Here is a 57,372-nt window from a genome sequence, read left to right as displayed (position 1 = left end):
TAGCAAGAGGCATTACATAATCTTTATCTAAATTAGGATTACTCTTTGTCGCCAGAAGATATAAGGCGGGTCGAATACGTTTTCCGCCAGAGCTTATAAGATGATTTCCAATATCAGTTATAAGGTCAACAGGAGATGTAACGGTCTCATGTAATAAATTTTCTAGCGATGATAAATCTTTCTTAATAATGAAGAACATTTTATTTTTTGTTAACAAATTATATCACCTGCATATTTCGAATTACTAACTTAATTAAGTTTACTACAAAATAGACATGTTAGTAAATAATAAATTATTATTATATGGCTTTCTTTAATGATAAATAAAAAGTAACAGACTGGGTTATGTATTATTATAGGTAAGTATTTGTATACATAGATGAAATGTAGGAAATAAACCCAGAGTTTATTCTTTTGTGCTATAATAAATACTAACAACTATTATGTTAATAGAGGTGCTAGCTATGAGAAAATTAATCTTATTAGGAACAGGCAATGCTATGGTTACAAAATGTTTTAATACATGTTTTGCCTTAAATATAGATGATGAATATTTTTTAGTTGATGCTGGTGGCGGAAATGGAATTTTAGCTCAATTAGAAAAAGCGCAAATAGATATGACAAAAATCCATCACTTATTTATTACACATGCGCATACAGACCATGTTATCGGTGTAATTTGGGTAGTGCGTAAGATAGCTACGTTAATGAACCAAGGAAAATATGAAGGCAAATTACATATCTATTGTCATGATAAAGTAAAAATGGTAGTAGAAACTATTGCAAATTTGACTTTGAAAAAGAAAGATTTAGCACAAATTGGTAAAAATATTATTTTTGATGTAGTTGAAGATGGAGACCAAAGAGAAATCTTAGATATGCAAGTTATTTTCTTTGATATTTTATCTACAAAAGAAAAACAATTTGGTTTTAGTGCTGAATTTGCAGATGGCATGAATTTATGTTGTTTAGGTGATGAACCATATAATGATGTCTGTGAAATTTATGCTCAAAATGCCGATTATTTATTATCTGAAGCATTTTGTTTATATGGGGATAGAGATATTTTCAAACCATATGAAAAACATCATAGTACAGTAAAAGAAGCTTGTGAATTAGCAGAACAATTGCAAGTTAAAAATTTGATTTTATATCATACAGAAGATAAACATATAGATAAACGCAAAGAATTATATACTGATGAAGGTAAACAATATTATTATGGAAATTTATATGTACCTGATGATTTAGATGTAATAAATTTGAAATAATAAAGAATAAATATTGATTTATTCATAGTAAAGTGCTATGATGTTCTTGTAACTAAATAAAGCAGTCTTTGGGGCAGGGTGCAATTCCCTACCGGCGGTAAAGCCCGCGAGCAATTATTTGCATGATTTGGTGAAATTCCAAAGCCGACAGTATAGTCTGGATGAGAAAAGATGGAAAGTTATAAATTAGTTTATAAAAGTGAATTAGTATAGATAATTAATTTATAATATAAAGCTGATTAGGCTGTTATTTGCAATGCATTTAACAGTCTTTTTTGTTTAATTCTTTAAAATTTATAACCAAAGAATGAACAGAAAGAATGGTGATTTTTTGAGTTACGATGAAAAGTATATGAGACTTGCCATGCAGTTAGCAGGAAATGCAATCGGTAGAACTTCTCCTAATCCCTTAGTCGGTGCTGTGATTGTCAAAGATAATCGAGTTGTGGGTTGTGGCTGGCATAGAAAATCAGGTACACCACATGCTGAAGTTCATGCATTAAATCAAGCAGGAGAATTAGCTCAAGGTGCTGATGTATATGTAACATTAGAACCATGTGCTCATTATGGCAAAACGCCACCATGTTCTAAAGCTTTAGTAGAAGCAAAGGTAAAAAATGTATATGGCGGTTTATTGGATGTAAATCCTAAAGTTGCAGGTAAAGGCTTTAAGATTTTAGAAGATGCAGGTATTCATGTGGAATATGGATTTTTGCAAGATGAACTGCGTAAACAAAATGAAGTATTCTTTAAATGGATTGAGCATAAAAAACCATTTATAGTCTTAAAAGCTGCTATGACTTTAGATGGAAAAATTGCTACAGCAACAGGTCAATCAAAATGGATAACAAATGAAACATCAAGAGCGTATGGTTATAAATTACGTGATATTTATGATGGTATCATGGTAGGAATTAATACTGTGATAGAAGATAATCCTATGCTCACTGCTAGAGTAGATGGCGGAAAAAATCCAATTAGAATTGTTGTAGATAGCAGTTTAAAGATTGATATAAATGCTAATGTAGTACAAGATAAATCAGCAAAAACCATTGTTGCTACTACAGATAAAGCGGATAAAGATAAAATTTTAAAACTACAAGCTCAAGATGTTGATGTCATTGTAGTGGATAAAGATGAAAATGATAAAGTAGATATAGAAAAATTACTAGATATTTTAGGACAACAAAATATTTGTAGCATTTTAGTTGAAGGCGGTGCTACTTTAAGCGGAAGTTTTGTTGCAAAAAAATTAGTAGATAAAGTATATTTCTTTATTGCTCCAAAAATTGTTGGTGGTAAAGAAGCGAAAACTCCTGTAGCAGGAACAGGTATTTTAAATTTGCAAGAGGCACTATCTTTGAAAGATATCCAAATTGAAAAATTAAAAGAAGATATTTTAATCATAGGTAGAGTAGATAAAGATAAGGTGTGATACAGTGTTTACAGGTATCGTAGAAGAAATCGGTGTTGTAAAGGCTATAGCAAAAGGCACTCATTCTATAAAGTTATCTATTAAAGCTAAGAAAGTATTAGAAAATACACAATTAGGTGATAGTATTGCTGTAAATGGTGTATGTTTGACAGTTACTTTTTTAGCAAGTGATTATTTTATAGCAGATGTTATGCCAGAGTCCATGCGTAAGACGAATATGGGTTTATTAAAAATTGGCGATAAAGTTAATTTAGAAAGAGCTTTGACTTTATCAAGTAGATTAGGTGGTCATATTGTAAGTGGCCATATTGATGGCACAGCTAAAATTATTGAAATGAAAAAAGATGATAATGCTACACGTATTACTTTAACAGCTAATGATAGAATTTTAAAATATATCATTTCTGAAGGTTCTGTTGCTTTAGATGGGGTAAGCCTTACTGTAGCACATTTAAGTGAAGATAATTTTACAGTATCGTTAATACCACATACATCTGAAGTTACAACACTACTTAGTAAATCAGTAGGTTCGATAATTAATGTAGAAAATGATGTCGTGGGTAAATATGTAGAAAGATTATTGAGTTTTAAACAAGATAAACCAAAATCATCATCATTGAGTTTAGATTTTTTACGTGAAAATGGTTTTTAAGAAATGAGGTATAGACATATGGAATTTAAATACAATACAGTTGAAGAAGCTATTGAAGCATTTAAACAAGGTAAAATGGTATTAGTAACAGATGATGAAGACCGTGAAAATGAAGGCGATTTAATCGTAGCCGCCGAAAAAGCAACTCCAGAAATCATCAATTTTATGGCTACTCATGCTAAAGGTTTAATCTGCGTGCCAATGTCTGGCGAACTCATTGATAAAGCTGGTTTAAATCAGATGGTTAGCCACAATACAGATAATCATGAAACAGCTTTCACTGTGTCTGTTGATGCTGTGGATACAACTACAGGTATTTCTGCTTTTGAAAGAGCTAGAACAGTTGAAGTTTTAATTGATGATAATGTAAAACCAGAAGATTTACGTCGTCCAGGTCATATGTTCCCTCTTCGTGCTAAAGAAGGTGGTGTACTTTGCCGTATTGGTCATACAGAAGCTACTGTAGATTTAGCAAAATTAGCAGGTTTAAAACCAGCAGGGCTTTGCTGTGAAATCATGAAGGAAGACGGTCATATGGCTCGTACTCCAGATTTAATTGAATTTGCCAAAAAACATGATTTAGTATTTATAACTGTAGCTCAATTAGTAGAATATCGCAAAACTACAGAAAAAATGGTAGAAAAAGTGGCTGAAGCAGATTTTCCAAACAAATTTGGTCATTTTAGAGTAATGGCTTATGAAAGCAAATTAGATGGAAAATGTCATTTAGCTATTGTTAAAGGCGATGTAAGAAATAAAAAGAATGTATTAGTACGTGTTCATTCTGAATGTTTAACAGGTGATGTATTAGGTTCTATGCGTTGTGATTGTGGCGATCAACTTCATTTAGCAATGCAAAAAATTGAAGAAGCTGGTGAAGGTGTATTATTATATCTTCGTCAAGAAGGTCGTGGCATAGGTCTTGCAAATAAAATCAGAGCGTATGCACTTCAAGACCAAGGTAAAGACACAATTGAAGCAAATGTTTTATTAGGTTTTGCTCCTGATGAACGTGAATACGGTATTGGTGCTCAAATCTTAGAAGATTTAGGTTTATCTAGCATACGTTTATTGACTAATAATCCAGCTAAAAGAGCAGGTCTTGAAGGTTTTGGCTTAGAAATCGTAGAAAGAGTACCACTTCAAATTCCTGCTAATAAATATGATGCAGGTTATTTAAAAGTGAAAAAAGAAAAAATGGGACATCTATTAAAATAATAAATAGATATTAAATAATAATCTTTTAATACAAACATTAAGTATAAAGAAAAGAGGTTTTTTTAATGGCTAATATATTAGAAGGATATTTAAATGGTAAAGATTTAAAAATTGGTATTGTTGTAGCTCGTTTTAATGAGTTCATTACAAGTAAATTATTATCTGGAGCAATTGATACACTTCGTCGTCATGAAACAAATGAAGATGATATTGATGTTGCTTGGGTACCAGGCGCATTTGAAATTCCTGTAGTAGCTAAAAAATTAGCACAAACAGGAAAATATGATGCTGTTATCTGCTTAGGTGCTGTTATTCGTGGGTCAACTACTCATTATGATTATGTATGTAATGAAGTATCTAAAGGTGTAGCTCAAGTGGGAATGAGCACAGGTGTACCTACTATTTTTGGTGTAGTAACTACTGAAAATATCGAACAAGCTGTAGAACGTGCTGGTACAAAAGCAGGTAATAAAGGTAGCGATGCAGCTATGGCAGCTATGGAAATGGCAAGCTTATTAAAGAAAATAAAATAATATTTTAAATAAATATAGATAAATAATAAAGAGGATATTTTTATAAAACATATAGAAATATCCTCTTTATTTAATTTGTTTTTAGTTTACATGTTTACATGGGTTTTTATGGTTGATGTTGAAGCTTGTTTTGAAATATGGTATATTTAATAAAAAATCTCTCTAGAAGCCTTAAAATCTCCTGAGATTAGACATGATGAGTTTTATAATCTCTAAATAAATTTTATTATTTTAAAACGTAAGTTACCACGTTGAGTATTAAGTAAATACTTAAGCAAAAAAGAAAGGATTTATTGAAAAGGTGTAACCTTATAAAGTAATTTATAAGTTTTCAGTAATGGTGATAATTGTGATTGATGTATGGGATATAACTATATCAGAATTAACAGGCCAAGAAAATAGGAAAATATATATATATCTTCCAAATTCTTATAATGAAAAACCAGACGAATATTATCCTGTATTATATATGTTTGATGGACAAAATGTATTTTTTGACAGTGATGCCACTTATGGAAAATCATGGGGATTAAAAGAATATCTTGAATATACAAATACACAAATGATAGTAGTGGCCCCAGCTTGTAATCAAAATCCAGATAATGGTAGATTAAAAGAATATACACCATATCCATTTAAAGATAAAACATTTGGAAATATCAAGAGCTTAGGAAAAATTACTATGGAGTGGTTTGTCAATGAATTAAAACCAACAATTGATAATACTTTCCGCACACTCTCTGATAGAAATAATACATTTATCGCAGGAAGCTCCATGGGAGGATTAATGAGTTTATATGCAATACTTGAATACAATCATATATTCTCTAGAGCGGCAGCTTTATCACCATCTATATGGACAGGTCCACAAAAATTAGCCAAAATGATAAAAAACGCTAATATTAATCCAGACACTGTAGTTTATATGGATTATGGTACAGAGGAACTTCCACGATACAAACATATGATACAAAAATTTGCTATGATATCTTCAATGTTGATGAAAAAAAATATCAGATTGAATGCTCGCATTGTGCCAAATGGTACGCATAGTGAAGCAAGTTGGGAAAAACAAATTCCTTTCTTTGTTGAAACTTTATTATATGAAAAATAAAAAATAATAAGAGGTGAATTTTAGCTACTATATGTAGTGATAGTTTATGGAAGTACAGTATTTTAAAAGATATAGCTATAATTTAAATAGAGATATGGAATTTAAAGTATATGGTCATGCAGGTAGACCAGTTTTATATATTCCTTGTCAAGATGGGCGTTTTTTTGATTTTGAGAATTTTAAAATGACAGATACTTGGGCTCCATGGATAGAAAGCGGTCAAGTGATGGTTTTTTCCATAGATACAATGGATAAAGAAACATGGTCAAATAAAGGCGCTAACCCAAGATGGAGAGCAGAACGTCATGAACAATGGATGAGATATATTACAGATGAAATGGTTCCTTTTATGCGAGATATGGTGAATTTGCGCAATGGTTGGACTGGTTATCCTGGAATAATGGTCTTTGGCTGTAGCTTAGGTGCTACACATGCAACAAATTTATTTTATCGTCGACCAGATTTATTTGATCGATTATTGGCATTAAGTGGTATTTACACTGCAAGCTATGGATTTGATGGCTATATGGACGATATTGTTTATAATAATTCTCCTGTGGATTATTTAAAAAATATGCCATATGACCACCCATATATTCATTTATATAATCTAAAAAAATCTGTGATTTGCGTAGGTAAAGGAGCTTGGGAAATACCTTCTTCAACAGGTCAACTTGATGATATTTTGAGAGAAAAAAATATTAATACTTGGGTAGATTATTGGGGCTATGATTGCAGTCATGATTGGGATTGGTGGTATAAACAAGTAGCTTATTTTGTACCATATTTGCTAGATTAAGACGAAGAGAGATGAAAGAAAGGATAATATTATGAAGAATTTTATATTTATATCTCCCAATTTTCCTGAGAATTATTGGCATTTTTGCAGAGAATTAAAAAACAATGGCTTAAATGTCTTAGGTATTGGTGATGCTCCTTATGATTATTTATGCCCAGAATTAAAAGATAGTTTAAATGAATATTATAAAGTTGGCAGTCTTGAAAATTATGATGAAGTTTGTAGAGCTGTAGATTTCTTTAGAAATAAATATGGTGAGATTGATTGGTTAGAGTCTAATAATGAATATTGGTTAGAACGTGATGCTAGATTGCGTACAGATTTTAATATTAAAACTGGTTTTCATAATGAAGATATGCCAAAGGTAAAATATAAATCAAGAATGAAAGAGTTTTATGCTCGAGTTGGCATACCTACAGCTCGCTATCATATTGTAGATAGCTGGGAAAACTGTATGGCGTTCATTCAAGAAGTTGGTTATCCTGTAATTGTAAAACCTAATAACGGTGTGGGTGCTAGCTTCACATATAAACTTAATAATCAAGATGAAGTGGCATATTTCTTTGCAACAAAATTTTCGCACATAGAATATATTATGGAAGAATACATATATGCAGAGATAAATTCTTATGATGCGATTATCAATTCTCATGGAGAGCCAATTTTTGAGATTGGTAATGTAACGCCAATGTCTATTATGGACGTGGTAAATAATGCAGATAATAGTATTTTTTATATTTTAAATAATTTAGCTGATGATACACGTGCTATGGGCAGAGCTACAGTAAAAAGCTTTGATGTAAAAAGTCGTTTTGTGCATTTTGAATTTTTCCGTTTATTGAAAGACCATGAAGGTTTAGGTAGAAAAGATGAGCTCATTGGGCTTGAAGTAAATATGAGGCCAAGTGGCGGTATTAGCCCAGACATGATGAATTTTTCTCAAAGTACCGATGTATATAAAATATGGGCAGATATGATAGCATATGATAGTTCCTTAAGAGGAATTGGTCAGACTGCTTTTTGTGCATTTGCTGGTCGTCGTGATGGTAAAAACTTCGTGATGAGTGATGGAAATGTAATGCATAAATACGGTGCTAATATGAAGATGTCAGGACGAGTAGCTGATGCTCTTTCTGGAGCAATGGGCAATCAAATGTATATAGCTAATTTCAATAGAAAAGAAGAAATGGACGCTTTTTATAATGATGTGTTAGCTTGTAGATAAACTTTAAAATTAAATATAAAAGACAAAAAAGATGAGATATTTTAATTAGATATCTCATCTTTTTATTTTGGATTTTTAGGCTATGCAGTAAAATAATAAGGAGAATAATTTAGTTTTGAAGGTGATAAAAATGTTTGTAGAAGAAAGACATGCTTTGATTATACAAGAATTAAAAGAAAATGGTCGCGTGAAAGTAAAAGAATTAAGTGCAAAATTCAAAGTCAGTGAAGATTTAATTCGTAAGGATTTAGCATTATTAGCTCAGCAAGGCAAATTAAAAAAAACATATGGTGGGGCTGTATTAGTAAAGGAAAATGTACATCGTGAGTTTGCTATACAAAGAAAATCCATTAATTTAGTAGCTAAGCAAAAGATAGCACAAAAAGCATTATCCTTGATAAAAGATGATTATGTTGTATTTTTAGATATATCTACGATAAATATTGAGCTGGCTTATCTCATTGCTAAAAGTGATTTGAAAGCTATCATTGTAACGAATATGTTGGAGATAGTGAATATATTGGCAAAATCAAATATAAGAGTGATTTTTATCGGTGGGGAATTTGATTTTGGCAAAGATGGTTTTGTGGGTAGTTTAACAATAGAGATGTTGAAAAATTTCCGTTTTGATTTAGCTTTTATGGGTGTTGTCAGTGTGGATATTCACGATAATGCAGTAACTACTTATATGGCAAATGATGGTATTACGAAAAATAAAGTGTTAAATATTAGCAGAAAAAGTTATATGATGGCAGAAAGTGAAAAATTAAAACAATCGGGAAGCTATAAATATGCTAATATAGAAGATTTTCAAGGAATAATTACTGATGAGAATTTGACAGAAACGGAAGAAAAAGAGTTATTAAAATATAATATAGAAATTATCAACAGATAAAATAATAAATAATAATAAAAAATAATATAAATTTGTTGACAATAATAAGAAATTTTATATAATAAAATTAATGAATGGAATTTTCTGACAGTTGTTTATAGTTGAGGAGAGTGTATTTATGACAAAAAATCGCATACAAATTTTAAAAGAAAAAATGTTGTCCCAACCTAGATATGTCAGTATAGAACAAGCATTAATTATTACAAAAACATATAAACAACATGAAAATGAACCTATAATTTTAAAACGAGCTTATGCATTAGCAAATGCTTTACGAGAATTAGAAATCGGTATAGAAAATGAAGAATTGATAGTGGGAAATCGCACTAAAGGTGTGCGCTATGGTGTTGTTTTCCCTGAAAGCGGTATTTCTTGGGTAGATAGAGAATTTGAAACTATTTCAACACGAAAACAAGATAAATTTTTAGTAAGAGATGAAGATATAAAAATTTTTCGTGAACAGATAGTACCTTACTGGAAGGGCAAAAGTCTAGAAGATGTAATAAAACAAAATTTTGGTAAAGAAATAAGTGCGATAAATAAAGTAGTAAAAATAAATCAAACAGACCATGCACAAGGACATATTTGTCCAAATGTAGAAAAATGGCTACAAAAAGGTGTTAGCGGTCTACTAGAAGATGCTCAAAATCATTATAAGAATGCAGATGAGGATAAGAAAAATTTTTATCAGGCAATAATTATTGTGATGAAAGCTGTACAAAATTTTATGCTTCGTTATCATGATTTATTGATTGCTACTGCTAAAGATGATGAAAAAAATAGAGCTAGCTTAATAAAAGTAGCCGATATTTGTAAAAATATCAGCCAAAGACCACCGCAAACATTTCATGAAGCTGTGCAGGCTACATGGTTTTTATTCGTGATTTTGCATATGGAAAGTAATGCATCTAGTTTTTCTCCAGGTAGATTGGATAAAATTTTATATCCATATTATATAAAAGATATAGAAAATAATATTTTAACTAAAGATGAAGCTTTGGAAATTATTGAATGTTTATGGTTAAAATTCAATGAAATTGTTTATTTACGCAATCAGCATAGTGCAAAATACTTTGCAGGTTTTCCTATTGGCTTTAATATAGCTATTGGCGGTGTAGATGAACAAGGTAATGATTTTAGCAATGATCTATCAGAATTATTTTTATCAGCACAAGAAGATTTAGGTTTGTCACAACCTAATTTATCGGTAAGACTTCATGAAAAAACTAATGATAAATTATTAAAACATGCTATTCGCGTAGTAGCTAAAGGCAGTGGAATGCCACAATTTTTCAATGATAAAGCTATCATTAAAGAAATGGAAAATTTAGGCGTAACTCATCAAGATGCTATGAATTATGCTATTGTTGGCTGTGTAGAACTTACAACACAAGGTAATAATCTTGGCTGGAGTGATGCGGCTATGTTTAATATGAACAAAGTTTTAGAGTTAACTTTAAATCATGGTAGATGTCTGTTGACGGATAAACAGATGGCATCTGATTTTGGCTCACTTAGTACTTATAAAACTTTTGCAGATTTAGAAATAGCTTTAGAGCAAACAATGAATTATTTTGTAGAAAAGATGATTCCTTGTTGTGAAGCTGTGGAAAAAGGTCATATTGCAATATTGCCAACAGCATTTTTATCTAGTGTAATTGATGATTGCATGGAAAAAGGCATTGATGTAACAAAAGGCGGAGCAAAATATAATTTATCGGGAATACAATTTATTCAAGTGGCTAATTTAGCGGATAGTTTAGCTGTGATAAAACAATTAGTATTTGATGAGCAAAAAGTATCAGCAAAAGTTTTAGAAGAAGCTTTGAAAAATAATTTTGCTAATCAAGAAATTCTTCGTCAAAAATTATTAAATCATGTACCTAAATACGGCAATGATATTGCTTGGGTGGATGAATTGGGCGTTAAATGGGCTAGAAAATTTAGAGCAAAACTCAGAGAATTTACAAATTATCGAGGTGGAGCTTATCATATGGGCATGTATACAGTTAGTGCTCATGTACCTATGGGTGAAAATTTAGGAGCTAGTGCAGATGGTCGTTTATCGCAAACTCCATTAGCAGATGGCGGTATGTCTGCTGTATATGGTAGAGATTTAAATGGTCCAACAGCAGTATTGAAATCTGTTTCTCGTTTAGATAATAATTTGACGACAAATGGCGGATTGTTGAATATGAAATTTTTGCCAGAATTTTTCCAAACACAGACCGGCATAGATAAATTTGCTAATTTTTTAAGAACTTTTGTTGATTTAGAAATACCACATATTCAATTTAATGTAGTGCGTAGAGAAGATTTACTAAAAGCTCAAAAAAATCCAGAACAATATAGTTCACTCACTGTTAGAGTGGCAGGTTATACAGCGTATTTTACAGAGCTTGCAGGGGAGTTACAAAATGAAATCATCGCCAGAACAACATATGATAATGTCTGAAGATCAAGGCTTAGTTTTTGATATTAAGCGTTTTGCTGTGCATGATGGGGCAGGAATTCGTACAACTGTATTTTTGAAGGGCTGCCCCCTTCGTTGTAAATGGTGTCAAAATCCAGAAGGATTGGATTATAAACAGCAGATATTATATTTAGAAAATAAATGTATAAAGTGTAAGACTTGTGAGCATATTGCCCAAAATAGTGCGATAAAATTTGTAGATGATAAGATGAATTTAAATCGTCAGCAAGATAGTAATTGGTTACAGGTAGTAGAAGAATGTCCAACAAGAGCCTTGCAATTTGATAGTAAATACTATAATTTAACAGAAATTATGCAAGAAATAACGAAAGATGAAGCTTTTTTTAAATATGGTGGAGGCGTTACGCTTTCTGGAGGAGAGCCATTATTCCAACATGAATTTGCCTTAGCTATATTGAAAGCATGTAAGCAAAAGAATTTGCATACAGCGATAGAAACTTCATTATTTGTCAAACGAGAAGTTTTAGCCAAAATATTGCCATATGTTGATGAGTTTTATACTGATTTAAAGATTTTTGATAACGATTGGCATAAAAAATGTACGAATGTAGATAATCAAGTAATAAAAGATAATTTAAAGTTTTTATTGCAAACTGATAAAAAAGATTGTGTGATTGTAAGAACACCGCTTATTCCAACATTGACGGCTACAAAAGAAAATGTTGAGCAAATCAGTAGATTTATTAGTAGTTGTTATGATAAAGTAAAGTATGAATTGTTAAATTATAATCCATTAGCAAAAGCTAAATATAGTTATTTAGATAAAAAATATTATTTTACAGAAAATCCTAAATTGTATAGCAATACACAATTGCAATTTTTTTATGATATTGCTAAACAAAATGGAATAAAAAATTTAATTATTGAATAGGAGCGATAATAATGAAAATTTTAGTTGACCATGCTGATATTAATGCCATTAAAAAAATGTATGAATATTATCCTGTAGATGGTGTTACTACAAATCCTTCAATTTTGAAAAAAGCGGGTAGAAATCCTTTTGATGTTTTAAGTGAAATTAGAGCTTTTATCGGTAGCGAAGCTGAGCTTCATGCACAGGTTATCTCTAAAGATGCGCAAGGTATGATCAAAGAAGCTTATAAAATGCGTGAAGTATTAGGTGAAAATACTTTTATCAAAATTCCTGTAATTCCAGAAGGATTAAAAGCAATCAAAGCTTTAGCTAAAGAAGGCGTAAATATCACAGGTACTGCAATTTACAATCAAATGCAAGGCTTTTTAGCAGGTAAAGCAGGGGCAAAATATGTAGCACCATATGTAAATCGTATTGATAATTTAGGTGCAAATGGTATTCAAGTGGCAAAAGATATTCATGATATGTTGAAAAATGCAAGTCTTGAAACTGAAATTTTAGCTGCAAGTTTTAAAAATTCCCAACAAGTATTAGAGCTTGCTAAATATGGTGTAGGTGCAAGCACAATTGCTCCAGATGTAATTGAAAATCTCATTAAAGTTGATGCTGCAAGATGTGCAGTTGATGTATTTGTAAAAGACTTTGAAGCTCTTTGTGGCGAAAATAAAACTATGAATAATCTCTAATAAAAGAGGAAAAGATTTCTTGAATTTTCAAGAAATCTTTTTTGTTAGAAAGATATTTTTATAATGATAAGTGTAAGTATGTATTTTTTTTTAGAAAAATGCTAGAATAATTTTATTATAAAGATAAAGAGGTGCTTTGATATGAAAATTGGAATTATTAGCGATACACATGGTTGTCATGAAAGATTTTCACTTGCTTTTGATAAATATTTTAAAGATGCAGATATGATTATTCATGCAGGAGATGTTTTATATCATGGACCAAGAAATCCTATGCTTTCCGATTATAATCCTGCTAAACTTGCAGAAAAATTAAATGCTTGTAGTATGCCTGTGGTTATCTGCCGTGGTAATTGTGATAGTGAAGTTGATACTTTAGTATTAGATATGCCAATTCAAGCACCATATACTTATGTAGTAGCAGAAGGTTTAAAAATAGTTACTACTCATGGTCATTATGTAGAAACAGATGAAGCAAAAGATAAAATGGCTAAAGCTTTAAAAGCAGATATTTTCATTTCTGGTCATGTGCATATTAATGTTTTAGAAAAAAGAGGAAATACAGTATTTTTAAATCCGGGTTCTCCATCACTTAGTAAACGTGAAGATAATAGAGCAACTGTAGCTGTATTAGAGGATAAAACTATTAAAATTATCGATATAGATACAGATGAAGTGATAATGACTTTGACATTATGATAAGAATTGCTATAATAAGTGAGGATACAAATGAAATCAGTTGTATCCTCACTTATTTTGTATAGGTAATTAGTATTTTTAGAAGAAAAGAAGAAATGGTAGGTAATTATGTTCAATATTAGAGAGCATCGAACACTGCGTCGGTTAGATTTGCCTTTGACTTTAGCAGTCATTGGAATTTTAATAGTAGGTCTTATTACAATAGCTAGTGCAACTCATGTAAATACACCTAGCGATGATAGATATTGGTATTTACAAAGACAGGGCATGTTTGCAGTTGGTGGATTGATTTGGGCTTTTATGATAACGAATTTTTTCGATTATCGAGCTTTGAAAAATTGGGGTAATAAGATATATATTTTCAATTTAATCATGTTACTTGCTGTTATGTTTTTCGGTCATGCAGCATTGGGGGCACAGCGTTGGATACAGATAGGGCCTATCAGTATACAGCCATCAGAGTTTTCTAAAGTAATTATGATTATCGCTTTGGCGACATTATTAGAAAGTCGAATTGGACATCTAAGCAAATGGAGAGAAGTAATACCAGTTGCTTTATTTGTTTTAGTGCCGTTCTTATTAGTAGCAAAACAGCCGGATTTGGGTACAGGTTTAGTATTTTTAGCTATTTTCTTGGGTATGATTTTCGTCGCAGGTATTAGTTTAAAAATATTAGGTATTGTATTTGGTGCATTTTTGGCGATGTTGCCGATAATATGGCAATTTTTACATGATTATCAAAAAATGCGTATCATGGTATTTATTGACCCAAATGTTGACCCACTAGGCTCAGGATATCATATTATACAATCGAAAATAGCCATTGGTTCGGGAATGCTTTTTGGTAAAGGTCTTTTTGGTGGTACACAAAGTCAATTAAACTTCTTACCAGAAAATCATACGGACTTTATTTTCGCCGTTGTTGGTGAAGAATTTGGTTTTATTGGTGCAGCATTTTTATTATGTCTGTATTTAATCGTATTGTGGCGTGGTGTTAAAATAGCGCGAGAATGTAAAGACGCTTTTGGTATGTTATTAGCTTCAGGAATTACCTCTATGTTAGCTTTCCATTTATTAGTAAATGTAGGTATGACAATGGGGGTTATGCCAGTAACAGGTATACCACTTCCTCTTATGAGTTATGGTGTAAGTTCATTGTTGACGAATGTAACATGTTTAGGCTTATTGATGAATATTCATATGAAGCAACAAAGTTTACACTTTTAATTTTTAGTCGAATAATTAATTTTCATTATTCGTTTTAAAATAATATGGAGATGTAGTGAAATCTTTTCCATATGGTTTAAACGGATTAAAGCATAAATTATATAATTCAGTAGCGTAAGTATCTATAGCTAACATTTCTTCAAACGTTGTCAATTTTTGTTGGCAACGTTTTTTGCTGTCTAAATATGATGTTGTTTTAGTTATAATAGGAATAGAAGCATTTTTTTTTATTTGTTTAAGTAATTCTGTACCCTTATCATTAAAAGCTAAAACACGGGCATATAAAGCGCCTGTATCATCAAATCTTTGTATAAGGTCTTTAGTTATATTTAGTAGTAAATATAATGTTAAACGTTGTAAATTTGTCAAAGGATATCTTTTTGATTTTAATTTTTGAAAGAAATCTTGTAAATTGATAGCTTCATTGGCAGTTTTTAACAATTTATATTCTAATCCTTCGCGAATACCATAAATTTTTGTTAATTCATCAAGTTTAGCTAGTCGTAATTTACTGATTAAATTACTAAACAGATAATCTAAATGAGGTAAATCTTTTGTTTGATGAATTTCTTGCAAAAGAAAATAAGTTTCATCTGGTACAACTTGTTTAAGCTTGGAAAAGTTGCTATTATTTGTATATAAAGAATGGCGAATGGCTGTACCACTAGCAAAATTTTCTTGATAATTCAAGTCATTATGTTCTGCTTTCATGCGTTGAATAATATTTACGGTTAAAGGCTTTTCTAAATTTAAATTAGCTTTTAGATATTCAATGCCTAAAATAGTATTAGGTGCTTTTAAAATATCTTCAGAAATATTGGTGAGATTACTTAAAACTTCACTAGTTACAGCAGCATATGATTGACCATCAGCAAGTTTATTTTTTAACATTTGTTGAAATTTTTCACTTTGAGAAGTTTGGGCAATAAATGTTAACTCTTTTTCATTAGTGTATTCGCTACCAAAACAAATAGTATCTACACAGTGTAATTTATGCAGTAAGTCAATGCCACCTTTGGCAAAATATTGGGCGCTACGAACCGCAAATACAAAAGGAAGTTCAATGACTAAATCAATGCCATTAGCTACAGCAAGTTTAGCTCTTTGCCATTTATCAACTAGAGCAATTTCTCCACGTTGCGTGAAATTACCACTCATAACAGCGATGAAATAGCTGTCAGGAAAATTTTCTTTATGTTTTTGAATGAGATGTTTATGACCATTATGAAATGGATTATATTCACTAATAATTCCAGTTATTGACATTTTTAATTCACTTTCTTTGATTTTTATTTTATAATTTTTTTAGCGATAAAAAATATTTTAGCATAGAAGTAAAATTTTTCCTAAAAATTTTACTTGGATTGTTTGACAAAATATATAGCTACGGCTATAATGAATTGAGGTTGATTGCAATGATGAAAATAAATGTATCGGAAATAGCTGAACAAATTGGTCATGAAAAGGCTTTTAGTTTTGATGCAAAACCCGAAGACATTGGGCCACTTTTAGATGATTGTAAATTAGAAGGTCCCATCATGGTCAAAGGAACCGCAACTAATACTGGTACTTGTTTTCGCTTAGAGGGAAAGATTTTTTGCACTATTTCAGAGATTTGTGATAGATGTTTAGAATATTTCCAGACAAAAAGTGAATATTCTTTTGCGGAAGAATATACAAGAGATGAAGAATTTGCAAAAATTAAAGAGATAAATCATTTTGACGGCGATATTATTAATATCGGCGATTTAGTGCGTGATATTATAATTTCTGCTCAGCCGACAAAACATTTATGTTCCAAATATTGCAAAGGATTATGTAGTGTATGCGGTGCTAATTTGAATAAAACCGAATGCGGTTGCAATAGGGAAAGTATTGACCCAAGACTTGCAGCTTTGCAGGATTTATTGAAAAAATAGGTAAAAGCAATTTAGCTTGAAGAACCTTTAGTTATTTAAGGAGGTGTGTAGTAAATGGCAGTACCTAAGCGTAAAATGTCAAAAGCTCGTCGTGACAGACGTCGTGCTAACTGGAAATTAGAAGCTCCTGGTTATGTTGCATGCCCTCAGTGTCATGAACCAAAAATGCCTCATCATGTTTGCACTGAATGTGGTTATTATGATGGTAAAGAAGTTATCGCTTCTGCAGAATAATTTTCTGGAGCGAATTAGTATGCTCCCTTTATAGATATAGTGATATTAAATTTCTCTATCTATAAAGGGAGCATATTTTATTTTATAGTAAAAATAAATGTATTTTTGAGTTGGATTTTATCTTGTATAGTCAATTAGTTAAGGGAAATTATACTTGCCAATTAGAAAAAAAGTTTGTATAATAACCAATTGTAACTGATTATATTATCTGGTACTAAAAGTTGGTGTGAAGGATGACACGTGAAAAAAAGCGAATAAGACAAAGTCTATTAATAGATTATGTGAAATCCAAACCCTTCTTTACGGATGAGGAATTGGCAAAACTTTTGAATGTTAGTATACAGACTATTAGGTTAGACCGTTTAGAGCTAGGTATACCAGAGCTTAGAGAGCGAGTAAAACAATTAGCTGAAGCTACGCAGAAAAAAGTTAAATCTATTAGTAGTAGTGAAGTTTCTGGGGAACTATTAGAATTAGAATTGGGAAAATCAGGCATTTCGCTAATGAATATCACTGAAGATATGGTTTTTGAAAAAACTAAAATAGCAAAAGGTGCATATATGTTTGCACAGGCAAATTCATTAGCATTAGCATTGATTGATGCTCCCATGGCGGTAACAGGTGTTGCTAATATAAAATATAAAGCTCCAGTTCGTGTTGGCGATAAATTAATCGCTAAAGCAGAGTTAAAACACAAACGAGGAAATAAATTCTTTGTTTGGGTGAAAATTAAAAATGTTACAGAAGAAGTTTTTAGAGCAAAATTTATTCTTGTTTCATTAGAAGATAATGGAGGATCCGAGGTATGAAAATTGCAGTAGATGCTATGGGCGGAGATTTTGCACCTAAAGAAATTGTAGCAGGTGCAATACTTGCAGCTAAACGCTATGATTGTGAAATTGTACTAGTCGGTGATCAAACTCAAATTCAAAAAGAGTTAGATAAAAATTATCCAGAATGGAGAAAAAGTACCATCTCCATTCATCATGCTAGTGATGTAGTGGGCATGGGTGAACACCCTGGAGTAGCAGTGCGTAGAAAAAAAGATTCTTCTATCGTTGTAGCTACTCGTTTAGTAAAAGAAGGCAAATGTGATGCTGTATTATCTGCAGGCAATACAGGTGCAGCAGCAGCATCAGCGTTATTTATTTTAGGCAGAATAAAGGGAATTGATAGACCTTCAATTGCTACACCTATACCTACAGGAAAAGGTAGCGTTACTTTATTGTTAGATTCAGGTGCAAATGTAGATTGTAAACCAAAGCATCTTTGCCAAAGTGCATTGATGGGGTCAATCTATGCCAAATGTATGCTAGGATTAGAAAATCCAGCTGTAGGTTTATTAAATATTGGTGAAGAAGCAACTAAAGGCAATGAACAGGCTCAAGCGACATATCCTATGTTAAAAAGCATGAAAACTATTAATTTCAAAGGAAATGCTGAAGGTCGAGATGTACCAACAGGTCAATTTGACGTGGTAGTTTGCGATGGATTTGTAGGAAATGTTGTTTTAAAATTTGCTGAAGGTTTAGCAAAAACTTTAGTTAGTTTAGCTAAAGAAGCCATAAATAAGGGTGGTATATTAGCTAAATTAGGAGCATTAATGTTAATGCCTGCCTTAAAAAAATTAGGAAAAGATATAGATGTTTCTGAATATGGTGGAGCTCCTTTACTAGGAGTAAATGGTTGTTGTATAATATCTCATGGTAGTTCTAATGCAAAAGCTATTTGTAGCGCTATTAGACAGGCCAGTGAATTTGTACAAAAAGATGTAATAACTCAAATTCGAGACAATATAGACAAGGAGGAGATTTGGAGCCATGACACTGAAGTTAAATAGTGTAGGCATTATTGGAATAGGATATCATGTTCCAGAAAAAATCCTCACTAATGCAGATATTGAAAAATTAGTAGATACTAATGACGAATGGATAACAGAACGTACAGGTATCAAAGAAAGACGTATTTCTGCAAAAGATGAGCCAACATCAGAATTAGCGTATAAAGCTGCTATTAAAGCTTTAGAAGATGCGAAAGTATCTGCTGAAGAATTAGATATGATAATAGTAGCGACAATTTCTGCCGATTGTAATACCCCATCAACAGCATGTATTTTGCAAGAAAAATTGGGAGCTAAAAATGCAGCAGCTTTTGATTTATCTGCGGCATGTTCTGGTTTTGTTTATGGGTCTGCAATTGCAACACAGTTTATTGAAACTGGCGTTTACAAAAAAGTATTAGTTGTAGGTGCTGAAACATTATCTAAATTTGTAAATTGGCACGACAGAAATACTTGTATCATCTTTGCCGATGGAGCAGGTGCTGCTGTATATGGTGAAGTTGAACAAGGCTATGGTATGTTATCTTTTGATTTAGGTGCTGATGGAAGTGGAGCTACCACTATTGAAATTCCAGGTGGGGGAAGTAAACATCCAGCAGACCAAGAATCTATAGATAATCATATGCATTGCTTGCATATGAACGGAAAAGAAACATTCCGCTTTGCTGTAAAAGCTATGGGTTCTACAGTAATGAAATCTTTAGAACGTGCTGGATTGCAAAAAGAAGATATTGATTATTTAATTCCGCATCAGGCAAATATTCGTATTATTGAATCTGCAGCAAAACGTTTGCATTTACCAATGGATAAAGTATTTGTAAATATAGAAAAATATGGTAATGCATCAGCGGCATCTATTCCAATTGCAATGGCTGAAGCTTATCAATCTGGAAAATTGAAAAAAGGCGAAATCATAGCTCTTTCTGGTTTTGGTGCAGGTCTTACATGGGCATCTTGCATTATGAAATGGGCTAAGGAGGACTAAACAATGTTCGAAAATAATCCTATCTGTAAATTATTAAATATTAAATATCCAATTTTTCAAGGTGGTATGGCTTGGCTTGGTACAGCTGAATTAGCAGCTGCAGTATCTAATGCTGGTGGTCTTGGAATAATTGGTGCTGGACATATGCCTCCTGATCTTTTAAGAGCTGAAATTCAAAAAGTAAAACAATGGACAGACAAACCATTTGGTGTAAATATTATGCTTATGTCTCCATTTGTTAAAGAAGTTATTCAAGTAGTGCTTGATGAACGTGTACCAGTTGTAACAACAGGGGCAGGAAATCCTGGTGAATATATACCTGCATTTAAAGAAATTGGTACTAAAGTAATACCAGTTGTTGCATCAGTCGCACTTGCAAAACGTTTAGCTCGTACTGGTGTTGATGCACTTATTGCCGAAGGAACAGAAAGTGGCGGACATGTAGGAGAAATCACTACAATGACACTCGTACCTCAAGTTGTGGATGCAGTAGATATCCCAGTTATTGCAGCTGGTGGTATAGCTGACGCTCGTGGCATGATGGCAGCATTTGCTCTTGGTGCTCAGGGCGTACAAATGGGTTCAAGATTTGTAGTTTCTAGTGAATGTATCGCTCACGAAAATTATAAAAAATTAGTTTTACGTGCAAAAGACCGTTCTACTGTTGTAACAGGTCGTTCTACAGGGCACCCTGTACGCGTTATAGCTAATAAATTAACTCGTAAATTTGATGAATTAGAAAAAGCAAATGCACCAGTTGAAGAAATTGAAAAATTAGGTGCAGGTGGATTAAATCTTGCAGCAAGAAAAGGCGATGTAGAAATGGGTTCTGTAATGATTGGACAGATTGCAGGTATGTTAAACGAAATAAAACCTGTTCAAGAAATTATAGATGATATCGTAAATAATCTTGCTAAAGTGATGGAAAGCACACAAAACATTTGCAAATAAATAATAAATTTATAAAAATAATGGCGAAAGGGTGATTACTAAATGAGTAAACTCGCATTTTTATTTCCAGGACAAGGTTCTCAAGTAGTGGGAATGGGTAAAGATTTTTATGACAAATATGATATTGCGAAAAAGTTATTTAAAGAAGCTGATGAAGCACTTGGTTACTCCATCATGGACATGTGCTTTAACGGACCAGCAGAAGATTTAAAACTTACAGCAAATACTCAACCTGCTATTTTGACTATGAGCGTTATTTGTAACGAATTATTAAAAGAAAACGGAATTGCTCCAGAAATCGTAGGCGGTCATAGTTTAGGTGAATACTCTGCACTTGTAGCAGCAGGCTCTTTAAAATTTGCAGATGCAGTATATCTCGTTCATAAACGTGGTATGTATATGCAAGAAGCTGTTCCTGTTGGTGAAGGCGGAATGGCAGCTGTAATTGGTCTTGATCGTGATAAAATTGTAGAAATCTGTGAAGAAGTAAGTGCAAGCACTGCTTTAGTACAGGCTGTAAACTTCAACTGCCCAGGTCAGATTGTAATTGCAGGTACTGCTAAAGGTGTAGAAAAAGCTAGTGAAGAAATGACAAAAGCTGGTGCAAAAAAATGTGTTATTTTACCAGTTAGTGCACCATTCCATAGTAAATTAATGGAACCTGCAGCTGAAAAACTTGCTGTAGAACTTGATAAAGTTGTTGTATCTGATGCTACTATTCCAGTAGTAACAAATGTTACAGCTGAAGCTTTAACAAAAGCAGAAGATATCAAAGTAAGTCTTGTAAAACAAGCTGCAAGCCCTGTAAAATGGGAAGATTGTATCGCAACAATGAAAGATTTTGGTGCTGATACTTATGTTGAAGTAGGTCCAGGTAAAGTTTTATGTGGATTTAATAAACGTATTGACCGTAAATTGAAATCTTTAAACGTAGAAAATATAGAATCTCTTGAAAAAACTCTTGACTATTTCAAGGAGGTTCGATAATATGCTTTTAGATGGTAAGGTTGCGTTAGTAACAGGAGCATCTCGTGGAATTGGTCGTGCAGTTGCTATTGAACTTGCAAAAGAAGGTGCTACTGTAGCTATCAATTATGCAGGAAATGTGGCTGCTGCTGAAGAAGTAAAGAATATAATTACTGATATGGGCGGCAAAGCTATGATTGTTCAAGCTGACGTTAGTGATGAACAGGCTGCTAGTGAAATGGTAGAAAAAGTAATAGCTGAATTTGGACAGATTGATATTTTAGTAAATAATGCGGGTATAACTCGTGATGGTTTATTCATTCGTATGAAATCTCAGGATTGGAATGCTGTTATTAATACAAATTTAACAGGTATTTTTAACTGTACAAAAGTAGCGGCAAAATATATGATGAAAAAACGTTCTGGAAAAATTATCAATATGACTTCTGTTTCTGGTATAATGGGAAATATAGGTCAGACAAATTATTCTGCAGCTAAAGCTGGTGTAATTGGTTTTACAAAATCTTTAGCTCGTGAAATGGCTAGTCGTGGTATTACCGTTAACGCTGTAGCTCCTGGTTTTATTGCTACTGATATGACAGCAGCTATGCCAGAAAAAGCACAGGCTCAAGTAGTGGGCTCTATTCCACTTGGCAAAATGGGTCAGCCAGAAGATATTGCAAATGCAGTAGTATTTTTGGCATCTGATAAGGCTTCATATATTACAGGACAGGTTGTCAATGTAGATGGCGGTATGGTAATGTAATAATGAATAAATAAATAAATAAAAGGTTATTCTGAGGAGGAGGTGACGAGGAATGGCTACTTTTGATAAAGTAAGAGATATCGTTGTTGATCAGTTAGGCGTTGAAGCTGATGAAGTTAATATCGATTCTACTTTCATCGACGATTTAGGTGCAGATTCTCTTGACATTGTTGAATTAATCATGGCTTTCGAAGAAGAATTCGGTATTGAAATTCCTGACGAAGCTGCTGAAAAAATTAAAACAGTTCAGGACGTTGTATCCTATATAGACCAAAATAAATAATTTTAGCGTTTCCTTAGAAAAGTCCCGTGGTTACTCCACGGGACTTTCTAAAGATAATAGAAGAAAAGCGGATTGGAGGAGTTATTTTTGAAACTTCCTGAATTAAAAATTGGCAATAAAATTGCAAAAGTACCTATTATTCAGGGGGGCATGGCTGTTAGATTATCAACGGCAAGAATTGCAGCTGCTGTTGCTAATGAAGGCGGCATTGGTTTGATTGCTGCATCTGGTATGCCTACTGATGAATTAAGGTATGAAATTCGCTTGGCGCGATCTTTAACGTCTGGAATTATTGGTATTAACATCATGGTTGCAGCTAGAGGTTTTAGTGAAATTGTAAAAACTGCTATCGAAGAAGGTATTGACCTTGTAGTAGCTGGTGCAGGATTTTCCCGCGATATGTTTGGTCTTGGACAAGAATCTGGTACACCAATCGTACCGATTGTTTCATCTGTTAAATTAGCGAAAATATCCCAACGTCTTGGCGCTGCTGCTATTGTGGTTGAAGGAAAAGAAGCTGGCGGACATTTAGGAACTAGTACATCTATACGTGAATTAATTCCTGATATCGCAAAAGCTGTGGATATTCCTGTTGTTGCAGCAGGCGGAGTGCTTTCCGGTCAAGACATTGTTGATCTTATAAAGATGGGCGCAAGTGGTGTACAAATGGGTTCACGCTTTGCTGCCAGTGAAGAATCCAATGCAGCTCCGGCTTTAAAAAGATTTTATTTAAAATCTAAACCGGACGACATTGTAGTTATACACAGCCCAGTAGGTCTTCCAGGACGTGCTGTAAGAAATCCATTTGCAGATAAAATAATGGTAGGCCCAGTTCCTCCAAAAGGATGTAAAGCATGTTTAAAGAGCTGTAAACATAATTTCTGTATAATTGATTCATTGATTCGTGCAGAACAGGGAGACGTAGAAAATGGTCTGGTATTTACAGGCGAATATATACACAGAATCAAAGAAATATTGCCAGTTAGAGAGATAATTTCTAGAATAAAATCGGAAGTTGCGGCAATAGATTAAATGAGAGGTGTTTGTTTTGACAAATAGAGTAGTTATTACTGGTTTAGGAGCAATTTCCCCTATTGGTATTGGTAAAGATGCTTTTTGGCAAGGTCTTCTTGCAGGTAAAAGCGGTATAGATAAAATTACACATTTTGACGCTAGTGATTTTAAAGCTCAGATTGCAGCAGAAGTAAAAGATTTTAATGCTGCTGATTTTATCGATAGAAAAGAAGCAAAACGCATGGATAGATATACTCAATTTGCTATTGCAGCAACTAAACTTGCGTTTGAAGATGCAAATATGGATTTATCTAAAGAAGATAAAGAACGTATTGGCGTATTTATTGGTAGTGGTATTGGTGGTATTGAAACATTACATGATCAATACAATACTATATTCACTAAGGGTCCAGGTCGTGTAAGTCCTTTCTGTGTGCCTATGATGATTAGCAATATGGCAGCAGGCATGACTTCTATTACATTTGGTCTTCAAGGCCCTAGCGTTTGCCCTGTAACAGCTTGTGCAACTGGTACAAATGCTATTGGTGATGCTATGCGTGTTATTCAGCGCGGTGAAGCAGATGTAATGGTTGCTGGTGGTACAGAAGCTTGTATTTCTCCACTTCCAGTAGCAGGTTTTGCTTCTATGAAAGCTCTTTGCACAGATATGAACGACAATCCACAAAAAGCTTCTCGTCCATTTGATAAAAACCGTAGTGGTTTTATCATGGGTGAAGGTGCTGGTATTGTTATTTTAGAAAGCTATGAACATGCAGTAGCTCGTGGTGCTGAAATTTATGCTGAGCTCGCAGGTTATGCTTCAACTTCTGATGCTTATCATATGACTAGCCCAGATCCAGAAGCAAAACAGTCTGCTCGTTGTTTCACAAATGTAGTAAAAGATGCAAGTCTTGAATTAACAGATATTGATTATATCAATGCTCATGGTACATCTACTCCATTGAATGAAAGAACTGAAACAGCAGCTATTAAACGTGCTTTTGGTGCTCATGCGTATAAATTATCTATCAGCTCTATTAAATCCATGATAGGACACCTTCTCGGTGCTGCTGGTGGTATTGAATGTATCGCTACAGCTTTAGCTGTTAAAAATGATATTATGCCTGCTACAATCAACTATGAAACTCCAGATGAAGAATTAGATTTGGATTATGTACCAAATGTTGCTAGAGAAAAAGTTATCAATGCAGCTATTTCTGATTCTTTAGGTTTTGGCGGTCATAATGCAGCTATTTTATTGAAAAAACTTAAGTAAATCAGGTTTTATAAATGAATTTATCAGAAAAACGCAAACAAAAATTAGGGGAATTAGTCGTTAGATTAGGTGTTAAGTTTAATGATTTAAATTTATTAAATCAAGCTTTGACACATACCTCGTATGCTAATGAGGCTAAAGACCATAGTCTTCATAATGAGCGTTTGGAGTTTTTAGGTGATGCTGTTTTAGAATTAGCTTCTAGCACATATTTATTTAAAACTTTTACGCAAATGCCTGAAGGTGAAATGACAAAAGCTCGTGCCTCTGTTGTTTGTGAGACAAGTTTAGCGAAACTTGCTATGAATTTAAATGTTGGGCAATATTTGTTATTGGGTAAAGGCGAACGCTTAACTGGTGGAGAACATAGACCATCAATTTTAGCAGATGCTTTTGAGTCAATTATTGGAGCTATTTATTTAGACCAAGGTTGGCAGACTGCCTACGAATATGTGCTTGATAAATTAAATGAAGAATTTATTGCTGTAAAATATGGATATAATTTAAAAGATTATAAGACTATTTTGCAAGAAGTAGTGCAGGCAAAAGGACAACATGTTGAGTACAAATTATTGGCAGAAACAGGTCCAGACCATGCAAAAACTTTTGAATTTGCTGTAGTTGTTGATAAAAAAATTGATGGCAAAGGAAAAGGCACTACTAAAAAAGAAGCTGAACAACATGCAGCTTATGAAGCATTAAAAAAATATGGTATAGAGAAATAAAAAAAGGTTAAGACAGATGATGAGACATACTCATTTGTCTTAACCTTTTTTATTTGATGGTAAATATTTTATTTTGAAGAAGATGAAAAATTTTTTTCAATTTTAGATAATAATAAAATATTTTCTTCTTTAGTTAAGCTTTTTTCTACATCAGAAATTACAGAAATATCCACTTCGTTTAAAGTATCAATAAGCTCGATACCTTTATTTGTTGTAGATAAAAAAACGCTCTTTTATCGTTAGGATTGGGAGCTCTTTTAATTAAAGATTTTTGTTCTAATTTGTCGACAAGAACTTTTACATTATTAGGGTCTTTTTGGATAATATCAGCTAATTTTTTTTGAGATATATTTTTATTAATGTGAATTTGATTTAATACTACCCATTGCTCTGGAGTAATATTATATGGGGAAAATTTATGTGTCAAATTTTGATGAGTTTTTCTAGCTATGGTACAAATTGTATATCCTAAAGATTTTTCGAGAAACATTAAAATAACATTTCAAGTTTAAAATATATTTTATTGTAACATAAAATGTAAAGGTGAAGATAGATAAAGGAGTCTAAGATATTTAGACTCCTTTTTAATATTTAGATATTTATTTTATAGAATTAGCGATAGCTCTATCTATTTCTAAAGATAAGTTATTGAGATAATTATCAATGCCTTTTTGACCTAGATAGAATGGATTATTTTCTATGGAAGTAGAATTTACTACATTATTTAATTTAGCATAACCGTTATCAGCGAATAAATGAGCAGTAGTTTCAATAACTGCATTATTATCATGACAATATTGAGCAAAATGTTCTAGGGAAGATTTATATTGGACTTTGTTTTCCATAGATTTAGGAATACCTGTGCCACCCCATTGAGCAGCCATATAAGTTTTACCTTGAGTTTTTACAGGGAAGATAAAAGAAACACAATCAGGAGAATGACCAGGAGTGGATACGACAGTAACAGTAGTATCATCTAAGGTAATTTGTTATCTGTCTGTTAAAAATTCATCTACAGTACATTTTGGTGAACGAGAACCATTTGCTCCATCAAAAGTATTATTCATATAATAAAAATCAGTATTGCTCATAAAGATTTTAGCATTATATTTATTTTTTTAGTATTGTGCTCCACCATAGTGGTCACCGTGCCCATGAGATATTAAGATATCATCAATGATTAATTGGGCGTCGTTATTATCCCATATTGAATCTATGAGTATGATTCCATCAGAAGTTTGCAATGCCCAAACTACAACGCTTTTTGTGCCTATACAATAATGATTGTCAAAAACTTTTGTAGATGTTAGAGGAGTATTATCAAATAATTCACTAGGTAAATTAGGTGGTGGGGCTGTTTGCAATTTATCTTGTGCATAAGCAACATTAGATAATAAAATACAACAGCAAAAGAGTGTAAATAAAATATTTTTTGCTTTGGCAATATAATACATAAAAAATCCTCCTTTATAATAGTACGTATACGTATAAAATTATATTAGTATGTATACGTATTATTAAATAAATAATAATTTTATTTATTTAATAATTTTATTGACATTATTAGTTTAAATATGATAGAATTTTAAGATGTAAGCCTTAAGAAATTAAGGTTTCCCAACCGCACAAAAAGGTTTATAAATAGTCTTTGACTAACCGTAATTGGCGAGTATTAATTAAGGTAGGTGTAATTGAATGTACGCTATTTTCCAGACAGGCGGAAAACAGTATCGTGTTTCCGAAGGTGACGTTATCACTGTTGAAAAAATCGCAGCTAATGAAGGCGATGTTGTAACTTTTGATCAGGTTTTAACTGTTGTTAATGATGCAGATGTTAAAGTTGGTACTCCAGTTGTTGAAGGTGCTAAAATCACTGCAAAAGTTGAAAAACAAGATAAAGCTAGAAAAATCTTAGTTTTCAAATACAAAGCTAAATCCAACTATCGTCGTCGTCAGGGTCATCGTCAGCCTTTCACTAAATTAACTATTGAAAAAATCGAAGCATAATGATAAAAATATCTGTAATGCGTCAAGATGATGATAAAGTCATCGGTCTTTTAATAGAAGGACATGCAGGAGCAGGCGCATATGGTCAAGATATTGTATGTGCGGGGATTTCTGCATTGGCTCAGTCAGTTATTTTAGGTTTGGCAAAACATTTACATCGTGAAATAAATTATGATGTAAAGCCCGGATATTTAAGTGTGGCTCTGAAAGATAAAGCTGATGATTTAACAGAAGCTGTCTTTGCTGTAGCTGTACTTGGTTTTGCGGAAATAGAGAAATCTAATCCAAAAAACGTTTCTGTTCTAAATATCAGGAGGTGAATTTGAATGTTCAATTTTGATTTACAGCTTTTCGCTCATAAAAAAGGTGTTAGTAGTACTCGTAACGGTCGTGATAGCGAATCTAAACGTCTTGGCGTTAAAGAACATGCTGGTACTATCGTTACTGCAGGTAGCATTTTAGTTCGTCAGAGAGGTACTCATTTCCATCCAGGTGCTAACGTAGGCATCGGTAAAGATGATACTTTATTCGCTAAAATTGCTGGTCGTGTTGCTTTCGAACGTAAAGGTCGTTACAACCGTCAAATCAGTGTATACGCTGAATAATTAAGAAATAAAGTCGTAGCCTTTTATTATAAAGGGTTACGGCTTTTTTATTTTTATAAGCGTACTAAAAACGTACTATTATATTCAAGTTTATATATTTTGATGTAATTGTTGTAGTTTTTCAGCTAATTCATTTTGTTTATTTGGATATAAATGAGAATAGGTTTTTAAAGTTGTTTCAATTTTTTCATGTCCTAGACGTTCAGCAATCATCAATGGCGAATAACCTTGTTCAATCAATAGTGAAGCGTGGGAATGTCTAAAATCATGAATGCGAATAGTTTTTAATCCTGCTAATTTAATATAATGTTTAAGCTTATTAAATAAAACAGTTGGCGAAACTTCAAATAATAAATCATGTGATGTAATAAAATCTTTTTGAATATAATTTTTTACAATATCAACTAAAAATTTTGGTAGTGTGATAGTACGTTTACTCTTTTCAGTTTTTGGTGTGGTTATCATTGGCTTGTAGTTTTGAATATAAACCATATTTCTAGTGATGTGTAATAGATTATTTTCAAAATCAAAATCACAAGGGCGAAGGGCTAACAGCTCGCCACGTCGTATACCAGTCCAAAATAAAATATTAAATATAGTGTAATATGGTTCATCAGTATTAACTTTTTTTATAAATTGATTAAATTCGTCTAGTGTAAAAAAGTTTAACTCTTGACCTTTTTTCGAACCTATTGGGTCGCAAAGTTTAACAGGGTTTTTCGGCAAATTATAATATCTAACTGCAAAATTAAATATACAAGATATTTGAGTATTGATAGCCCTTAAATACTGATTAGCTTTAGAATTGGTATCATCTTTAATAGTATTTTGCCATTGTCTAATATTGGTTGGTGTGATTTTATTTATGGCGGTATCTTTAAAATAAGGCAATACATATTTTTCAATGATAGTTGTTTTGGTGTATAAAGTAGATGCTTTTATTCTTGATTTACAATCATCTAAGTATATAGCTACTAGCGAGCTAAATTTCATGTCGCAAGTTCCCGCCATACGTTCGAGAAATTCACGCTCAAAGGCTTGGGCTTCTCGTTTAGTGGTAAAGCCTTCTTTTTTCTTTTTCTTGCGTGTTCCTGTCCAATCAGTATAATAAAAAGTCGTGAACCATGTTCCACGTTGTTCGTTTTTGTAAACAGGCATAAAAAAAACATTCCTTTCAAGTTAAAAAATCGTATACTTAATAAGCCTACCATTTACCAACTTTAAAAAGAATGATATAATTTAGTTGCGATTTAAAGAATGTATCATTCATTTAAAATTGGAATGGTAAGAAGTAGCCCTTTGTTATGTTGGTAGCATAGCGAGGGGCTATTTTTTTATCTAGTTTTAATTTAGATTTTTTTTACATGGTCTTGTAGCCATTGTGTTAGTTCTTCACAACTCATTTTACTGGAAGCAATATCAATGATGATATTTTCTAATTCAATACTTTCATAATCCAATAAAATATCATTGATGTATAAATAGATTAGCATACTGTGGATAGCAGTTCTTTTATTACCGTCATTGAATGGGTGGTTTTTAGTCAATCCATAACAAAGTCTAGAAGCTTTATCAAATATTGTTGGATATAAATCTTGACCTGCAAAACTTTGAAATGGTGAATTTACTGCTGATTGAAGTAAATTCATATCATGGATACCGCTTTCCATTCTATATCTATCAGTAAGTTGTTGATGAAAGTCTAAGATATCATCAAGCAAAATATTTATAATTTGTTTTTCTGTATTCATTTATTTGCTAAATCCTTATATAATTGGTCATTAATTTTCATAAAATAAGCTGAAGCTTCTTTCATTTTTTTGGCTAGTTCAGGACTATTTTTACTTGTGATAATTTTAATCTTAGCATCTGGTACTGTTTTGTTTGTAATATTTTCCATATAAACTCACCTCAATTCAATAATTTAATTTGCTTTACGCTGATGAAACGCTATAACAAAATATTTTGCACTGATACCGCCATGAGTTTTTATCTTGTGGCGGTTTTAGTTTAACTGGTCGAATTCGACTAGTTTAAAAGGGTAAACTTAATAAACCGCCAATACTTTATCAAATCATGACAAAATATGAGCCGTTTTAAGCCGTTTTCTTTTATTAGTGCTTATGATTGTACCTGTGGTTATATTATGACCTTCACAGTGTAATACCATAATCAATAATTCAAACTCAAAATATCGCCCCAATATCTTTATTGGTGGCGGTTTTTTTATTTGGTTGTTTAGGTATTCATAAAATCAAATACATATTTTAATAATCAATTGCCCGAGCAAAGCAATCAATTATTTGATGCATAAATAGGTACTTGCCCGATGTATCTATTTATTATCTATAGATGTATTTATTTTTATTTTTATTGCTTCATAATCTTTTTTTATCTTTTGATTAAAATGTTGATTTCTGTATCTATTAATATTTTTAATTGCTCTTGAGGCTTTTATTATATCAGTATACATACCATTATTCGCTTTTAAAAATTCAGTTATTCCCTCATCTGTTATGTCTTTTTCAGTTATACACTGCATAGCCTTAGACAATGTTTCTATATAATACGAACCGCCTGTAATAATCTCATTAATAATATTTATTTGTATATACTCTTTAAAAAAATATTTAATTTCTTCTTCTTGTTGATTTTTAAGTTTATTAAAACTATTAATAAAGTCATTTTTATTAATATCCACATTAAATATTAGTGAATTACATTTTAATTTTACAAGTAAATATATAAAATCTTTATCTATATTATTAATTTCTATATCAAAATATGCTGATGTTGTTTTATTTAAAAGAAATATTTCGTCTAATAATTTCTTTAATCGTTTGTCTTCTTTATTCCCTAATATATTTGATGTTCGTCCTAGTAAATCATCTGTAGACACTTCTAATAAGTCGGCTATTTTGCATAAAGTATCAAATTTAGGTTCACGTCCTCTGACTTCATACCCTACATAAGTATTAGGCGGAATTCCTAGAGTATTGGCAAACTCTTTGGCGGATTTATAACCCGCTTTTTCTCTATAATGTTTTAAATTTTCTTGAAAGCTCATATATTTCACCTCTTAATAATATTATACAGCTCAAAAGAGCTTAATTCAACAAAAAATATAAAAAATAAGAACAAAATAGCATTGATTTTTTATAAATAAAATAATATAATATTTTTAAGCTTATTTGAGCTTATTATGTTTTTATATGTAATAATAGTTCATTTTGGACAAAGGAGGATATAAAATGCTAATAAAACTTAATAAAAGAAATTTTGATAATGCTATGGCTAAAAAATTATTTAATCCTACAGACCTAGCCAAACAAGCTGGATTATCTGACGCTACAATCGGAAGTATTATCAAAGATAATGGCTTTAAAAGTCATAATGCACTTGGTAGAGTAGCAAAAGCTTTAGAGGTTGAGCCAATAGAGTTAATACAAGATGAGGAATAACCGCTATAAGACAAATAAAAAAGCCCCTAGAATGTCTAGGAGCTATCGAAAGGAAGTTAAAAACATGGATAATCAAAATAATTTAGTTCGTATGTTTAAAAATCAAGTTGTTGTATCTAGTGTACAACTTGCAGAGCATTTTGACAAGGAGCATAAAAATGTTTTACGTTTAACCAGCTCACTTTTGAGCTCGTCCAATAGTGGCAGGCTTTCCAAGCACTTTTTCAAATCAAATTATACTGATGATAAAGGTGAAAAACGTCCAATGTATCTAATGGATAGGGACGGATTTAGTCTGCTTGTTATGAGTTTTAAGGGTGAAAAAGCTTTAAAGTGGAAGTTAGATTTTATTGATGCCTTCAATGCTATGGAGCAAGAAATAAAAACCAATACCAATCAATTAAACGCTAATTTAAAAAATCAGTTAGACATAATATCGAATGAGCTTAAAAATTTAAAAATTCAACGTCATAACTTTTTTATAGAATACGATGAACAAAATGCTTTATTGCATGAAAAACAAGCTGAATTATTAAGATATAAAGCTTTTAGAGATTTAATAATAGCTAAACAGCTAGATAATGACAGTGATGGGTTATCATATGACGATGTTGATGAAATCGACAATAGAATTTTCGGTGAAATAGATTAAATTAATCATCAACTTCATCAACTTAAACATAAATACATTTTAGAAAAGAGATAATTTATATGATAAAAATATTAATCTATGATACTGATAAAAAGATTGTAGCATTTGCACAAGAAGATAATGCATTAAACGCAAAAGAATTTTTTAACGAACTACATGAGTTTACAAAAGAAAATAAATTAAAACTTATAAAATTAGCATTTAGTGAAGTGCTAAAAATCCTAAAATAAGGGAGCGATTAAATAAATGTTTTATGTACAAAACGGTATTGTAATTGATATGGCGGACTTTTTCCCATTTAATAAACATTCTATTGATGAGAAATTCCAAAGACTTCAACAAAGGATAGAAAGAGCTAAGATACTTAGAGCAAAATATAATAAAAAGAAACAAGATACCCGCCAAAAATATTCAGATTGACGCTGACAGGCTTTTTATTAAACTCTAGGAGGATTTATATACATGGATAATCTAATAACGCTTAAAATCAAAGCTACGAGTTTTGACAGGCTCATAAATGAATTAAAGAGCTTAAAAGATATGTATTTAGACTTTAGTAATAATACAGATAACATTATAACTGGCTCATCTTTTCATATTATTGTCAAAGACTTAGAAACTTTAATAGCTAAATATGAATATAAAAAAAGCCCCTCGCACTAAGACAAGGAGCATACAAAATTTAAAAGCAAGTAAATTTTATCATGAAAGGGCTGAATTTAAAATATGGAAACTGTAAAAAGTCGATTTATAACCGCCAAAGAGATTGCCGAAGACTGCAATATATCCATTTCAAAGGCTTATGAACTCATTAGAGAAATGAATAAAGAAGTAGAAGCAATGGGCAAAATCACGCTAAAAGGCAAGATAAACCGCCATTTCTACGAGAAAAAAATAAATCCTACTGATTGATATAGCATAAAAAAATAGCCCCGTTATTGGGGCTTTAACTTTATTCTGTAGTAGCTGATGAAATACCATATCAAAGGAGATGACAAAATGGTGGGTGATGCAAATAACATTTCATTCTATGAGTTATTAGATAAATACCAGTTTAAGTTTTATAAATATTACCATGTATTATTTAAAGTTGGTTTAAAACCTAACGAGGTACACACATTATCAATAATTTTAAGTTTTAATAAAGCAGGTCAGGATTACATTGGAAGTTGTAATTTTTTATCTAAAGAATTGAACATTACATCAAGAACCGCTTTAAATACTTTAACCAGTTTGATAAATAAAGGTTTTATAAGAAAACAAGCTAGTAAAGGTGGCAATGTAAGTATTTATTCTATAAATGAAAAATTTTTAAAAGATATATTTTTGAACTATGAAAATTTTTCACAGTTAACGGATAATAAACCGTTACAAAATGTTACGGTTGAACAGTGGAAAAATTCCACGGTAAACAGTGAAAAAAATTCACAGTTAACCGACAATAAAGATGTAGTTAACTATGAAAAAAATTCACAAAAACCATGTAAAAATTTCACAGTTAACTATGAAAAAATTTCACACAATAAGAATATATATAAGAATAATAATAAGAATATATATATTACTAATTCAAAAACTAAAAAAGAAAAAGAGGAAAAACAAAAGAAGTCAGCTTCTAACAAAAAGGCTTATTCTAAGAAAGATTTTATATGTGATATAGAGTTTTATTCTGATGATGAAGAATTAAGACAATCATTGATAGATTTTTACGATATGAGAAAAGCCCAAAAAAAGGATATAAACACGAGTGGTATAACTAAACGTCTTCTAAATAAACTTGATAAATTGAGTGGCGGAGATATAGAAATAAAAAAAGCTATTGTTGATAAAGCAATAGAGTCAAGCTGGTTAAGTTTTTACCCGTTAAATGATGCTGATATTGCCACAGTTAAAAATAAAAACAATGATGTAAATGAGCCAAAAATAAAAATAAAACCAGTCTATGAAAATATGTTGGAAAACAATTTTTAAAAATGGCAGACGTTTTATAAATTTAAATATGTCTGACAGTTCGAGATTGAGCCACTATAAATATTTTATCATGTTTTTGATTAATGATATATGTATAAGATAAAAAAGGCTTAAAAACGATTTTAAAAACTGATGATAAAAATAAAGGTCGTGAAAAATTTGAATGATAAAATACCAATTAATATTGAAGCAGAACAAGCCGTATTAGGTGCAATTTTAATATCAAAAGATACATCAATGGCGATTGATGAAATAAATCTAAAAATAGATGATTTCTACAGACCTAGTCATAAGATTATTTATAAAGCAATGTTAATGTTATTTAAAGCCAATAAGCCTATAGATAATTTAACGGTTATTGAATATCTAAATAAAACGAATGAACTTGAAAAGGCTGGCGGGATTGCATGCATAACAAGCTTAGTAAACTGTGTACCTTCAGCAAGCAATATAAAATATTATGCTGATATGGTAAAAGATACCGCCATAAGAAGGAAATATATTCAAGCGGGAGAGCAGATAAAAAACATAGCTTATAATGCTGAAAATATAGACAGTACAGTAAGTGAAGCAGAAAAGTTGATATTTGATATCTCAAAAGAAAATGTTTATAAGGGCGATATTATCGAACCTACTGATTTAATGATTGAGTGTATGCAAGAAATAGAATACCAATATGAACATAATCAAAATGGTGTATCGGGTATTGATACAAGCTATATAGATTTAAATAAAATCACTGGCGGATTTCAAAAATCAGATTTTATTATCATAGGTGCAAGACCAGCAATGGGAAAAACAGCCCTTGCGTTAAGTATGGCTAGTAGAATAACAAGAAATAATATACCAGTAGCGATATTTTCTCTTGAAATGTCAAAAGCCCAACTCGGTAAAAGGCTAATCAGTGGGGCGAGTTGTGTTAATTCGCAAAAAATATCTACTGGTCGCTTAAATGAAAAAGAATGGCAAAGAGTTATAAAAGCTACTGATATATTATCTAAAAGACCAATCTATATTGAAGATAGTGCAGAGATTAATATTTTGCAGTTGCGAAGTAAAGCAAGGCAATTAAAAAGACAAAAGGATATAAAACTTATTATCATAGACTATTTACAATTATTAGCATCTGAAAGAAAAAGAGATAATAAAGTTCAAGAAGTGTCTGATATATCAAGACAGTTAAAGATTTTAGCCAAAGAATTAAATATTCCTGTGATTGCCCTAGCTCAATTAAGCCGAAGCGTAGAAACTAGACAAGATAAAAGACCTATGCTATCAGATTTAAGGGAGTCAGGTTCTATTGAACAAGATGCGGATATAGTCATGTTTTTATATCGTGATGAATATTATAATGCTAATACAAATAATAAAAATTTAGCTGAATTGATAATATCCAAACATAGAAATGGTTCAACAGGCAAAGTAAATTTATATTATCATCATGATTATTGTTTTTTTGATGATTGTATTATGGATATTTAAAAATTGGCATAATATCACTAATAAAATAAGATTAGAGGGTTTATATAAATGACTGATGTAATAATTTTTCACACTGATGAACAAGGTAATAAAACAGCTTGTATTTTATCCAATAATAAAACAGTTTTAGATGATTTAATAAAATTTGTCAAAGATGATAATTTTAAAATAATTAATACAAGACTTAATGAGAAAGCCTTTCAAGCATTTATTGAACAAAATTATAAACATTAATTAACGTGGGTATATAAAAATGATAAATATAGCAATATTCTATGATGACGGAAAAGAAAAAGAATTAATCTTATTAGGTGCAAAAGGGAGAAATGTATTTGATGATATAGAACAATTTAAAAATCAAAATTATAAAGTCAAAATTAGTACAGTAAGTAAAGAGTCTTTAAAAGCATTTCTAAAAGCAAATATATAATATAAAACGAAGGGCATTAGCTCGCTATATATGGCGGTGCTAGTGCCTTTTTATTTATCTATGTATAATAATATCATTGAGGTGATTTTTATGACTAATATAGACCAGCTAGATAAAATCTTACAGAGTCTTAATACAGAATTACAAAAGAACAAGGAAATAGAAGATTTAAAACAAATAGATGATAAATTTATGGAAAATGTTATATTAGATTTAAATAGTGAATTAAGTAAAATGTAGGGCTTTTATTAATCTTAAAGATAGGAGCGTTTATAATGAATATAGCTAAAAAATATCTTGAACAGGCATATATTGGATATCATAGAATAATATGTTATGACTTAATGATAAAGGGCATACAAGAGGATTTATCTAAGTTTAACAATGATAAAATTATTATACCTAGATTAAAAGCTGAACTAATAAGCTATGAAAAACAAAGAAGATATTGGCTAAATAAAAGAATAGAATTAAAACAGTTTATTATAAATTTAAATATTAAAGATAAAATAAAACAAGTTCTAATACTTAGATTTATTGAGTTAAAGAAAAGACGTGAAATAAGTTATATATTACATTATTCATTATCATATATTGATAGATTATTAAAACGAGGCTTATTTTTTATTGATGAAAAACTAAAATCTAGTAGTCAAAAAGTAGTCATTTAGTTGTCAGTTTTAACAATAAAAGGTTGCAAAAAAAGGTACTGAAACAAAACAACCTAAAACGAATATAAAACCGCCATAAGTCTTGATAATAAAGGCTTTATACGTATTGGAAAAGGTTCAAAAATCATATAAAAATGATACGAAAAATGATACGAAACAAAACGAAAATTGAACCTTTTTTCAACTCTAATTAAGGCTTTAAAAGATATGTAAAAATTATATAAGCGTTCATTAGAGTGAGTCTATTTTATAGATATTACAAAAGCTAGTAATCTTATAAAATGGTCATGAGGAATATTATAAAAATAGGTGATTTTGTAATAACTAAGAATATCGCCAAAGATGATGACTATTTCTGTAAAATAAAAAAAGCTGGTGCAGTCATTTAAAACTACATCAGCTTTTAAGATAATGAGATTATTTATAGTATATATCGTATCATTTTAACTTTGGTATCAATCAATGAAAAATTTAAATTAATGGTGGATCAATATTACTATGTTAATTGATGATGCACATATTTTACCAGCTAAATTTTTATAAAATCTTAATAACTACTGTGATTACTAGCTTTATAGATTTATAACCAATATTTGCTATTTGCTGGTAAATCTTTTTAAAGTCTTGCAATATTAATAGTTTATAACTATAATGTAATTAATAAATCCTAATAACATTAGGGATAAATATCAACAGGTGCTGTACGAATACTATTTTTCAGGATCGTGTTCATCAAACGTTAGCATGATAAATATCAACAGGTGCTGTACGAATACCAGATAAAAAACCGCTCGAAGATAAAATTGAAAAACGATAAATATCAACAGGTGCTGTACGAATACTTTAATTTAGATGACTGTTTGACATTTTATAGATGTGATAAATATCAACAGGTGCTGTACGAATACTTCTTTCCTTTATTAAATGCCTTATCTATGTCTTGCGATAAATATCAACAGAAGCTGTATGAATACCAAATATCATTTCCATTTGTGGATTGATAAGCAATAGATAAATATCAACAGATTTTGTACGAATACTGATAGCGTAACTGCTTCAATGGTGTCTTACCTAGATAAATATCAACAGATACTGTATAAAGAAAATTGAATATGTATTATTTGAGTATGGCGGTTATTAATAAAAATACCGCCATATTTTGATATATAACTATTAGTCAAAACTAATTGATATCTTGTTATATTCATATATGGCGGTTAAAATTAACGTACTAAAAACGTACTATTATAAAAAGAATAGAAAAAAATATAAATATTTAAATATAAAATAGCCTATATTATATAGGAAGGAAAAAGATAAAAATAAGGTGAAATTTGATTAAAAATATACGCTGAATAATTAAGAAATAAAGTCCGTATTCTAAAAAGAATACGGCTTTTTTTTATCATTAATGTCAACTGAAATTTTGTATAGGTTGACCAATTGATTTAGCTTAAATATAATATTAAGGGATTAAAAAATAAAACTTAAGTGTAAAAGGTTGAAAGATAATGATAAAGCTTATTCAAAAGTTAGCAGATTGCGATAATTCTTTTTTTGGCGGGTGGTTATTAGCCAGAGCAGAGATACATATTCGAAAAGACGTTGATTTATTTAGCAATAACTTATTATTGCATAAGAAAAATAAGGCTATTATGCAGGTATTAGGTAGTGATAATACAGGTAAAATACAGCAAGAATTAAAGACATTATTATTATTACCTAAAAGAGCTATAGAAAAAAGTTCAAATGAAAAAGAAGATGAATTTTCAAAAGAATTAATGGACAAAAATTGTATTTATGAGCATTGTTTTAATGATGATGAAATAAAGAAGTATGTTGAATTAAGTGGAGATAAAAATATTATTCATCAAACTAAAAATCCTATAGTGCCTGGATTATTAATGGCTCTATCTTTGCAAAATTTTTTAAAATTAGAAATGCTACATTGGCAGATAGATTTTTTAGCTCCTGTATTTTCTGAAGATGTACTAAGAGTGTATGCAGTTGAAGATAAATTAAAGGCATATGTAAATGGAAAGAATGTATTTAATATTGTAATAAAAAGTAGGTAGAAAAAATGAGTAATTATTCCAATAAAACGTTAGAATTGACTAGATTAGCATTATTAATAGCGATGAATTGTGTTTCAGCATATATAGTAATACCATTACCATTTTCTTTATCACCAATAGTTTTACAGACTTTAGTAGTTAATTTGGTAGCTTTTTTATTATCACCGAAACAGGCTTTTATCACTATGTTTGTATACATATTGATAGGACTTGTGGGTATTCCTGTATTTACAGGCGGGTCAGCAGGACCTGCTAAAATTTTTGGACCAACAGGTGGTTATATTTGGGGTTATCTAGTTGCTGCCGTATTGATAGCTTGGCTTAAGGGAAATAAATATAATTTTAAGCGATATGCTTCAATAGGAGTAGGCTTAGGTATACCAGTGATTTATCTTTTGGGTGCAATTCAATTGAAATTATTAACAGATATGAATTGGGAAGTAGTATTCTTAACAGGAGTATTACCTTTTATTCCATTAGATATTGTAAAGTGCATTGTGGCTGTAATATTAGCCAGACCTATAGGAAAAATTTTTAATAGAGGATATTAAGATTATGAGACAAGTATATATATTAGGTGGTCTTCGTAGTTATATTGGTTTATGTAATGGTATGTATAGACATATTCCAGCTGAATTTTTGGGAGCGAAGGTACTAAAAAATTTAAAAGAGAAATATAAAATAGAAGATAAGGATATAGATTATATAATAGCTGGTAATGGAGTGGGAGCTGGCGGTAATATTACTAGATTAATGACACTTGAAGCAGGTATAGATGAAAATGTACCTGCTTTTACTGTAGATATGCAATGTTGTAGTGGTTTAGAAAGTATTGCAGTGGCTTATGCTAAAATTGCTTCTGGACAAGCGGATATGATAATAGCTGGTGGTTTTGAAAGTAGTTCAACTCAGCCTATACGCGGATATAATAAAAACCATCCTGATTATACTGAAAATAGCTTTTATACAGTAGCAAAATTTATACCAAACAATCATCGAGAAACTATAATGCTTGAAGGAGCTGAATATACGGCAATAAAAGAAAATATAACTAAAGAAGAATTGGATTTATGGGCATTAAAAAGTCATGAAAGAGCAGTACGAGCAAGACAAGAACATTTATTAGATGATATAGTTGTTTCAATTAATGATAGTGATAAAGATGAAGGTATTAGAGCTAAAATGAGTGAAAGATTGTTAAAAAGAATGCCTAAGTTATTGCTAAATGGAGAGGTAACGACAGCAGGAAATTCTTGTTTGATTAATGATGGAGCGGCTTTTGTAATAGTATGTTCAGAAGAATATTTAAAGAAAATTGGACAAAAAGCACAAGCTAGAATTTTAGACTATTGTGCTTGTGGTGTTAATCCTATGCTTAGTCCAATGGGTAGTATTAAAGCTATAAAGAAATTATTAATGCAAAAGAATTTGGATATAAAAAATATAGATTGTTTTGAAGTAAATGAAGCTTTTGCTGTTATTGATGTATTATTTGAACGTAATTTTCCAGAAGTGATAGATAGATATAATATTTTTGGCGGAGCTTTGGCATATGGTCATCCTTATGGAGTATCAGGTGCTATGATTTTATTGCATTTAATAAAATCTTTAGAATATAGAAAAGGAAAATTAGGTTGTTGCAGTATTGCTGGTGCTGGAGGATTGGGCAGTGCAATGACGATTGAATATCTTTAAAAGATAGAGGTGAATTCTATGGATTATTTATCTATTTTGAAACGACAAAATTTGCAAGATAAAGCGTTGGTAACAGATAAGGATAGTTTTTCATATGAAGATTTAATAAAGAAAGTTGAGAAAATACGAGAACATATAGATTATACAGATAAATATAAGTTTATTTATGAAGATTTAATTGTAGATCAATTATGTACGTTTATTGCTTATAGTGGTACTAATGTAGTGCCAATTATTGCTACGAATGTAAGCAAAAATCAAGATTTTGTTGTAAAGGATATTCCTTCAAATGCTTGCATGGGAGTAATGACTTCTGGTTCTACGGGAAAAAGTAAATTATTGTGGAGAAGTTTTAGTAGTTGGGTGGATTTTTTCCCCAAGCAAAATGAAATCTTTAATATAGATAAGAATACAGTGATATTTTGCCAAGGAAGTTTGGCTTTCACAGGAAATTTAAATATATATATGAGTGTTTTATTTGTAGGTGGTTCAATTGTAGCTACTGAAAAATTTGCTCCTAAAACGTGGGTGAATATGATGGAACAAAATAAAGTAAATACAATTTATTTAATACCATCAAAATTATTATTATTGCCTAAAATCGTAAGCGATAAAAATGCAAGATTAAAGGCTATAATTAGTGGTTCACAAAGTATGGGAAAATTTCAGGCAGAAGAATTGAAGAAAGTTTTTCCTAATGTAAAAATAACTTTATATTATGGTGCTAGTGAATTAAATTACATATCATATATTCAAGATGATAATATGACCGAGGATAAAACTTGTATAGGTAAACCTTTTAAGGGAGTAAAAGTCTTTATTAAAGATGAAGAGATAATGATTGATACACCTTATGGTGTTGAGGGAATACAAAGACCTTTTTCTTTAAAAGATAGAGGTTATATTGATAAATATGGAAATTTACATTTTTTAGGAAGAAAAGATGATATTTGTAATTTAAATGGTATAAAAATTTCTAAATATAAAATAGAGAATATATTAAAAGATAAATTATCTTTAGAAGAAGTAGCAATAACCATAATTAATCAGAATAATATAGATATAATGATAGCTGTTGTTGTTAAAGATGATTTACCTAAAAAATCGGAGATAATAAATAAATTAAGAGAATATCTTAGTGAATACGAAATACCGAAAAAGTTTATAAAAGTATTAAGTTTGCCTAAGAATGAAAGCGGGAAAATAGATAAATTGAAATTAAACGAAATAATTAAAAATAAGATATAATGATATAATAATCAGCATAAGTTATAAAAAAAATAGTAAAAAATATGTAAATATGTAAACTTTTTTCTTGACTATGTAATAGATAAGTTGTACAATGAATACACTATCAATTAGGGAGATGTAATTATGGTTAAATTTGTTGAAACAAAAACATTAAAAGAAAAAGTTGATGTTTCCACTATTGGTTTTGGAACACATTTTACAGATTATATGTTTGAAATGACTTATGATGAAGGTCAAGGCTGGCATGATGCTCAGATTGTACCTTACGAAGAAATAAAAGTTAGCCCAGCAAATGCAACACTTCATTATGGTCAGGCTATTTTTGAAGGTATGAAAGCTTTCCGTCAGGGCAAAGATGTAGTTATTTTCCGTACTAAAGACCATTTAAATCGTTTAAATAATTCAGCTCGTATTCTTGATATTCCACCAATTGATGTTGATTTAGTATATGATGCTCTTCATCAATTAATCACTATTGAAAAAGATTGGGTGCCAAATAAAAAAGGTCAGAGCCTTTATATTCGTCCATTCATCTTTGCAGATGACCCATTCTTAGGTGTTAGCGTATCTAAAAGATATAAATTCTATATCATTCTTTCTCCAGTAGCTGCTTACTATGCACATGGATTTGCTCCAGTAAAAATCATGGTAGAAGATACATATGTTCGTGCAACAAAAGGTGGTTTAGGTGAAGCAAAAACTCCAGCTAACTATGCAGCAAGCCTCCATGCAGGTCTTGAAGCTCACAAAAATGGTTATGACCAAGTATTGTGGTTAGATGGTGTACATCGTAAATACATCGGTGAAGTTGGTTCTATGAACATTTTATTCAAAATTGATGGTAAAATCGTAACTCCTGCTTTAGATGGTACTATTTTAAATGGTATCACAAGAAGAACTGTTCTTGCTGTAGCTAAAGAATGGGGCATGGAAGTAGAAGAACGTCCTATTACTATTGATGAATTAGTAGAAGACTACGAAAATGGTAAATTAGAAGAAGTATTCGGTTCTGGTACAGCAGCTGTAATTTCCCCTGTTGGTGTACTCGGCTATAAAGATAAAGTAATGACTATCAATGATGGTAAAATTGGACCATTTGCTCAAAAAATGTTCAATTATATCACAGGACTTCAAAGTGGTGAAGAAAAAGATATTCATGGCTTCATTGATAAAGTAACAACTGTAGATTAATTTAATTAAGAATATAAGAGAAAGCTCTCGAGAGATTATTTTTTCGGGAGCTTTTTTGTTTTTAATTTGTTAGATAATACTTTAGTTGAAAGCTTTTTTGAGAAAATGGTATAATAATCATAATAAAAACTTTGTAATATAAGTATATTTTTGCTAAAATATATATATTTGAAACTAACAGAGATAAAAGGAGGGTTTTTAGTGCCTGTAAAAATAACTATGGAGGATTTAAAGCAAAAGTTAGCGGGTCCTCAATATAAATTAACTCCTCAAAGAAAAATAGTATTGCAGATTTTTTTAGATAGACCTAGCCAGCACTTAAGCGCTGAAGATGTGCATTTTATTTTAAAAGAACAAAAATGCGAAATTGGTTTAGCTACAGTATATCGTAGTTTAGAATTATTGAGCGACTTAAATATTTTAAACTATCTCGATTTTGGCGATGGTTGCCGTCGTTATGAATTAAATGATGCAAGTCCTAATGAACATCAACATCATCATTTAATTTGTGTAGAATGTGGCAAAGTCTTAGAATTCACAGATGACCTTTTAGGTAATCTCGAAGAAAAAATAGAAGATACATGCAAATTTAAAATTGTAGACCATCAGTTAAAATTCTTTGGTTATTGTGAAGATTGTCAGAAAAAGCGTGAAATGAAATCGTGAAAATAAAAACATTTTATTTAAATAGTACAAAAGAAATTATTGTAAAGATAGTAAAAGAGATTTTAGTATTATTTAAAGTAGAAATAAATGATGCAGATGATACTATTTTTGATTACGATGAATTGAAAATAGAGAATATATATGATGATGTGGCTTTAAATGGTGTAAAAACAGTCTTGACTTTGCGTAAAGATGAAAAATTATGGACTTATACAAGACAAAGCTTTTTACATGATGATGAAAGTGTAAAAGCAGGGACTAATCGTTTAATTAAATTGAATTTATATCATATCTTTTGCGAAGATTTACAAGCTAAAAAAGCTCCTTGGGGAATACTTCATGGAGTTAGACCAACAAAAATCGTACACCGTTTAATGGAGCAAGGATTAGACCGTCAAGGTGTGATAGGACGTTTACAAGGTGATTATGAGGTACAAATAGATAAAGCAAATCTAATAACAGATATTGCTTATTTACAATTACCTTTTTTGACAAAAGCAAATGACCCAAAACTCATCAGTGTTTATGTGGGAATTCCATTTTGCCCATCACGTTGTTTATACTGCTCTTTTCCTTCAAGTATATTGCCAAGTAGCGAGATGACTCGCAAATATTTGCAGACTTTAAATTATGAAATTACTAAAATTAAAGCTTTAATAGAACAATATGATTTTAAAGTACAAAGTATTTATGTAGGTGGAGGCACTCCTACAAGTTTAAATGAAAATGATTTTGATGATTTATTATCTTTAGTAGCTAAATCATTTAAAGGCGATTATGTTGAAGAGTTCACTGTGGAAGCAGGCAGACCTGATTCTTTAAGTCTTGAAAAAGCAAAATCCATAGTAAAATATGGTGCAGATAGAGTTAGTGTAAATCCACAGACAATGCAAGATAGAACATTATCTTTAATTGGTAGAAAACATACTTCAGCAGATATTTTGCGTGCATTTAAACAAGTGCGTCAAGCTGGTATAAAACATGTGAATACTGATTTAATCATTGGGCTTCCTGGTGAAGATATAAAAGATGCTCAAGATACGATTAATAAAGTAATTGATTTAGCTCCAGATGATATAACTTTGCATGCTTTAGCATTAAAAAAAGGTTCAGAATTAAAGCTTATAAGAGATAATATTGTCTTGCCTGATGATGAAACAGTTCAAGCTATGGCTAAGATAATGACAACTGCTATTGATGAATATGGTTTAATTCCATATTATATTTATCGTCAAGGTTATATGAGTGGTCAATTAGAAAATGTAGGTTATAGCAAAAAGGGTCAAGAAGGCATTTATAATATTCAAATAATGGGTGAACGCCAGACTATTTTAGGTGTTGGCGGTGCAGCAACTAGTAAGATTACTTATCCAGGTAAGAGATTACAAACGTCATTTAATGCAAAAGATTTATATACTTATTTAAATAGTATAGATAAATATATTGAACGCCGAGCAATGCTTTTAAAAGAAGCTTATGGCGATTAAAAATATGTAGAGGTGATATTTTATATGTTGACAAAAGCTCCTCGTGGAACGAAAGACATACTTCCAGATAAAGTAGGAAATTGGTTATATCTTGAAAATTTAATTAGAAAATTATGCGGTCAATATGGTTACCGTGAAATCAGAACACCTATTTTTGAGCATACTGAATTATTCCAACGTGGTATTGGTGAAACTACTGATGTTGTAGAAAAAGAAATGTATACTTTCACAGATAGAGGTAATAGAAGTATTACTCTTCGTCCTGAAAATACAGCAGCAGCAGTACGCTCTTACTTAGAAAATAAATTATATGCAGATACAAATTTATGCAAATTATTCTACATCGGTTCAATGTTTAGATATGACCGCCCACAAGCTGGTCGTTATCGTGAATTCCATCAGTTTGGTGTAGAAGCTTTAGGTGAAGCAAATCCAGCAGTTGATGCTGAAATCATTTCTTTAGCTGTACAGTTCCTAAAAGATTTAGGGCTTAAAGATATAAAATTATTATTAAACTCTGTAGGTTGTCCAAAATGTAGACCTGTATATCGTCAAAGATTACAAGAATTTTTCAAACCTGTAATTGATGAGATGTGTGATGATTGTAAATCTCGTTATGATAGAAATCCAATGCGTCTTTTAGATTGCAAAAATGAAAAATGTAAAGAATTGGCGCAAGACGCTCCTGCTATTACTGATTGTCTTTGCGATGAATGTAATGATCATTTCCATAAAGTACAAGAATTCTTAACAGCTGCTGGTATAGAATTTGAATTAGACCCAGGTCTTGTACGTGGTCTTGATTATTATACTAAGACTGCATTTGAATTAAAATATGTACCACTTGGTGCTCAATCTGCCGTTTTAGGTGGTGGACGCTATGATGGTCTTATTGAAGAATGTGGCGGTAAATCTACACCTGCTGTAGGTTTTGCTACAGGTCTTGAAAGAGTATTGCTCGCTCTTGAAATGCAGAACTTATTACCTGAAACTAATTATGATACAGATGTATTTATTGTAGCTTTAGGTGATACTGTACAGGCAAAAGCCTTTGAAATTTTAGCTAATTTGCGTAGAGGTGGATTTAAAGCTGCTATGGACTTTGCAGGACGTAGCATGAAAGCTCAAATGAAACAAGCAAATAAAGCTAATGCAAAATTCACTATTATCTTAGGTGAAGATGAATTGCAAGCAAATTCTGTTGTACTTAAAAATATGAATGAAAGTACACAAGAAACAATCTCTATAGATGAATTGCTTAATAAACTCACTATATTAACAAAATAATTATTGAGGTGGAATTAGTAAAATGGAAACAATGGAAGGTATGAAAAGAACTCACCATTGTGGTGAACTTCGTGCCACAAACGAAGGTCAAGAAGTAGTATTATGCGGTTGGGTATCTCACCGTCGTGACCATGGTGGACTTATTTTTATTGATTTACGTGATAGAAGTGGCCTTGTTCAGCTCGTTTTTGCTGAAGATAAAATTGGTGCAGACCAATTTCCAAAAGCAGAATCCCTTCGTTCTGAATTCGTAGTAGCTGTACGTGGTAAAGTTTCTTTACGTGATAAAGAAACAATAAATCCAAATATGGAAACTGGCGAAATTGAAATTTATGCTGAAGAATTACGTATTTTAAATAAAGCATTAACTCCTCCATTCTATATTCAAGATGGTATTGATGTTGATGAAAACGTTCGTTTAAAATATCGTTATTTAGACCTTCGCCGTCCTGAAATGCAGAAAAATATCATGCTTCGTCATCGCGTTACAAAATTAATGCGCGATTACTTTGATGAACATGGTTTCTTAGAAATTGAAACACCAATGCTTACAAAGAGTACTCCAGAAGGTGCACGTGATTATTTAGTTCCTAGCCGTGTAAATCCTGGTAAATTTTATGCATTACCACAATCTCCACAGATTTTCAAACAGTTATTAATGGTAGCTGGCTATGAAAAATATTTCCAAATCGTACGTTGCTTCCGTGATGAAGACTTACGTGCTGACCGTCAGCCAGAATTTACTCAGCTCGATATTGAAATGTCCTTCGTTGACCAAGATTATATCTTGAACTTAATGGAAGGTTTAGTATCCGGTTTATTTGAAAAAACTATCGGCGAAAAAGTACAGACTCCATTCTTACGTATGACTTGGGACGAAGCTATGGAAAGATATGGTTCTGATAAACCAGATATCCGTTTTGGTATGGAACTCATGGATATTTCCGAATACGTTAAAGGCTCTGACTTTAAAGTATTTAAATCTGTACTTGATAATGGCGGACAGGTTAAAGTTATCAAAGTTGATGGCTATGCAAATATTCCTCGCCGTGAACTTGATGGTCTTGTAGAATATGCTCAAAGATATGGTGCAAAAGGTTTAGCATGGATTCAGTACACTGAAACAGAAATCAAATCTCCATTCAAAAAATTCTACAGTGAAGAAACATTCCAGAAAATTAAAGAAGCAACTAATGCTCAGACAGGCGATTTATTACTCGTAGTTGCAGATAAACCACTTGTAGTAGCTCAAGCTCTTGGCGAATTACGTCTTGAAATGGGCCGTCGTCGTGGTCTTATTAACGAAAATGAATATAAATTCCTTTGGGTTGTTGACTTCCCTATGTTTGAATATGATGAAGAAAACAAACGTTGGAAAGCTATGCATCATCCATTCACAGCACCACGTGATGAAGATGTACAATATCTCACAACTGACCCAGGTCGCGTAAAAGCAAAAGCATATGATATGGTATTAAATGGTGTAGAAATCGGTGGCGGTAGCCTTCGTATTTACAACAGCGATACTCAGGAAAAAGTATTTGAAGCAATCGGCTTAACTCCAGAACAAGCTCATGAAAAATTCGGCTTTATGCTTGATGCCTTCAAATATGGTACTCCTCCACATGGTGGACTTGCATTTGGTCTTGACCGTATGGTTATGCTCATGGCTAAACGTAATTCTATTCGTGATGTTATTCCATTCCCTAAAACTCAAAGTGCTGGTTGCTTGATGACACAAGCTCCTTCTGAAGTTGATGCAAAACAGTTACGTGAACTTTCTATTCGTACTGCTGTAGCTCCTAAGAAAAAAGCTGAAAACTAATTAGATAAATTAAAAAGAATGAATAATTTTAGCGATTAGCGAATTATTTATGATTAAAGAACAGACAATTTTGGTCTGTTCTTTTTTCTTTATATAGTATTTTTATTATGAAATGATAGGAGGGTTTTTAATGTTAAATCATGCTATGCGTTATGTAATAATTATTATTGGGTGTTTACTGGCTGCCGCTGCTTATAATTTATTTTTAATACCGATGAATTTTTTATCTGGTGGTTTAGCAGGGATTGCCTTTATCTTGTATTATTTATTTAATTTGCCGATTGGGATAATGAATTTTTTGTTAAATATTCCTATTTTATATATTGCTTATCGTTATTTTGGCAGATTGTATTTTTTCGATACAATCTTAGGCACGATTTTATTTTCTGTTGCTTTGGATTTAACAGCTTTTTTAAACGCTTATCCACCATTATCAGAACCTATGTTATGTGCTATTGTAGGAGGTGTTATCTCAGGTATTGGCTTTGGTTTGATTTTCCGCAGTAATTGCAATACAGGCGGTGTAGATGTAATAGCAGCACTGATTAAAAAATTATATTCGTATAATGTCGGAACGATGGTATTTGTTTTAGACTGTTTGATTATTTTATCTAGTGTATGGTTATTTGATTATAATATTGCAGTATACACTTTTATTTGTATGTATTTAGGTGGTGTACTCACCAATAAGATGATTGATGGTTTTAATATGCGAAAATCCATCATGATAATTACAGAAAAACCAGAAGCGATAGCAGACGCAATTATGATTGAATTAGATAGAGGAGTTACTTTTCTCTATGGACAGGGTGCATATACTAAAAATAATCGTAAAGTTATTTATGTAGTGATTACTATGCGACAGGTGAGTAGAATAAAAGAGCTAACTTTAGATATAGATAAAAATGCTTTCTTTATTATTTCTGATGCAAGAGAAGTAACAGGAGAAGGCTTTTCACATCACTGATAATTTTAGATAAAGAAAATAGCCATAACTCTAAGGGTTAAAGAGTTATGGCTTTTATATAAATGACAATAAGAGGAGTCATTGGGATAGGTAAGATTTTAATATTTTATTTTAAAACTATTTGATGAACAAGATTGCGCACATCTTCAAGACCATTTTGAGCCATGAGATTATGCAAATACATGAAGGAAACTTGTGCACCAATATAATTTCTAAAATCATTGAATAATTTACCATTTAAATCTTTATCAGAGAAATTGTAATCAGTTTTAGCAATTTCTTTGAGGTAAATTACTGTGTTTTTAGCAACAATACCACTCAATACCCAGTCATGGTCGCCTAAGTGGACAATATAACCTTCTTGATGTTGTGGTGTAGGTAATTTATCTCCAGATTTATCAAGTAAACCATATTTTACAGGATTTTTTTGAGCAATAATACTTGCTGCTTTAATCCAGTTAACTACACTTTCTTCATCTTTATCACTGCCAGGGTGATTATGAGCACAAGCTTGAGCGACAATTTCTTCAGCAGGTAAGTTGCGATAAATAGCTTCAACAAGCCCTAAAATATGATGTGCTCCTGTACCTGCAATGGAATATTCAGGAAGACATGTTCCATCTTCATTCCACTGGAATACCCATGGTTTAGCTAAATCATGTAAAGCTTGAGCAGAAAGTACAATATCAGTATTTACAGCATAACCAAAGATTAATTTATAAGTATTGACTACGCCTTCAGAAATAGATAAATTGGCTGCTGTATGAGTTGGAAGTCCTCCAGGATAAGAATGATGGCTAGCATAGCCACTGCCTGGAGCAGAAATGAAATCTTGTGGATTTTTATTAGTTTTTAGTGGTGGAAATAATTGTTCTGGGCTGATGATAGAAGTATCAATCAAGCCTTTATTAGCAAGTTCATTGTAAATATTAGTTACATCTGTAGAAGATGTGTATAATTGCATAAATTTAGGACGTGTATCTTTGATTAAATCTAATGTTTGTTGACAAAGCTTATTATCTGTTATTTTTTCCACACTAGAAATTATGTAATCATAAGCATTGTTGACGAGCTGTGAATTAAGTGGTGCTTTTGTAGCTGGTGGTAAATCAGATAATTTAATTGGATTTATTTTAAAATTAGAAGGTGTTATTTTTTGAGCGAAAGCTTTATGATTTAAGCCTGTTAAATCGAAAAGTGCAGCTCCAGCTAAAACACCAGCACCTAATTTAAAGAAATTACGACGAGACAAATTTTGCATATATCAACATTCCAATCTGCTAACGGTTGAGCAATATTTTTAAGTTGATTTTAGTATATATAGTGAATGTATAATTTTAATTTAGCTTTAGCTAAATTTAGGTAAATAATTTGCAAAAAATAGATAAAAAAGCATTAAGAATATAAAATATATATCTTAATGCTTTTTAATTTATTCAATAGTATTTAAAAGGATTTGATGATTATTATAAATCAAGCTTTCTGGATTATTTCCTTGTAAAATGCGGAAAAGTTCTGCTGGAATGTATAATTTATCATTGATGAGCAGTGGCCCAGAACCAAGGGAGATAGGTGCAGTCATGCCAAGGGCAATAGTGCTTTGAGCAGTGTATAAATCTTGACCAATTTTTACAGTAGATTGCATATTTTTACTGTTAATAGTAGCTGTTTGTTCGTCGCTATCCCAAGATATAGTGAAGCCTAAATTTTTGCAGACATCACGAGCTGGCACTAATGTACAATCATTAATTATAATAGGGTAAGAATTGATTTTAGTACCATTGACGATTATTTCATCTTGTTGGGTTTGTGTACTTTCTTGATTAGTAGAAGTGGCTTCTACAGGTAGAATATAGGTAAATACGGTTAAAGCAAAAAAAGATAGAAGCAATAAGCGAGAAATTAATTTCATTAAATCACCTTCTGATTTTTGTAGATTGTAAAATTTATTTTAGATTGGAGATAAATTGTTAATACATCTTAAATACATATTAGAGCATAATTAAGTTTAAAATCAATTACAAAAAAATTAAAATAAGATTAAAATTAAGTTAAAGCAGTCTATATTTAGATATGTTATAATTAAAATTAATTTTTATAGATAGGTGTAATAAATGGATATACGAGAAAATATACAGTTTTTAAAAGGTGTAGGTCCTAAAAAAGCACAGGCTTTAAAAAAATTAGGCATTGAAAATATATATGATTTAATCACATATTATCCTCGTCGTTATGAAGACCAAAGTCAAATTGTTCCTATCGGCAGAATAAAAGTCGGTGAAGTGGTAAATATTCAAGGTAAAATTATGGCTATGGCAGAAAAAAATACAAGGCGAGGTTTAAAATTATTAACGATTATGTTAGCTGATGATACAGGTGTTGTTCAGCTTAATTTTTTTAATCAAGATTATCTAAAAAAGAAATTAAAGGTACAAAAAAGTAGTTTATTTGTACATGGCAAAGTGGGCTATGCCTATGGTGGATATGGTCAACTTGCTATAAGTCAGATTATTTCTTTTGACATTATAAATAACGATAATATAGATAGTGAAGAAAATATTAATCCTTGTGCTTTTATGCCCATATATACAATTCCAGATTATATAAAACCAAAGGATTTTCGCAATCTAATAGAACAAGCCTGCACTCAAGATATTTTGGTAAAAGATGTAGTACCAAATTTTATTCGTGAAAAATACGATTTATGGGATAAACAAACAGCTATAAAGAAAATACATTTTCCTCAGACAAGACAAGAATTAGAAAAAGCAAAGAAGAGTTTAATTTTTGAAGAATTATTTTTAATTCAAGCAGGTTTATTGCTGTTGAAAAAGCAACATCAGGTAAAAAATAAAGGCATAAAATTTTTATCTAATAGTGAATTAGTAAAAACAGTAAAAAATAATTTGCCATTTAATTTAACAGCAGAACAAGAAAAAGTTTGGCAAGAAATCTGTTTAGATATGCAAAAAGATGTGCAAATGCAACGCTTAGTACAAGGTGATGTAGGTTCAGGGAAAACAGTAATAGCTATACTTTCTTTAGTAAAAGCTATTGAAAATGGATACCAAGGCGCTTTGATGGCACCGACGGAAATTTTGGCATTGCAACATTATGGCAAGATAAAAGAATTATTAGAGCCATTGAATATACATGTAGGTTTATTGACTGGTAGTTTGAAAGTTAAGGAAAAAAGACAGATATTAGAAGGCTTAGCTGATGGCACTATAGATTTAGTTATTGGTACACATGCTTTGATACAAGATAATGTCATATTCAAAAATTTAGGCTTAGTAGTAACTGACGAGCAACATCGTTTCGGCGTAAATCAAAGAGCAAAATTAGAAGGAAAAGGAGAAGATTTTTTACCAGATGTATTGGTGATGACAGCGACACCTATTCCTAGAACGATGACACTTACAGTATATGGTGATTTAGATGTTTCTTTTATCAAGGAATTACCACCAGGAAGAAAACCTATAAGGACTTTTGTGCGTATGCCAGATAGAAGAAATTTGATTTATAAATTTGTAAAAGATGAAGTAGCTAAAGGAAGACAAGCTTATATAGTTTGTCCTTTGATTGAAGAAAGTGAAAATAGTGATGCTGTTTCTGTAGAAATGATATATGATGAACTTACATCAGGTTATTTATATGGTTTAAATTGTGCCTTGCTTCATGGTAAATTAAAACCGAAAGAAAAAGAAGATTTATTACAGGGATTTTTGTCAGGAAAAATAGATGTATTAGTATCAACTACAGTAATTGAAGTTGGTGTAAATGTGCCAAATGCTAGTATCATGGTGATTGAAGGTGCTGAACGCTTTGGGCTTGCTCAGCTCCATCAGCTTCGTGGTCGTATTGGTAGAGGTGAGTATGCTTCATATTGTATTTTGATTAATCGTGGTAAGAATGCAAATTCGCTAGAGCGATTGCATCTCATGGAAAAAATCTCTGATGGTTTTGTTTTAGCTGAAGAAGATTTGCGATTACGTGGACCAGGGCAATTTTTTGGTTCAATGCAACATGGTTTACCTGATTTAAAAATTGCAGATGTATTAAATGATGTAAATGTCTTAGTCAATGCAAGGGTAGAAGCTCAAAGAGCTATTGATTATGGCATAGATAAAAAAGTGTTAAATGAGATATTAGAATTACAATATAAACATAGATTTTTAAAGATTTCTGATGTATAGATATCTAATAGCTAAATTTTAAGATAAAGAAGGGATATAAATTAATGAAAGAGTCTACGATAAAAATAATCACAGTCTTAATGTTAGTGGCGATTTTAGTTGTTATCTATATTTTAAATCCTAGTTTTTATAGTGATTTTTGGCGTGTAGCTACAAGTGGTAGTATGCAAGAAACAATGGATTATATCGCTTCATTTGGTATATGGGCGATGGTATTTAGCTTTTTATTAGATGTGTTGATAAATGCTTTAGGATTTTTACCGTCAATATTTGTATCAACAGCAAATGGCTTGCTTTTTGGTATAGTGCCAGGAATTATTTTATCATGGCTTGCTGAAACAGCGGGTGTAATAATATCTTTTATCTTGATGCGAACAATTTTGCGTTCTTCAGCAGAAAAATTAATTGCCAAATCTAAGTATCTAAAAAAAGCAGATGAATTCAGTGGTAAAAATGGATTTAAAGTAATGCTTATTTTACGTGCTATGCCATATTTTCCTTCAGGAATATTGACTGCACTTGGAGCTGTTAGTCGCATTAGTTTAAAAGATTATGCTTTGGCAAATTTGATTGGAAAGTTTCCCTCTACTGCACTTGAAGTGGTGATAGGTCATGATGTAGTTAACTATAAAAATAACTTAGACCGCTTAATGATTGTAATAGTGTTAGTATGTATTATTTATGGTGCAATATGGTACTATAACAGAAGAAAAGAGAGAAAAACAGCATAATAAAGTCCATAAATAAGATGAAACATATTGATTTTAAAGTCTTTTCCCATTATAATATTGTTCATAGTTAAAATCGTATAATTTACTAGGAGATGAATTATTTTGATTAAAGTTATTGTAAATGGTGCTTGCGGTCGTATGGGCAGTACCGTAGTTGATGCTGTAATGAAAGATAGTGAACTAAAGCTCGTTGGAGCTGTAGATATAGTTGGTGGTATGGACGCTGGTGATAAAGCTGGTTGTGGAAAAACTGGTGTTATTGTATCCACTGATTTAGAAGCTACTATTAAAGAAACAAATCCAGATGTTATGGTAGATTTTACTCAGCCATCTGTAGTATTTAATACTGCAAGTATCGCTATTAAAAATCATGTTCGTCCTGTAATTGGTACAACTGGACTCACTGATGAACAAAAAGCTCAATTAGATGCTTTAGGAAAAGAAAATAATACACCTTGCTTTATTGCAGCTAATTTTGCTATCGGCGCTGTGCTTATGATGAAAATGGCTTGCGAAGCAGCAAAATATATGCCAGATGTAGAAATCATTGAACTTCATCATGATAATAAACTTGATGCTCCATCAGGAACAGCTCTTGTTACTGCTGAAATGATTAAACAAGTTCGTGAAAGCCATAAACAAGGTCATGAAAATGAAAAAGAAAAATTAGCTGGTGCTAGAGGGGCAGAATATGATGGTATGAGAATTCATAGTGTACGTCTTCCAGGTTATGTAGCTCATCAGGAGGTTATTTTTGGTGGTTTAGGACAGACTTTGACTATTCGTCATGATTCTATTGACCGTACTTCTTTCATGCCTGGTGTTGTACTTGCTTGTAAAAAAATCATAGGTCTTAATGCAGGACTTACTTGCAATTTAGATAATATTATGGACTAATTATTAATATTGGATAGGTGATATAAATGAAAAAATATAATGTGGCGATTTTAGGGGCAACAGGTGCCGTAGGTCAAGAATTTTTAAATCTTATTGAAGAAAGAAATTTCCCTTTTAATGAATTAAAATTATTAGCATCTCATCGTTCTGCTGGTAAAAAAATTCAATTCATGGGCAAAGAATATACAGTAGAAGAAGCAACTCATGATTCTTTTGAAAATGTGGATATTGCTCTTTTTGCTGGCGGTGCTGCAAGTAAAACATTTGCTCCATCTGCTGTAAAAGCTGGTGCAGTAGTAATTGATAACTCCAGTGCATTCCGCATGGATCCAGAAGTTCCACTCGTTGTTCCAGAAGTAAATCCACAGGCTATTGCTCGTCATAAAGGTATTATTGCAAATCCAAATTGTTCCACTATCATCATGGTAATGGCTTTAAAACCAATTTATGATTTAGCAAGAATTAAACGTATTGTAGTATCTACTTATCAGGCTGTTTCTGGTGGCGGTAAAGAAGCTATGGCAGAACTTGAAGACCAGGTACAAGCTATTGTAGAAGGTAAAGAAGTAGTAGCTAATATTTTACCAGGTGCTTCTCTTCCAAAACATTATCAGATTGCATTTAACTTAATTCCACAGATTGATGTGTTCCAAGATAATCTTTACACTAAAGAAGAAATGAAAATGATCAATGAAACACATAAAATCTTAGAAGATAATGAAATCGGTATTACAGCAACAACAGTTCGTGTACCTGTATATCGTAGCCATGCTGAATCTGTTAACGTAGAACTTGAAAAAGAAGTAAGTTTAGATGCTATCAAAGAAGCTTTGGCAAAATTTGATGGTGTAACAGTTCAAGATGATCCAGCAGAAATGGAATATCCAATGCCTCTTATGACATCTGGCAAAGATGATGTTTATGTAGGACGTATCCGCAAAGATTATTCTGTAGCTAATGCTGTAAACTTATGGCTTTGTGGTGACCAGATTAGAAAAGGTGCAGCATTAAATGCACTTCAAATCGCTGAATACATGATTAAAAACGATATGTTAGAAAAATAATATAAAATAATATATAGTTATAAATAAAAAGAAGTTTATGGTGAACTGCACCCCAAAAGTTGGACACAAAACAACTTTTGGAGGTGCAGTTTTTTTATGACTAAATACTCAAATGAATTTAAAGTTAAAGCAATTAAAATGGTTTTAAAAGGAAATTCTATTTCTCATGTAGCTAAAATTCTAAACATGCCAGATATAGCTCCTCTTTGCAGATGGATATCTCATTATGAACATGGTGGTATTTCACAACTTCTTCATAAAAATCGTAAATATACTCCTATCTTTAAGCAAAAAGTTATTGAATATAAATGGCTACATCATTTATCATTAAATCAAACAGCAGCCAAATTTTCCATTCCTAAAAAAGAACTTTCTTATGTTGAACAATTGGAACAAGAAAATTATCAATTAAGAATGGAAAATGACCTATTAAAAAAGTGGCATGCCTTAATGAAGCAATGGGAAAAGGAAGGAAGACACTAGTTTTAGTAATTGCTAAATTAAGGAAAAAATATACTCTAAAAGCCCTATTAAACTATACAAAATTAGTTAAAAGCACATATTATGATGCATTAAAAAAATTATCTAGAGAAGATAAATATAAAGGATTAAAAACATTAATTCATAATATTTGTAATAAAAATCATGGAAGATATGGATATAGAAGAGTAACTATGCAG

67 protein-coding genes, 1 pseudogene, 1 CRISPR repeat array and 1 riboswitch (1 of these 70 only partly in view) are annotated in these 57,372 nt (G+C 31.3%); of the genes and pseudogenes, 57 read left to right on the top strand and 11 right to left on the bottom strand.

Annotated elements, in window-relative coordinates:
* Nucleotides 1-217 carry the start of a polyprenyl synthetase family protein gene (locus BMX03_RS04145; RefSeq protein WP_022227950.1) on the bottom strand. 761 nt of this gene lie to the left of the window's left edge, so the window shows 217 of its 978 coding nt (coding positions 1-217); it begins with the start codon at nt 215-217; the stop codon falls past the left edge of the window.
* Nucleotides 218-464: 247 nt separating this feature from the next.
* Between BMX03_RS04145 and BMX03_RS04140 the strand changes: the two genes are divergently transcribed.
* The 14 genes from BMX03_RS04140 (at nt 465) to rodA (ending at nt 15,122) form a co-directional block, all read left to right on the top strand.
* Entirely contained in the window at nt 465-1,271 is an 807-nt protein-coding gene (locus BMX03_RS04140; RefSeq protein WP_075555235.1) for an MBL fold metallo-hydrolase, read from the top strand.
* A gap of 60 nt (nt 1,272-1,331) precedes the next feature.
* Nucleotides 1,332-1,448: riboswitch (FMN riboswitch) on the top strand.
* Nucleotides 1,449-1,578: 130 nt separating this feature from the next.
* Entirely contained in the window at nt 1,579-2,706 is a 1,128-nt protein-coding gene (gene ribD, locus BMX03_RS04135; protein WP_091693996.1) for a bifunctional diaminohydroxyphosphoribosylaminopyrimidine deaminase/5-amino-6-(5-phosphoribosylamino)uracil reductase RibD, read from the top strand.
* 4 nt (nt 2,707-2,710) lie between these two features.
* Nucleotides 2,711-3,358 carry a riboflavin synthase gene (locus BMX03_RS04130; protein ID WP_091693994.1) on the top strand — a complete coding sequence of 216 codons (648 nt, stop codon included), beginning with the start codon at nt 2,711-2,713 and terminating at the stop codon, nt 3,356-3,358.
* Nucleotides 3,359-3,376: 18 nt separating this feature from the next.
* The gene (locus BMX03_RS04125) at nt 3,377-4,576 is read left to right on the top strand and encodes a bifunctional 3,4-dihydroxy-2-butanone-4-phosphate synthase/GTP cyclohydrolase II (RefSeq protein WP_018999070.1); all 1,200 of its coding nucleotides are present in this window, start codon (nt 3,377-3,379) and stop codon (nt 4,574-4,576) included.
* A gap of 65 nt (nt 4,577-4,641) precedes the next feature.
* Nucleotides 4,642-5,109, top strand: coding sequence for a 6,7-dimethyl-8-ribityllumazine synthase (gene ribE, locus BMX03_RS04120; RefSeq protein WP_008538641.1), 468 nt, complete (start codon nt 4,642-4,644; stop codon nt 5,107-5,109).
* Nucleotides 5,110-5,458: 349 nt separating this feature from the next.
* A complete protein-coding gene (locus BMX03_RS04115; RefSeq protein ID WP_255361406.1) occupies nt 5,459-6,223 on the top strand; it encodes an alpha/beta hydrolase in 765 nt (254 codons plus the stop codon).
* 46 nt (nt 6,224-6,269) lie between these two features.
* Nucleotides 6,270-7,022 carry an esterase family protein gene (locus BMX03_RS04110; RefSeq protein ID WP_075555239.1) on the top strand — a complete coding sequence of 251 codons (753 nt, stop codon included), beginning with the start codon at nt 6,270-6,272 and terminating at the stop codon, nt 7,020-7,022.
* Between the two features lie 31 nt (nt 7,023-7,053).
* Nucleotides 7,054-8,247 carry an ATP-grasp domain-containing protein gene (locus BMX03_RS04105; RefSeq protein WP_091693989.1) on the top strand — a complete coding sequence of 398 codons (1,194 nt, stop codon included), beginning with the start codon at nt 7,054-7,056 and terminating at the stop codon, nt 8,245-8,247.
* 130 nt (nt 8,248-8,377) lie between these two features.
* Nucleotides 8,378-9,142, top strand: coding sequence for a DeoR/GlpR family DNA-binding transcription regulator (locus BMX03_RS04100; protein WP_091693986.1), 765 nt, complete (start codon nt 8,378-8,380; stop codon nt 9,140-9,142).
* Nucleotides 9,143-9,260: 118 nt separating this feature from the next.
* Nucleotides 9,261-11,597, top strand: a complete 2,337-nt coding sequence (locus BMX03_RS04095) for a glycyl radical protein (protein WP_091693984.1) — start codon at nt 9,261-9,263, stop codon at nt 11,595-11,597.
* Nucleotides 11,560-12,507, top strand: a complete 948-nt coding sequence (locus BMX03_RS04090) for a glycyl-radical enzyme activating protein (RefSeq protein WP_022227941.1) — start codon at nt 11,560-11,562, stop codon at nt 12,505-12,507. Before BMX03_RS04095 ends, BMX03_RS04090 begins: the two co-directional genes overlap by 38 nt.
* Nucleotides 12,508-12,518: 11 nt before the next feature.
* On the top strand, nt 12,519-13,196 hold the full coding sequence (locus tag BMX03_RS04085) for a fructose-6-phosphate aldolase (protein ID WP_015562759.1): 678 nt from the start codon (nt 12,519-12,521) through the stop codon (nt 13,194-13,196).
* A gap of 141 nt (nt 13,197-13,337) precedes the next feature.
* Nucleotides 13,338-13,895, top strand: a complete 558-nt coding sequence (yfcE, locus tag BMX03_RS04080) for a phosphodiesterase (RefSeq protein WP_008538631.1) — start codon at nt 13,338-13,340, stop codon at nt 13,893-13,895.
* Between the two features lie 108 nt (nt 13,896-14,003).
* Nucleotides 14,004-15,122, top strand: a complete 1,119-nt coding sequence (rodA, locus tag BMX03_RS04075; protein ID WP_008538630.1) for a rod shape-determining protein RodA — start codon at nt 14,004-14,006, stop codon at nt 15,120-15,122.
* A gap of 15 nt (nt 15,123-15,137) precedes the next feature.
* Here the strand turns inward: rodA and BMX03_RS04070 are convergent, their stop codons facing one another.
* On the bottom strand, nt 15,138-16,388 hold the full coding sequence (locus BMX03_RS04070) for a nucleotidyltransferase (RefSeq protein ID WP_091693981.1): 1,251 nt from the start codon (nt 16,386-16,388) through the stop codon (nt 15,138-15,140).
* Nucleotides 16,389-16,537: 149 nt separating this feature from the next.
* Here BMX03_RS04070 and BMX03_RS04065 point away from each other — a divergent pair, with 149 nt between their 5' ends.
* The 12 genes from BMX03_RS04065 to rnc all read left to right on the top strand — a co-directional run bounded on the left by BMX03_RS04065 (nt 16,538) and on the right by rnc (nt 26,081).
* Nucleotides 16,538-17,041 (top strand): YceD family protein, encoded by a 504-nt coding sequence (locus BMX03_RS04065; RefSeq protein ID WP_075555245.1) that lies wholly within the window; start codon nt 16,538-16,540, stop codon nt 17,039-17,041.
* 54 nt (nt 17,042-17,095) lie between these two features.
* The gene (gene rpmF, locus BMX03_RS04060) at nt 17,096-17,275 is read left to right on the top strand and encodes a 50S ribosomal protein L32 (RefSeq protein ID WP_008538627.1); all 180 of its coding nucleotides are present in this window, start codon (nt 17,096-17,098) and stop codon (nt 17,273-17,275) included.
* A gap of 233 nt (nt 17,276-17,508) precedes the next feature.
* Nucleotides 17,509-18,084 (top strand): transcription factor FapR, encoded by a 576-nt coding sequence (gene fapR, locus BMX03_RS04055; RefSeq protein ID WP_008538625.1) that lies wholly within the window; start codon nt 17,509-17,511, stop codon nt 18,082-18,084.
* Nucleotides 18,081-19,115: a phosphate acyltransferase PlsX gene (gene plsX, locus BMX03_RS04050; protein WP_008538624.1), complete on the top strand. Its 1,035-nt coding sequence runs from the start codon at nt 18,081-18,083 to the stop codon at nt 19,113-19,115. The genes fapR and plsX overlap by 4 nt, the downstream gene beginning before the upstream one ends.
* A complete protein-coding gene (locus BMX03_RS04045; protein WP_015562756.1) occupies nt 19,096-20,100 on the top strand; it encodes a beta-ketoacyl-ACP synthase III in 1,005 nt (334 codons plus the stop codon). Before plsX ends, BMX03_RS04045 begins: the two co-directional genes overlap by 20 nt.
* 3 nt (nt 20,101-20,103) lie before the next feature.
* The gene (gene fabK / locus BMX03_RS04040) at nt 20,104-21,051 is read left to right on the top strand and encodes an enoyl-[acyl-carrier-protein] reductase FabK (protein ID WP_015562755.1); all 948 of its coding nucleotides are present in this window, start codon (nt 20,104-20,106) and stop codon (nt 21,049-21,051) included.
* A 42-nt stretch (nt 21,052-21,093) separates the two neighbouring features.
* On the top strand, nt 21,094-22,038 hold the full coding sequence (gene fabD / locus BMX03_RS04035) for an ACP S-malonyltransferase (RefSeq protein ID WP_018999060.1): 945 nt from the start codon (nt 21,094-21,096) through the stop codon (nt 22,036-22,038).
* A gap of 1 nt (nt 22,039) precedes the next feature.
* Entirely contained in the window at nt 22,040-22,783 is a 744-nt protein-coding gene (fabG, locus tag BMX03_RS04030; RefSeq protein ID WP_008538620.1) for a 3-oxoacyl-[acyl-carrier-protein] reductase, read from the top strand.
* A gap of 52 nt (nt 22,784-22,835) precedes the next feature.
* Nucleotides 22,836-23,066 carry an acyl carrier protein gene (locus tag BMX03_RS04025; protein ID WP_008538619.1) on the top strand — a complete coding sequence of 77 codons (231 nt, stop codon included), beginning with the start codon at nt 22,836-22,838 and terminating at the stop codon, nt 23,064-23,066.
* Nucleotides 23,067-23,153: 87 nt separating this feature from the next.
* The gene (locus BMX03_RS04020; RefSeq protein WP_022227937.1) at nt 23,154-24,098 is read left to right on the top strand and encodes an NAD(P)H-dependent flavin oxidoreductase; all 945 of its coding nucleotides are present in this window, start codon (nt 23,154-23,156) and stop codon (nt 24,096-24,098) included.
* A 16-nt stretch (nt 24,099-24,114) separates the two neighbouring features.
* Nucleotides 24,115-25,356, top strand: a complete 1,242-nt coding sequence (fabF, locus tag BMX03_RS04015; protein ID WP_091693978.1) for a beta-ketoacyl-ACP synthase II — start codon at nt 24,115-24,117, stop codon at nt 25,354-25,356.
* A 14-nt stretch (nt 25,357-25,370) separates the two neighbouring features.
* Nucleotides 25,371-26,081, top strand: coding sequence for a ribonuclease III (gene rnc / locus BMX03_RS04010; RefSeq protein ID WP_018999059.1), 711 nt, complete (start codon nt 25,371-25,373; stop codon nt 26,079-26,081).
* 178 nt (nt 26,082-26,259) lie between these two features.
* On the opposite strand, the gene BMX03_RS11340 is transcribed toward rnc, so the two are convergent.
* The 3 genes from BMX03_RS11340 to BMX03_RS11330 form a co-directional block, all read right to left on the bottom strand.
* Nucleotides 26,260-26,508: a MarR family transcriptional regulator gene (locus BMX03_RS11340; protein WP_255361405.1), complete on the bottom strand. Its 249-nt coding sequence runs from the start codon at nt 26,506-26,508 to the stop codon at nt 26,260-26,262.
* 172 nt (nt 26,509-26,680) lie between these two features.
* Nucleotides 26,681-26,965, bottom strand: a complete 285-nt coding sequence (locus BMX03_RS11335) for an MBL fold metallo-hydrolase (protein WP_015562749.1) — start codon at nt 26,963-26,965, stop codon at nt 26,681-26,683.
* 234 nt (nt 26,966-27,199) lie between these two features.
* Nucleotides 27,200-27,535, bottom strand: a complete 336-nt coding sequence (locus BMX03_RS11330) for an MBL fold metallo-hydrolase (RefSeq protein WP_015562747.1) — start codon at nt 27,533-27,535, stop codon at nt 27,200-27,202.
* A gap of 241 nt (nt 27,536-27,776) precedes the next feature.
* Between BMX03_RS11330 and rplU the strand changes: the two genes are divergently transcribed.
* From rplU to rpmA, 3 genes are read left to right on the top strand one after another with little or no spacing between them, the layout of a single operon-like run.
* The gene (rplU, locus tag BMX03_RS03995) at nt 27,777-28,088 is read left to right on the top strand and encodes a 50S ribosomal protein L21 (protein WP_008538612.1); all 312 of its coding nucleotides are present in this window, start codon (nt 27,777-27,779) and stop codon (nt 28,086-28,088) included.
* Nucleotides 28,088-28,408, top strand: coding sequence for a ribosomal-processing cysteine protease Prp (locus BMX03_RS03990; RefSeq protein WP_015562746.1), 321 nt, complete (start codon nt 28,088-28,090; stop codon nt 28,406-28,408). Before rplU ends, BMX03_RS03990 begins: the two co-directional genes overlap by 1 nt.
* 6 nt (nt 28,409-28,414) lie before the next feature.
* Nucleotides 28,415-28,693: a 50S ribosomal protein L27 gene (gene rpmA, locus BMX03_RS03985; protein ID WP_008538610.1), complete on the top strand. Its 279-nt coding sequence runs from the start codon at nt 28,415-28,417 to the stop codon at nt 28,691-28,693.
* Nucleotides 28,694-28,783: 90 nt separating this feature from the next.
* Here rpmA and BMX03_RS03980 read toward each other — a convergent pair whose 3' ends face one another.
* From BMX03_RS03980 to BMX03_RS03970, 4 genes are all read right to left on the bottom strand, one after another.
* Nucleotides 28,784-29,851, bottom strand: coding sequence for a site-specific integrase (locus tag BMX03_RS03980; protein ID WP_091693975.1), 1,068 nt, complete (start codon nt 29,849-29,851; stop codon nt 28,784-28,786).
* Nucleotides 29,852-30,042: 191 nt separating this feature from the next.
* A complete protein-coding gene (locus BMX03_RS03975) occupies nt 30,043-30,444 on the bottom strand; it encodes a type II toxin-antitoxin system death-on-curing family toxin (protein WP_091693973.1) in 402 nt (133 codons plus the stop codon).
* Nucleotides 30,441-30,593 carry a hypothetical protein gene (locus tag BMX03_RS11145; RefSeq protein WP_177159356.1) on the bottom strand — a complete coding sequence of 51 codons (153 nt, stop codon included), beginning with the start codon at nt 30,591-30,593 and terminating at the stop codon, nt 30,441-30,443. The genes BMX03_RS03975 and BMX03_RS11145 overlap by 4 nt, the downstream gene beginning before the upstream one ends.
* A gap of 435 nt (nt 30,594-31,028) precedes the next feature.
* Nucleotides 31,029-31,760, bottom strand: a complete 732-nt coding sequence (locus tag BMX03_RS03970) for a helix-turn-helix domain-containing protein (protein ID WP_091693970.1) — start codon at nt 31,758-31,760, stop codon at nt 31,029-31,031.
* 184 nt (nt 31,761-31,944) lie between these two features.
* Here BMX03_RS03970 and BMX03_RS03965 point away from each other — a divergent pair, with 184 nt between their 5' ends.
* The 22 genes from BMX03_RS03965 (at nt 31,945) to BMX03_RS03880 (ending at nt 49,804) form a co-directional block, all read left to right on the top strand.
* Complete coding sequence (locus tag BMX03_RS03965; RefSeq protein WP_091693968.1) at nt 31,945-32,154, top strand: helix-turn-helix domain-containing protein; 210 nt, start codon at nt 31,945-31,947, stop codon at nt 32,152-32,154.
* Between the two features lie 64 nt (nt 32,155-32,218).
* Nucleotides 32,219-32,806, top strand: coding sequence for a Rha family transcriptional regulator (locus BMX03_RS03960; protein ID WP_177159355.1), 588 nt, complete (start codon nt 32,219-32,221; stop codon nt 32,804-32,806).
* Between the two features lie 59 nt (nt 32,807-32,865).
* The gene (locus BMX03_RS11140; protein ID WP_177159354.1) at nt 32,866-33,036 is read left to right on the top strand and encodes a hypothetical protein; all 171 of its coding nucleotides are present in this window, start codon (nt 32,866-32,868) and stop codon (nt 33,034-33,036) included.
* Nucleotides 33,037-33,052: 16 nt separating this feature from the next.
* Complete coding sequence (locus tag BMX03_RS11135; RefSeq protein ID WP_177159353.1) at nt 33,053-33,226, top strand: hypothetical protein; 174 nt, start codon at nt 33,053-33,055, stop codon at nt 33,224-33,226.
* A gap of 42 nt (nt 33,227-33,268) precedes the next feature.
* The gene (locus BMX03_RS03955) at nt 33,269-33,469 is read left to right on the top strand and encodes a hypothetical protein (RefSeq protein WP_091693962.1); all 201 of its coding nucleotides are present in this window, start codon (nt 33,269-33,271) and stop codon (nt 33,467-33,469) included.
* A gap of 63 nt (nt 33,470-33,532) precedes the next feature.
* Nucleotides 33,533-33,718: a hypothetical protein gene (locus tag BMX03_RS03950; protein ID WP_008538599.1), complete on the top strand. Its 186-nt coding sequence runs from the start codon at nt 33,533-33,535 to the stop codon at nt 33,716-33,718.
* A gap of 87 nt (nt 33,719-33,805) precedes the next feature.
* Nucleotides 33,806-34,777 (top strand): hypothetical protein, encoded by a 972-nt coding sequence (locus tag BMX03_RS03945; protein WP_091693960.1) that lies wholly within the window; start codon nt 33,806-33,808, stop codon nt 34,775-34,777.
* Between the two features lie 150 nt (nt 34,778-34,927).
* Complete coding sequence (dnaB, locus tag BMX03_RS03940; RefSeq protein ID WP_255361404.1) at nt 34,928-36,259, top strand: replicative DNA helicase; 1,332 nt, start codon at nt 34,928-34,930, stop codon at nt 36,257-36,259.
* Between the two features lie 48 nt (nt 36,260-36,307).
* Nucleotides 36,308-36,493: a hypothetical protein gene (locus tag BMX03_RS03935; protein ID WP_091693957.1), complete on the top strand. Its 186-nt coding sequence runs from the start codon at nt 36,308-36,310 to the stop codon at nt 36,491-36,493.
* A 19-nt stretch (nt 36,494-36,512) separates the two neighbouring features.
* Nucleotides 36,513-36,689, top strand: coding sequence for a hypothetical protein (locus BMX03_RS11130; protein ID WP_177159352.1), 177 nt, complete (start codon nt 36,513-36,515; stop codon nt 36,687-36,689).
* A 90-nt stretch (nt 36,690-36,779) separates the two neighbouring features.
* Nucleotides 36,780-36,929, top strand: a complete 150-nt coding sequence (locus tag BMX03_RS11125) for a hypothetical protein (RefSeq protein WP_177159351.1) — start codon at nt 36,780-36,782, stop codon at nt 36,927-36,929.
* 35 nt (nt 36,930-36,964) lie between these two features.
* Complete coding sequence (locus BMX03_RS03930; protein WP_091693954.1) at nt 36,965-37,360, top strand: hypothetical protein; 396 nt, start codon at nt 36,965-36,967, stop codon at nt 37,358-37,360.
* Nucleotides 37,361-38,041: 681 nt separating this feature from the next.
* A CRISPR array of direct repeats spans nt 38,042-38,464; the repeat unit is 30 nt; unit sequence GATAAATATCAACAGGTGCTGTACGAATAC.
* 407 nt (nt 38,465-38,871) lie between these two features.
* Nucleotides 38,872-39,435, top strand: a complete 564-nt coding sequence (locus BMX03_RS03925; protein ID WP_091693952.1) for a hotdog family protein — start codon at nt 38,872-38,874, stop codon at nt 39,433-39,435.
* Between the two features lie 5 nt (nt 39,436-39,440).
* Nucleotides 39,441-39,986, top strand: coding sequence for a biotin transporter BioY (locus BMX03_RS03920; protein ID WP_091693950.1), 546 nt, complete (start codon nt 39,441-39,443; stop codon nt 39,984-39,986).
* Nucleotides 39,987-39,990: 4 nt separating this feature from the next.
* Nucleotides 39,991-41,130, top strand: a complete 1,140-nt coding sequence (locus tag BMX03_RS03915; protein ID WP_091693948.1) for a thiolase family protein — start codon at nt 39,991-39,993, stop codon at nt 41,128-41,130.
* Between the two features lie 18 nt (nt 41,131-41,148).
* Nucleotides 41,149-42,378, top strand: coding sequence for an AMP-binding protein (locus tag BMX03_RS03910; protein ID WP_015562742.1), 1,230 nt, complete (start codon nt 41,149-41,151; stop codon nt 42,376-42,378).
* Between the two features lie 126 nt (nt 42,379-42,504).
* Nucleotides 42,505-43,572 (top strand): branched-chain amino acid aminotransferase, encoded by a 1,068-nt coding sequence (locus tag BMX03_RS03905; protein ID WP_015562741.1) that lies wholly within the window; start codon nt 42,505-42,507, stop codon nt 43,570-43,572.
* A gap of 201 nt (nt 43,573-43,773) precedes the next feature.
* Nucleotides 43,774-44,238 carry a Fur family transcriptional regulator gene (locus BMX03_RS03900; RefSeq protein ID WP_018999056.1) on the top strand — a complete coding sequence of 155 codons (465 nt, stop codon included), beginning with the start codon at nt 43,774-43,776 and terminating at the stop codon, nt 44,236-44,238.
* Nucleotides 44,235-45,725, top strand: coding sequence for a coproporphyrinogen dehydrogenase HemZ (gene hemZ, locus BMX03_RS03895; RefSeq protein WP_091693945.1), 1,491 nt, complete (start codon nt 44,235-44,237; stop codon nt 45,723-45,725). The genes BMX03_RS03900 and hemZ overlap by 4 nt, the downstream gene beginning before the upstream one ends.
* Nucleotides 45,726-45,749: 24 nt before the next feature.
* Entirely contained in the window at nt 45,750-47,012 is a 1,263-nt protein-coding gene (gene hisS / locus BMX03_RS03890) for a histidine--tRNA ligase (RefSeq protein WP_022227964.1), read from the top strand.
* Between the two features lie 22 nt (nt 47,013-47,034).
* Nucleotides 47,035-48,837 (top strand): aspartate--tRNA ligase, encoded by a 1,803-nt coding sequence (gene aspS / locus BMX03_RS03885; RefSeq protein WP_015562740.1) that lies wholly within the window; start codon nt 47,035-47,037, stop codon nt 48,835-48,837.
* 130 nt (nt 48,838-48,967) lie between these two features.
* On the top strand, nt 48,968-49,804 hold the full coding sequence (locus BMX03_RS03880) for a YitT family protein (RefSeq protein WP_018999054.1): 837 nt from the start codon (nt 48,968-48,970) through the stop codon (nt 49,802-49,804).
* A gap of 106 nt (nt 49,805-49,910) precedes the next feature.
* Here the strand turns inward: BMX03_RS03880 and BMX03_RS03875 are convergent, their stop codons facing one another.
* Together BMX03_RS03875 and BMX03_RS03870 are read right to left on the bottom strand one after the other, a co-directional pair.
* A complete protein-coding gene (locus tag BMX03_RS03875) occupies nt 49,911-51,065 on the bottom strand; it encodes a hypothetical protein (RefSeq protein ID WP_022227963.1) in 1,155 nt (384 codons plus the stop codon).
* Between the two features lie 171 nt (nt 51,066-51,236).
* A complete protein-coding gene (locus BMX03_RS03870) occupies nt 51,237-51,716 on the bottom strand; it encodes a copper amine oxidase N-terminal domain-containing protein (protein WP_091693942.1) in 480 nt (159 codons plus the stop codon).
* Between the two features lie 202 nt (nt 51,717-51,918).
* On the opposite strand from BMX03_RS03870, the gene recG reads away from it, so the two are divergent.
* The 6 genes and pseudogenes from recG to BMX03_RS11230 form a co-directional block, all read left to right on the top strand.
* Entirely contained in the window at nt 51,919-54,000 is a 2,082-nt protein-coding gene (gene recG, locus BMX03_RS03865; protein ID WP_091693940.1) for an ATP-dependent DNA helicase RecG, read from the top strand.
* A 44-nt stretch (nt 54,001-54,044) separates the two neighbouring features.
* Nucleotides 54,045-54,731 (top strand): TVP38/TMEM64 family protein, encoded by a 687-nt coding sequence (locus BMX03_RS03860; RefSeq protein ID WP_022227960.1) that lies wholly within the window; start codon nt 54,045-54,047, stop codon nt 54,729-54,731.
* A 102-nt stretch (nt 54,732-54,833) separates the two neighbouring features.
* Nucleotides 54,834-55,628, top strand: a complete 795-nt coding sequence (gene dapB, locus BMX03_RS03855; protein ID WP_022227959.1) for a 4-hydroxy-tetrahydrodipicolinate reductase — start codon at nt 54,834-54,836, stop codon at nt 55,626-55,628.
* 26 nt (nt 55,629-55,654) lie between these two features.
* Nucleotides 55,655-56,692 carry an aspartate-semialdehyde dehydrogenase gene (locus tag BMX03_RS03850; protein ID WP_091693938.1) on the top strand — a complete coding sequence of 346 codons (1,038 nt, stop codon included), beginning with the start codon at nt 55,655-55,657 and terminating at the stop codon, nt 56,690-56,692.
* Nucleotides 56,693-56,788: 96 nt separating this feature from the next.
* Nucleotides 56,789-57,175 carry a helix-turn-helix domain-containing protein gene (locus tag BMX03_RS03845; RefSeq protein ID WP_091693935.1) on the top strand — a complete coding sequence of 129 codons (387 nt, stop codon included), beginning with the start codon at nt 56,789-56,791 and terminating at the stop codon, nt 57,173-57,175.
* Nucleotides 57,151-57,372: pseudogene (locus tag BMX03_RS11230) on the top strand (hypothetical protein); the annotation flags it as partial. The gene BMX03_RS03845 and the pseudogene BMX03_RS11230, both read left to right, overlap by 25 nt.

Source organism: Megamonas sp. Calf98-2, from assembly GCF_900110235.1.
GTDB lineage: Bacteria > Bacillota > Negativicutes > Selenomonadales > Selenomonadaceae > Megamonas > Megamonas funiformis.
Note: the sequence above shows the minus strand (reverse complement) of the source record. Positions and strands in the feature narration are given on the sequence as shown.

Excerpts from the sequence above, each read along its gene's own strand:
- BMX03_RS04140 (WP_075555235.1), top strand. The coding sequence starts at position 465 with ATGAGAAAATTAATCTTATTAGGAACAGGCAATGCTATGGTTACAAAA.
- ribD (WP_091693996.1), top strand. The coding sequence starts at position 1,579 with ATGAACAGAAAGAATGGTGATTTTTTGAGTTACGATGAAAAGTATATG.
- BMX03_RS04125 (WP_018999070.1), top strand. The coding sequence starts at position 3,377 with ATGGAATTTAAATACAATACAGTTGAAGAAGCTATTGAAGCATTTAAA.
- ribE (WP_008538641.1), top strand. The coding sequence starts at position 4,642 with ATGGCTAATATATTAGAAGGATATTTAAATGGTAAAGATTTAAAAATT.
- BMX03_RS04110 (WP_075555239.1), top strand. The coding sequence starts at position 6,270 with ATGGAAGTACAGTATTTTAAAAGATATAGCTATAATTTAAATAGAGAT.
- BMX03_RS04105 (WP_091693989.1), top strand. The coding sequence starts at position 7,054 with ATGAAGAATTTTATATTTATATCTCCCAATTTTCCTGAGAATTATTGG.
- BMX03_RS04100 (WP_091693986.1), top strand. The coding sequence starts at position 8,378 with ATGTTTGTAGAAGAAAGACATGCTTTGATTATACAAGAATTAAAAGAA.
- BMX03_RS04095 (WP_091693984.1), top strand. The coding sequence starts at position 9,261 with ATGACAAAAAATCGCATACAAATTTTAAAAGAAAAAATGTTGTCCCAA.
- BMX03_RS04090 (WP_022227941.1), top strand. The coding sequence starts at position 11,560 with ATGAAATCATCGCCAGAACAACATATGATAATGTCTGAAGATCAAGGC.
- BMX03_RS04085 (WP_015562759.1), top strand. The coding sequence starts at position 12,519 with ATGAAAATTTTAGTTGACCATGCTGATATTAATGCCATTAAAAAAATG.
- yfcE (WP_008538631.1), top strand. The coding sequence starts at position 13,338 with ATGAAAATTGGAATTATTAGCGATACACATGGTTGTCATGAAAGATTT.
- rodA (WP_008538630.1), top strand. The coding sequence starts at position 14,004 with ATGTTCAATATTAGAGAGCATCGAACACTGCGTCGGTTAGATTTGCCT.
- BMX03_RS04070 (WP_091693981.1), bottom strand. The coding sequence starts at position 16,388 with ATGTCAATAACTGGAATTATTAGTGAATATAATCCATTTCATAATGGT.
- BMX03_RS04065 (WP_075555245.1), top strand. The coding sequence starts at position 16,538 with ATGATGAAAATAAATGTATCGGAAATAGCTGAACAAATTGGTCATGAA.
- rpmF (WP_008538627.1), top strand. The coding sequence starts at position 17,096 with ATGGCAGTACCTAAGCGTAAAATGTCAAAAGCTCGTCGTGACAGACGT.
- fapR (WP_008538625.1), top strand. The coding sequence starts at position 17,509 with ATGACACGTGAAAAAAAGCGAATAAGACAAAGTCTATTAATAGATTAT.
- plsX (WP_008538624.1), top strand. The coding sequence starts at position 18,081 with ATGAAAATTGCAGTAGATGCTATGGGCGGAGATTTTGCACCTAAAGAA.
- BMX03_RS04045 (WP_015562756.1), top strand. The coding sequence starts at position 19,096 with ATGACACTGAAGTTAAATAGTGTAGGCATTATTGGAATAGGATATCAT.
- fabK (WP_015562755.1), top strand. The coding sequence starts at position 20,104 with ATGTTCGAAAATAATCCTATCTGTAAATTATTAAATATTAAATATCCA.
- fabD (WP_018999060.1), top strand. The coding sequence starts at position 21,094 with ATGAGTAAACTCGCATTTTTATTTCCAGGACAAGGTTCTCAAGTAGTG.
- fabG (WP_008538620.1), top strand. The coding sequence starts at position 22,040 with ATGCTTTTAGATGGTAAGGTTGCGTTAGTAACAGGAGCATCTCGTGGA.
- BMX03_RS04025 (WP_008538619.1), top strand. The coding sequence starts at position 22,836 with ATGGCTACTTTTGATAAAGTAAGAGATATCGTTGTTGATCAGTTAGGC.
- rnc (WP_018999059.1), top strand. The coding sequence starts at position 25,371 with ATGAATTTATCAGAAAAACGCAAACAAAAATTAGGGGAATTAGTCGTT.
- BMX03_RS11335 (WP_015562749.1), bottom strand. The coding sequence starts at position 26,965 with ATGGCTGCTCAATGGGGTGGCACAGGTATTCCTAAATCTATGGAAAAC.
- BMX03_RS11330 (WP_015562747.1), bottom strand. The coding sequence starts at position 27,535 with ATGTATTATATTGCCAAAGCAAAAAATATTTTATTTACACTCTTTTGC.
- rplU (WP_008538612.1), top strand. The coding sequence starts at position 27,777 with ATGTACGCTATTTTCCAGACAGGCGGAAAACAGTATCGTGTTTCCGAA.
- BMX03_RS03990 (WP_015562746.1), top strand. The coding sequence starts at position 28,088 with ATGATAAAAATATCTGTAATGCGTCAAGATGATGATAAAGTCATCGGT.
- rpmA (WP_008538610.1), top strand. The coding sequence starts at position 28,415 with ATGTTCAATTTTGATTTACAGCTTTTCGCTCATAAAAAAGGTGTTAGT.
- BMX03_RS03980 (WP_091693975.1), bottom strand. The coding sequence starts at position 29,851 with ATGCCTGTTTACAAAAACGAACAACGTGGAACATGGTTCACGACTTTT.
- BMX03_RS03975 (WP_091693973.1), bottom strand. The coding sequence starts at position 30,444 with ATGAATACAGAAAAACAAATTATAAATATTTTGCTTGATGATATCTTA.
- BMX03_RS11145 (WP_177159356.1), bottom strand. The coding sequence starts at position 30,593 with ATGGAAAATATTACAAACAAAACAGTACCAGATGCTAAGATTAAAATT.
- BMX03_RS03970 (WP_091693970.1), bottom strand. The coding sequence starts at position 31,760 with ATGAGCTTTCAAGAAAATTTAAAACATTATAGAGAAAAAGCGGGTTAT.
- BMX03_RS03965 (WP_091693968.1), top strand. The coding sequence starts at position 31,945 with ATGCTAATAAAACTTAATAAAAGAAATTTTGATAATGCTATGGCTAAA.
- BMX03_RS03960 (WP_177159355.1), top strand. The coding sequence starts at position 32,219 with ATGGATAATCAAAATAATTTAGTTCGTATGTTTAAAAATCAAGTTGTT.
- BMX03_RS11140 (WP_177159354.1), top strand. The coding sequence starts at position 32,866 with ATGATAAAAATATTAATCTATGATACTGATAAAAAGATTGTAGCATTT.
- BMX03_RS11135 (WP_177159353.1), top strand. The coding sequence starts at position 33,053 with ATGTTTTATGTACAAAACGGTATTGTAATTGATATGGCGGACTTTTTC.
- BMX03_RS03955 (WP_091693962.1), top strand. The coding sequence starts at position 33,269 with ATGGATAATCTAATAACGCTTAAAATCAAAGCTACGAGTTTTGACAGG.
- BMX03_RS03950 (WP_008538599.1), top strand. The coding sequence starts at position 33,533 with ATGGAAACTGTAAAAAGTCGATTTATAACCGCCAAAGAGATTGCCGAA.
- BMX03_RS03945 (WP_091693960.1), top strand. The coding sequence starts at position 33,806 with ATGGTGGGTGATGCAAATAACATTTCATTCTATGAGTTATTAGATAAA.
- BMX03_RS03935 (WP_091693957.1), top strand. The coding sequence starts at position 36,308 with ATGACTGATGTAATAATTTTTCACACTGATGAACAAGGTAATAAAACA.
- BMX03_RS11130 (WP_177159352.1), top strand. The coding sequence starts at position 36,513 with ATGATAAATATAGCAATATTCTATGATGACGGAAAAGAAAAAGAATTA.
- BMX03_RS11125 (WP_177159351.1), top strand. The coding sequence starts at position 36,780 with ATGACTAATATAGACCAGCTAGATAAAATCTTACAGAGTCTTAATACA.
- BMX03_RS03930 (WP_091693954.1), top strand. The coding sequence starts at position 36,965 with ATGAATATAGCTAAAAAATATCTTGAACAGGCATATATTGGATATCAT.
- BMX03_RS03925 (WP_091693952.1), top strand. The coding sequence starts at position 38,872 with ATGATAAAGCTTATTCAAAAGTTAGCAGATTGCGATAATTCTTTTTTT.
- BMX03_RS03920 (WP_091693950.1), top strand. The coding sequence starts at position 39,441 with ATGAGTAATTATTCCAATAAAACGTTAGAATTGACTAGATTAGCATTA.
- BMX03_RS03915 (WP_091693948.1), top strand. The coding sequence starts at position 39,991 with ATGAGACAAGTATATATATTAGGTGGTCTTCGTAGTTATATTGGTTTA.
- BMX03_RS03910 (WP_015562742.1), top strand. The coding sequence starts at position 41,149 with ATGGATTATTTATCTATTTTGAAACGACAAAATTTGCAAGATAAAGCG.
- BMX03_RS03905 (WP_015562741.1), top strand. The coding sequence starts at position 42,505 with ATGGTTAAATTTGTTGAAACAAAAACATTAAAAGAAAAAGTTGATGTT.
- hisS (WP_022227964.1), top strand. The coding sequence starts at position 45,750 with ATGTTGACAAAAGCTCCTCGTGGAACGAAAGACATACTTCCAGATAAA.
- aspS (WP_015562740.1), top strand. The coding sequence starts at position 47,035 with ATGGAAACAATGGAAGGTATGAAAAGAACTCACCATTGTGGTGAACTT.
- BMX03_RS03880 (WP_018999054.1), top strand. The coding sequence starts at position 48,968 with ATGTTAAATCATGCTATGCGTTATGTAATAATTATTATTGGGTGTTTA.
- BMX03_RS03875 (WP_022227963.1), bottom strand. The coding sequence starts at position 51,065 with ATGCAAAATTTGTCTCGTCGTAATTTCTTTAAATTAGGTGCTGGTGTT.
- BMX03_RS03870 (WP_091693942.1), bottom strand. The coding sequence starts at position 51,716 with ATGAAATTAATTTCTCGCTTATTGCTTCTATCTTTTTTTGCTTTAACC.
- recG (WP_091693940.1), top strand. The coding sequence starts at position 51,919 with ATGGATATACGAGAAAATATACAGTTTTTAAAAGGTGTAGGTCCTAAA.
- BMX03_RS03860 (WP_022227960.1), top strand. The coding sequence starts at position 54,045 with ATGAAAGAGTCTACGATAAAAATAATCACAGTCTTAATGTTAGTGGCG.
- BMX03_RS03850 (WP_091693938.1), top strand. The coding sequence starts at position 55,655 with ATGAAAAAATATAATGTGGCGATTTTAGGGGCAACAGGTGCCGTAGGT.
- BMX03_RS03845 (WP_091693935.1), top strand. The coding sequence starts at position 56,789 with ATGACTAAATACTCAAATGAATTTAAAGTTAAAGCAATTAAAATGGTT.